This window comes from Labilibaculum euxinicum (genome assembly GCF_009795715.1).
GTDB classification, from domain to species: Bacteria; Bacteroidota; Bacteroidia; order Bacteroidales; family Marinifilaceae; genus Labilibaculum; species Labilibaculum euxinus.
Window position 1 is genome coordinate 288,356 of sequence record NZ_WTCR01000007.1, and the last position, 48,295, is coordinate 336,650.

The 48,295-nt window shown below is 34.2% G+C and carries 41 protein-coding genes and 1 tRNA gene (1 of these 42 only partly in view); 5 read left to right on the top strand and 37 right to left on the bottom strand.

Going from position 1 to position 48,295, the window contains the following annotated elements; all coding sequences use genetic code 11:
* From GQR60_RS11465 to GQR60_RS11475, 3 genes are all read left to right on the top strand, one after another.
* Positions 1–675: the end of an ATP-binding cassette domain-containing protein gene (locus tag GQR60_RS11465; RefSeq protein WP_124993048.1), read on the top strand. The gene continues 861 nt to the left of window position 1, outside the view; 675 of the gene's 1,536 nt are visible here — the last part of the coding sequence; its start codon lies beyond the left edge, outside the window; the stop codon is at positions 673–675.
* A gap of 180 nt (positions 676–855) precedes the next feature.
* A tRNA-Ser gene (locus GQR60_RS11470) sits at positions 856–943 on the top strand.
* A gap of 251 nt (positions 944–1,194) precedes the next feature.
* Positions 1,195–2,406 carry a site-specific integrase gene (locus tag GQR60_RS11475; RefSeq protein WP_124993049.1) on the top strand — a complete coding sequence of 404 codons (1,212 nt, stop codon included), beginning with the start codon at positions 1,195–1,197 and terminating at the stop codon, positions 2,404–2,406.
* A gap of 57 nt (positions 2,407–2,463) precedes the next feature.
* Here GQR60_RS11475 and GQR60_RS11480 read toward each other — a convergent pair whose 3' ends face one another.
* From GQR60_RS11480 to GQR60_RS11540, 13 genes are all read right to left on the bottom strand, one after another.
* The gene (locus tag GQR60_RS11480) at positions 2,464–3,726 is read right to left on the bottom strand and encodes a sigma factor-like helix-turn-helix DNA-binding protein (RefSeq protein ID WP_124993050.1); all 1,263 of its coding nucleotides are present in this window, start codon (positions 3,724–3,726) and stop codon (positions 2,464–2,466) included.
* The gene (locus GQR60_RS11485; protein WP_124993051.1) at positions 3,726–5,489 is read right to left on the bottom strand and encodes a hypothetical protein; all 1,764 of its coding nucleotides are present in this window, start codon (positions 5,487–5,489) and stop codon (positions 3,726–3,728) included. Before GQR60_RS11485 ends, GQR60_RS11480 begins: the two co-directional genes overlap by 1 nt.
* Complete coding sequence (locus GQR60_RS11490) at positions 5,489–7,363, bottom strand: hypothetical protein (RefSeq protein ID WP_124993052.1); 1,875 nt, start codon at positions 7,361–7,363, stop codon at positions 5,489–5,491. Before GQR60_RS11490 ends, GQR60_RS11485 begins: the two co-directional genes overlap by 1 nt.
* A 45-nt stretch (positions 7,364–7,408) precedes the next feature.
* Complete coding sequence (locus GQR60_RS11495; protein WP_124993053.1) at positions 7,409–8,116, bottom strand: hypothetical protein; 708 nt, start codon at positions 8,114–8,116, stop codon at positions 7,409–7,411.
* An 83-nt stretch (positions 8,117–8,199) separates the two neighbouring features.
* Positions 8,200–10,128 carry a UvrD-helicase domain-containing protein gene (locus GQR60_RS11500; RefSeq protein WP_124993054.1) on the bottom strand — a complete coding sequence of 643 codons (1,929 nt, stop codon included), beginning with the start codon at positions 10,126–10,128 and terminating at the stop codon, positions 8,200–8,202.
* Positions 10,110–12,266, bottom strand: coding sequence for an ATP-dependent nuclease (locus tag GQR60_RS11505; protein WP_124993055.1), 2,157 nt, complete (start codon positions 12,264–12,266; stop codon positions 10,110–10,112). The genes GQR60_RS11500 and GQR60_RS11505 overlap by 19 nt, the downstream gene beginning before the upstream one ends.
* A 1,205-nt stretch (positions 12,267–13,471) precedes the next feature.
* Complete coding sequence (locus GQR60_RS11510; protein ID WP_124993056.1) at positions 13,472–14,635, bottom strand: VapE domain-containing protein; 1,164 nt, start codon at positions 14,633–14,635, stop codon at positions 13,472–13,474.
* Positions 14,632–15,015 carry a PriCT-2 domain-containing protein gene (locus GQR60_RS11515; RefSeq protein ID WP_124993057.1) on the bottom strand — a complete coding sequence of 128 codons (384 nt, stop codon included), beginning with the start codon at positions 15,013–15,015 and terminating at the stop codon, positions 14,632–14,634. Before GQR60_RS11515 ends, GQR60_RS11510 begins: the two co-directional genes overlap by 4 nt.
* Entirely contained in the window at positions 14,999–15,625 is a 627-nt protein-coding gene (locus GQR60_RS11520; RefSeq protein WP_124993058.1) for a BT4734/BF3469 family protein, read from the bottom strand. The genes GQR60_RS11515 and GQR60_RS11520 overlap by 17 nt, the downstream gene beginning before the upstream one ends.
* A gap of 132 nt (positions 15,626–15,757) precedes the next feature.
* Positions 15,758–16,045, bottom strand: a complete 288-nt coding sequence (locus GQR60_RS11525; RefSeq protein WP_124993059.1) for a helix-turn-helix domain-containing protein — start codon at positions 16,043–16,045, stop codon at positions 15,758–15,760.
* Positions 16,046–16,211: 166 nt separating this feature from the next.
* Positions 16,212–17,537 (bottom strand): hypothetical protein, encoded by a 1,326-nt coding sequence (locus GQR60_RS11530; RefSeq protein WP_124993060.1) that lies wholly within the window; start codon positions 17,535–17,537, stop codon positions 16,212–16,214.
* A gap of 727 nt (positions 17,538–18,264) precedes the next feature.
* Positions 18,265–19,584 (bottom strand): hypothetical protein, encoded by a 1,320-nt coding sequence (locus tag GQR60_RS11535; protein ID WP_160463468.1) that lies wholly within the window; start codon positions 19,582–19,584, stop codon positions 18,265–18,267.
* The gene (locus GQR60_RS11540; protein WP_124993062.1) at positions 19,526–20,818 is read right to left on the bottom strand and encodes a hypothetical protein; all 1,293 of its coding nucleotides are present in this window, start codon (positions 20,816–20,818) and stop codon (positions 19,526–19,528) included. Before GQR60_RS11540 ends, GQR60_RS11535 begins: the two co-directional genes overlap by 59 nt.
* 409 nt (positions 20,819–21,227) lie before the next feature.
* Between GQR60_RS11540 and GQR60_RS11545 the strand changes: the two genes are divergently transcribed.
* Positions 21,228–22,310: a class I SAM-dependent methyltransferase gene (locus GQR60_RS11545; protein ID WP_124993063.1), complete on the top strand. Its 1,083-nt coding sequence runs from the start codon at positions 21,228–21,230 to the stop codon at positions 22,308–22,310.
* 213 nt (positions 22,311–22,523) lie between these two features.
* Here the strand turns inward: GQR60_RS11545 and GQR60_RS11550 are convergent, their stop codons facing one another.
* The 8 genes from GQR60_RS11550 to corA form a co-directional block, all read right to left on the bottom strand.
* Complete coding sequence (locus GQR60_RS11550; RefSeq protein WP_124993064.1) at positions 22,524–22,898, bottom strand: heavy-metal-associated domain-containing protein; 375 nt, start codon at positions 22,896–22,898, stop codon at positions 22,524–22,526.
* Positions 22,899–22,942: 44 nt separating this feature from the next.
* Positions 22,943–24,748, bottom strand: a complete 1,806-nt coding sequence (locus GQR60_RS11555) for an efflux RND transporter periplasmic adaptor subunit (protein WP_124993065.1) — start codon at positions 24,746–24,748, stop codon at positions 22,943–22,945.
* A gap of 138 nt (positions 24,749–24,886) precedes the next feature.
* Positions 24,887–26,119 (bottom strand): TolC family protein, encoded by a 1,233-nt coding sequence (locus GQR60_RS11560; RefSeq protein WP_124993066.1) that lies wholly within the window; start codon positions 26,117–26,119, stop codon positions 24,887–24,889.
* On the bottom strand, positions 26,103–29,930 hold the full coding sequence (locus GQR60_RS11565; protein ID WP_124993067.1) for an efflux RND transporter permease subunit: 3,828 nt from the start codon (positions 29,928–29,930) through the stop codon (positions 26,103–26,105). The genes GQR60_RS11560 and GQR60_RS11565 overlap by 17 nt, the downstream gene beginning before the upstream one ends.
* Before the next feature lie 102 nt (positions 29,931–30,032).
* The gene (locus tag GQR60_RS11570; RefSeq protein ID WP_124993068.1) at positions 30,033–30,401 is read right to left on the bottom strand and encodes an HYC_CC_PP family protein; all 369 of its coding nucleotides are present in this window, start codon (positions 30,399–30,401) and stop codon (positions 30,033–30,035) included.
* Positions 30,402–30,495: 94 nt separating this feature from the next.
* Positions 30,496–31,068, bottom strand: coding sequence for a helix-turn-helix domain-containing protein (locus GQR60_RS11575; RefSeq protein WP_124993069.1), 573 nt, complete (start codon positions 31,066–31,068; stop codon positions 30,496–30,498).
* Positions 31,069–31,254: 186 nt separating this feature from the next.
* Positions 31,255–32,154: a restriction endonuclease gene (locus tag GQR60_RS11580; RefSeq protein WP_225441401.1), complete on the bottom strand. Its 900-nt coding sequence runs from the start codon at positions 32,152–32,154 to the stop codon at positions 31,255–31,257.
* A 129-nt stretch (positions 32,155–32,283) separates the two neighbouring features.
* Positions 32,284–33,354: a magnesium/cobalt transporter CorA gene (gene corA / locus GQR60_RS11585; protein WP_124993070.1), complete on the bottom strand. Its 1,071-nt coding sequence runs from the start codon at positions 33,352–33,354 to the stop codon at positions 32,284–32,286.
* A gap of 72 nt (positions 33,355–33,426) precedes the next feature.
* Here corA and GQR60_RS11590 point away from each other — a divergent pair, with 72 nt between their 5' ends.
* A complete protein-coding gene (locus tag GQR60_RS11590; RefSeq protein ID WP_124993071.1) occupies positions 33,427–34,314 on the top strand; it encodes a mechanosensitive ion channel family protein in 888 nt (295 codons plus the stop codon).
* A 558-nt stretch (positions 34,315–34,872) separates the two neighbouring features.
* Here GQR60_RS11590 and GQR60_RS11595 read toward each other — a convergent pair.
* From GQR60_RS11595 to GQR60_RS11670, 16 genes are all read right to left on the bottom strand, one after another.
* A complete protein-coding gene (locus tag GQR60_RS11595) occupies positions 34,873–35,292 on the bottom strand; it encodes a hypothetical protein (RefSeq protein ID WP_124993072.1) in 420 nt (139 codons plus the stop codon).
* A 165-nt stretch (positions 35,293–35,457) separates the two neighbouring features.
* Positions 35,458–36,339, bottom strand: coding sequence for a methyltransferase domain-containing protein (locus GQR60_RS11600; protein ID WP_124993073.1), 882 nt, complete (start codon positions 36,337–36,339; stop codon positions 35,458–35,460).
* 25 nt (positions 36,340–36,364) lie between these two features.
* A complete protein-coding gene (locus GQR60_RS11605; RefSeq protein ID WP_156196799.1) occupies positions 36,365–36,712 on the bottom strand; it encodes an inorganic diphosphatase in 348 nt (115 codons plus the stop codon).
* Between the two features lie 19 nt (positions 36,713–36,731).
* Positions 36,732–37,331 carry an HAD family hydrolase gene (locus tag GQR60_RS11610; RefSeq protein WP_124993074.1) on the bottom strand — a complete coding sequence of 200 codons (600 nt, stop codon included), beginning with the start codon at positions 37,329–37,331 and terminating at the stop codon, positions 36,732–36,734.
* Between the two features lie 165 nt (positions 37,332–37,496).
* Positions 37,497–38,306, bottom strand: coding sequence for a helix-turn-helix domain-containing protein (locus tag GQR60_RS11615; RefSeq protein ID WP_124993075.1), 810 nt, complete (start codon positions 38,304–38,306; stop codon positions 37,497–37,499).
* Between the two features lie 125 nt (positions 38,307–38,431).
* Entirely contained in the window at positions 38,432–38,977 is a 546-nt protein-coding gene (locus tag GQR60_RS11620; protein WP_124993076.1) for a cysteine hydrolase family protein, read from the bottom strand.
* A 67-nt stretch (positions 38,978–39,044) separates the two neighbouring features.
* Entirely contained in the window at positions 39,045–39,851 is an 807-nt protein-coding gene (locus GQR60_RS11625) for a hypothetical protein (protein ID WP_124993077.1), read from the bottom strand.
* Positions 39,852–40,020: 169 nt separating this feature from the next.
* Complete coding sequence (locus GQR60_RS11630; protein ID WP_124993078.1) at positions 40,021–40,365, bottom strand: GIY-YIG nuclease family protein; 345 nt, start codon at positions 40,363–40,365, stop codon at positions 40,021–40,023.
* A gap of 629 nt (positions 40,366–40,994) precedes the next feature.
* A complete protein-coding gene (locus tag GQR60_RS11635) occupies positions 40,995–41,567 on the bottom strand; it encodes a hypothetical protein (RefSeq protein WP_124993079.1) in 573 nt (190 codons plus the stop codon).
* A 296-nt stretch (positions 41,568–41,863) separates the two neighbouring features.
* A complete protein-coding gene (locus tag GQR60_RS11640) occupies positions 41,864–42,178 on the bottom strand; it encodes an NIPSNAP family protein (RefSeq protein WP_124993080.1) in 315 nt (104 codons plus the stop codon).
* Between the two features lie 191 nt (positions 42,179–42,369).
* Entirely contained in the window at positions 42,370–42,774 is a 405-nt protein-coding gene (locus GQR60_RS11645) for a cupin domain-containing protein (RefSeq protein WP_124993081.1), read from the bottom strand.
* Positions 42,771–43,169 carry a tautomerase family protein gene (locus GQR60_RS11650; RefSeq protein ID WP_124993082.1) on the bottom strand — a complete coding sequence of 133 codons (399 nt, stop codon included), beginning with the start codon at positions 43,167–43,169 and terminating at the stop codon, positions 42,771–42,773. The genes GQR60_RS11645 and GQR60_RS11650 overlap by 4 nt, the downstream gene beginning before the upstream one ends.
* A 169-nt stretch (positions 43,170–43,338) precedes the next feature.
* Positions 43,339–44,130: a class D beta-lactamase gene (gene blaOXA / locus GQR60_RS11655; protein ID WP_124993083.1), complete on the bottom strand. Its 792-nt coding sequence runs from the start codon at positions 44,128–44,130 to the stop codon at positions 43,339–43,341.
* Between the two features lie 179 nt (positions 44,131–44,309).
* Positions 44,310–44,894: an HXXEE domain-containing protein gene (locus GQR60_RS11660; RefSeq protein ID WP_124993084.1), complete on the bottom strand. Its 585-nt coding sequence runs from the start codon at positions 44,892–44,894 to the stop codon at positions 44,310–44,312.
* A gap of 18 nt (positions 44,895–44,912) precedes the next feature.
* Complete coding sequence (locus GQR60_RS11665; protein WP_124993085.1) at positions 44,913–45,656, bottom strand: AraC family transcriptional regulator; 744 nt, start codon at positions 45,654–45,656, stop codon at positions 44,913–44,915.
* 777 nt (positions 45,657–46,433) lie between these two features.
* On the bottom strand, positions 46,434–48,295 hold a 1,862-nt coding region (locus GQR60_RS11670), incomplete at its 5' end, for a T9SS type A sorting domain-containing protein (protein WP_148096536.1).

Sequence of the window (48,295 nt, forward strand, 5' to 3'; positions counted from 1 at the left end):
AAATATGGTGAACACACCATTCTTGATCATGTAAACTGGACTATAAGACAAGGTGAACGTTGGGCATTGCTTGGTCACAATGGTGCCGGGAAATCAACTTTATTAAGCTTAATTAACGCAGATAATCCTCAGGCATATGCTAACAACATATCTCTTTTTGGTGCGAAGAGAGGAAGCGGGGAAAGCATTTGGGATATTAAAAAGAAAATTGGTTTCGTCTCTCCTGAATTCTTTCAATATTTCCCAAATGGAAATTCATGCCTTCAGGTAATTGAATCGGGATTTCACAACACTTTAGGTCTCTTCCGAAAATCAAATCCTGCTAAAGCTGAAATTGCTAAACGTTGGATGCGGCTTCTTGAAATTGAGAGTTCTGCCACTCAAGGATTCAAAAATGTATCGGCAAGCACTCAACGCTTGTGCCTCCTTGCCAGAGCACTGGTAAAAAATCCTCCATTACTGATATTTGATGAACCCACTCAAGGATTAGACCTTCACCAACAGAATAATTTCAAACGCATTATTGAAAAAATATGCAGACACAGCAATGTAAGTCTTATATATGTAAGTCATTACAGGCATGAAATACCGGAAAGTGTTCAATATACATTGAAATTAGAAAAGGGGAAACAAATTGAAAATACAGAAAAAGCCGACTCTCAACTGCAAAATTAAAAGAAGCAGAATCATTGTACTCTTCCCAATAAAAACCACATATACAGCTATTTCCAAAAAACAATTGATGACCTGTACAATTCGATTGACTGCTCTAAATCATTTTTCGCATAATATCTTTTGTAATCCGCTATTTTGTTTTACTTTTGTCCCGCACAATTATCCTAACAGATATTGCTTGGAGGGATGACAGAGTGGCCGATTGTGCGTGCTTGGAAAGCACGTGTACCGCAAGGTACCGGGGGTTCGAATCCCTCTCTCTCCGCCATGCAGAAATGCAACAGAAGGAAAAGCCTTGTAAACCTAACGTTTACAAGGCTTTCTTCATTTAGTACCAAAGCAATCAAACACCTAAAACAGCAATAAAAAGGTGTAGCATTCGGTGTAGATTAGAAAGCTTAATTTTGCTACACCGCGAACAGGTACTAATGCACTATAATTCATTATTTTGCTCTCTTCAAAAATCACTCGTTTGCTAGTTTTGACAAATCGTTTTAAAACATTCAAAAACCAGTAAAAATGAGACAAACTACTTCTATTTTATTTTTTGCAAGAAAAACTACTCAACTGAAAAATGGAGAATCTCCAATCTTCGTAAGAATCACTGTCGATGGTCAAAGATTAGATATCTCTTTGAAGAAAAGTATCGATTCTAAACTATGGGATGCCAATAAGGGAAAGTGCAAAGGCAACTCTCTTAAGACAAAAGAAAACAATCGTTACATTCATTACATGGAAGAAAAACTCTTGAAAATCGTTAACGATCTTGAAATTCAAGAAGAGCTTACTTGTAAAAATATAAAAGCGTGTTTAAATCAGGAGAATGAAGATCTTAGTATTATAAGCATCTTCCAGAGACACAATGAAAGATGTGAAAAGCGTATTGGAATAGATATGGCAGAAGGAACAGTAGAACGTTACCAAACTTGTTTAAAACACACTCAAGACTTCATCAAAACACAATACAACTTAAAAGATTTACCCCTAAACAAAATCAACCATCAATTTATTACCGATTTTGAACATTACTTTAGAACAATACGAAAATGCTCTACCAATACCACTTTTAAATACCTTAAAAATTTTAAGAAAATAACGAATTTGGCTCTAGCAAACGAATGGATGAGATCAGACCCTTTTGCAAAAATCAAGTTCAAAATGGAGAAGGTTGATAAAGAGTTTTTAGATGATGAAGAATTGAAGAAATTGATGGATAAAAGCTTCGAAATTAAACGTCTTGAAATTATTAAAGATCTCTACCTATTTTGTTGCTTTACAGGATTAGCTTTTTCAGATGTAAAATCTCTTAGCCTAGAACAAATTGTAAAAGGTATAGATGGTAATCTATGGATAAAAAGTAGAAGGCGAAAAACTAAAGTCGAATTCGATATTCCACTTTTTGAGATTCCCAAAGCTATTCTTGCTAAGTACAAAGATGATCCTATTTGTATGGTTCAGCAAAAACTATTGCCCGTACCCAGCAACCAAAAGATGAATGCCTATTTAAAGGAAATTGCAGACCTATGTGGTATTAACAAAAATCTAAGCACTCACTCTGCCAGACATACATTTGCGACAACGGTTACTCTAGGCAATAATCTCAACATTAAGGCTATTTCGAAGATGATGGGGCATACCAACACCAGAATGACAGAAAACTATGCTAGAGCTAGCGAAAAGCTCATCTCAAAGGAGATGAATAAGATTCAAGGGATGTATCAATATGTATAAAAGTTAATGCAAAAATCCCCGAGCACCATTACTGTTGTTCGGGGATTTTCTTAATCATTATTGAATCAGCTGAGTATTTTTATTATTCTGGTAGTGTACAATTACTCTCTCCCGATATATTTGATGACTATTTGAATGGTTTAATTTAAATGGGAAAGGATAAAACCCTAAATTATTTTGAATCACAAATGACAAAAAATCATGCCATTTTATCTCATACTTCTCTCTCAATGCCTTAAACTCATTATATAACATTGTTTTTCTCTTCTTATCATTTAATCGATTTAAGATTTCATTCTCAAATTCTTTATTATATTTTCTATCCAAAAGATTCTCAATAGTAGATTTTCCATCGGTAATCAGGAAACCAAACCCATGATTATCACAAAATTCTATCAATGCAGAAAATTTTCTATGAACACGTGCATCAGCCATACCTGTCATATCTTTTACTTCTACGATAAAAGCTTCACCTGATTCCAAAAAGACTGCAAAATCAGGAGTATATTTGTGATTATAACCATTATTATCGTATTCAATTGTTGTTGGTTGCTCAACAAAGAATTTCACATTTGGCATGCACTCAAGCATTAAAATAAAGTTCAATTCAATTCCTGATTCGTATTGAATTTTCCTTTTGCATTTAGCACTCTCATAGTACCCTGTTATATAGTCTGAATCCTGATTAACTTCTCTTTTAGGTTCAAGATTCTGAGTATTAATATTTTTCCAAATTCTCTTTTTTTCACCCCAAATAACATTGCTCAACAACCAATCTTGCTTTTGCTTTATCTTTTGTTTGTATTTTTCTGCTCGATAAGACTCTAATTGTTCTCTTTTTATCTTTGCAAATTGTAGCTTTTTCCATTTTTTATAAGCTGAAATATTCCTATTGATATCTTTGTTCTCTGCATACAGTAAGTGAGAACACAATTTTACTATTTTATCTCCTGATATTTCTACAATATGCTTATTCCAGAAACTGATCAACTGCTCATATGTATTTTCGCCTTTCGAACTTTCAACCTCATATATCAATAAATCAAAAAGCCTTTTACATGGAATATCCGTATTTGCTCTTCTTCCAAACCCACGTAATTTGCGTAATGCTTTATTATGAATTTGTCTAATTCTTTCTCTTGATAAACCAAATTCTTGTGCTATTTCCGCATGTGTCGCAAAAGTATTATTTTCAAAATCATAACTTTTCTGCAAGATCACTCCTTCTCTATCCGTAATAACTCTCTTATTGGAATTTTCCCGTTTCGAAAAAAGACACTCATTAAATAGTTCGATTAATTTTTGCCCTGTTGATGTCATTACAAACAATTTTCTAATTCAATTTCCCTCCATTTATCTGGAAAATAGGGCGTTTGAAAATAAATATGAGCCAGATCTTTTAAAAATGATAAACCTGCCTTATCGGTACGATATTCATATTGAAATTCATCCTTTCTTTTTGCAAATTCTTCCTTAAATTTCTCAAAACTCAAATCTTTATTAAGGTCTTCAAATAAAGAAATATCATGCTGGTAGCCATCATTAAAATGTGGATTAGAGAATAATTGCTCTTCTAAATCATCTTCATTATTTTCAATTAAGTTTTTCGAAGTTGAATATATTCCATGATGTGGAGTGAATATGCCAATATCAATCTTATTCTCAATCAAAAATTTACGAACATCATAATACTCTTCCTCTAATTCGAATATTGCAATATATTCCATTATAACGGCTAATAATGGGCTTGTTGAATCAGAATAATAAACTGGTTTTTCATGGGTAAGAGTAAATCTTATTACACTTTTATAGCTGTTGTTAGCATCAGGTAATCGACCATATTTTTCCTTTCCATTTTTAATATAGAAAATCACACCTTTCAGATAATTTATTGCACTTGCTTTGTCCCCTGCGAATACTAATAAGTTTATTACATCGATGATCGGAATAGAATTCACATCTAAAAGAGGTCTCATTGAAACACTATTAGCATTAAGAACTTTAATTATGACTTCCTTTATACTTTGTTTGTGATCTAAATCATCTCCCTCAATAGAACTCAACATTAAGCATAAATATTGAAGATACTCAAATGTCCTTTTGGTATACCCTATTTGTTCATACCTACCGGAACTTTCAGATGAAAGCCCATTATTAATTACAGCAATTCCCAATGTTCTTTGAAAATATTCTGTTAAAACAGATCGATAAAAATCCAATGTTTGAGTAAAATAGCCTAAAACTTTCTTATCTGTTTCTAATTTATTTTTCAATATCCAATACCAATATCGTATAATCAAGTGTGTCAAATATCGTTTTGATAAATCAAAGTTATTATATTCCTTAGCCTCAGTGTAAACGATAAATGAAATAAGCTTCAATGTTTCAAATAACATTTCCCATTTTCGGTTTAACTTTGTCTTATATCCTTCCCATTTTTCTTTTTCAAATAAAGCATCTAACAAATCAATAAAATCACTTGAAACATGATTTGACGCGTTCAAATTAATCAGAACTTTATTAAACAAATTAGTTGTTTTTACATCTGTTAAAAGAAAGGCTCCAAATAAGTTATCTGTAAACAGTTCTGTTAGTTTCTCAATATCCCATCTATCATATTCATTCACACCATCTTTTGGAAATTCTTGTTTAAGAAACCCATCGTAAACATCTCGAATATTCCCTTTAAGTATACCATTGTGAACTAATACAATTTTTTTAGGAAGACTATCAAAATCCTGATAATCTGACTTAAAGTCAACCAATTTCGCTTCAGTTAGTGATTGAAATATCCCATACTCTTTATAGAATGTAGCTTTTGAAACATCCCTATCTGCACCTCCTTTTAACTCAAAGTAAAATCTTTTTTTCTTTCCATACCCAACATCGTCCTTATCTACAAAGACATCTTTCCCAACTGCAATTATATCCTTTCCAAATTCTTGTAACCCTTTGTTTTCAGTAGGCTTCGATAAAATGTCAAAATTTAAAGAAGTTAATAAAATAGGAAAGATTCTATTTAACTCACTTTCCTCTGTTAAAGACTCCAAATATGATTTAACAATTAATGGTTTAATATTCATTACATCTTATTTAGGTTAATTTCGTATAAATCTGGATTAAGGTAACATTCAGCATCAACCAGCATTTCTGATCTGATATCAGCCAAAGGACGAGATTCCTGTTCTCCATGTTTCCATGAATTTCCTCTCACAATTACAATATTTTTTGCAATCTGAGATAAAAAACCTTTTTGATTTTTTGCCTGATCCATCGCTTTTGCATTCTCCTCACGTTCCAACCTGTAATAAAATTCCATTAAATCACTTTCATTTTCCCTTGGATCAATATCTTTCACAGATTCTTTTATTTTTTTTACTTCATAATAATTATCCAATGATTCTTTAATTGGTTTAATAAATTCTTGATCTTCTTCGGAATCTGAAATTTCTTTTTCAATTAATTTGAATATTGATTCATGGTAAGAGTAGAATACCTTTTCACTCAATCTTCTTTGTAAAAATTCTCTTGTTTTTTTAAACTTTGATTTTCTTAATTCTAATAGAATAGGTATTAATTCATCGAAACAAATAGGTGATTTGCAAATTCCCTTAATTGCATTTATTTGAGCCTCTTCTTCTTTCAGTTTTAATAAGTTCACATTATAAACCCCATGATGAGAAGACTGAATAATTTTAACAGCTAAAATGCTGAACAAGGGATGCTCTTTAAACAAATTGAGAATAATATTTTCCGTAGCTACTTGATTGGTTTGCCAAGCTTGACTTATTCCATTTCTAAATAATTCTATTTTAAAACGGAATTGAGGATTATTTTCAAAATTTGCTATTATATAATTGAAGATATATTGAGGATTTTTGAAATTATCGAAAAACCTGTTGAGTATTTTAATCTTTTTAGTTTTTGAAAGATACATAAGCATTAGATTATACTTATCAGCTTCAAAGTCGTCCAAGTAAGTACTAATCCCATGGAAAACTATATCTAGAACCTTATCTGTACCCTTTTCTATAAAATTAACTAATGCCTGAAAACTCTTTGCCTTAATTTCTTCAGAAGATGCCGAACTGTTTATTAAATTAAATAACAAATAGGATTGTTCACTAGCGACATTTTCATCTTCAAAATTGAGCGGAAAAACACTCTTAAATATATTCTCTATGTCTATTTCATTAGCATATTTAATTCGCGCTAATACAAATAAAGATTCCTGACAATCGACTTCTTTTAATTTAATCCCCACTTCTAAAGCTTTCCTATCTCCTGCATCATACAATCCTATTAAAAGGTGTGACGCTATTCTTAAGGGACTATTCCTACTATTTAAATCAATTAATAAATCATTTGCCTTTTCGGTATTAATACTTCCATATTCTCTCAGAAAATTAATTATACTAGAATTAAGGTTTTCCTTATCCCATAGCTGTATACACATCTCGGCTATTTCTTTAGCCGAATAACCAGAGTAAGGTAAAAAATTCATAAATACTCGTTCAAAACTGTATAAATGATTTTCTTTCTTCTCTATATCTTTCAAAGTAATTAAAAACTCTCTAGGATCTGCAATATCTTCCCTTTTGAATTTATTTAGAACATACGTCTTTAAGCCTTTAATTACCTTATCGTAAGCATTTACAATATTGATCTTATATTCCTTGCGTTTATTCTCTTTAAAATCATTAATACATTTAAAAGCTCCTGAGAATTCAAGTGGAAACTGTTTACCTACTTGCGTTTCAATAAACATTAATAAATGTTCATAAAACAGCTCATTAGGTGTCAACACTAAGATATCTATGTTGTCTTCACTTTCTTTAAGAATATTAACTGAAATTAATTCTTTACAATCTCCAATTTCAGATTTATTAAATAACATTCTATTTTCTTTTAACAGAATCTCAATAATAAGATAAATATTTGTTTCCAATTTAGTCATTAGGATTTAAGTTCTTTTCTTTTGATTACATTCAGCAAGAAATAATTACTTTAAATAAGGATCTGGATAAACTATTTTTAAACGGGCTCCAACAAATCCAAATTCAAGATCTTCAAGGTTCTCCTTTGATTTAAGGGGATGTTCAGTATTATTATATTTCATGTATTTCAATAAAGCTTTTTGAGTGCTTTTGTAGAGTGACAATTGTTTAATACTCGACATAATTTCCTTGTCAGAAATCCTTACTCCTCTAGTCGTGTCTTGATAAATTGTTATTATTAGATCATTACGGCTTTTATCAGTCCAATTATTGAAATATATGATTTCATAATTATCACCCCATGCATCAACAATAATGTCCTCAGAGTCTTCCATTAATATTCTCACAAATACATGATAATCTCCCTCATTAATTATCATTTTCAAACGACAAAGCTGGATTTGCAATCCTTTTGTCGATTGCATAAGCTCCAAAAAAATTAGAGATGAATATTCATAACAGAATCCACCTTCTGCTATTCTTGCGACACAAGCCCGTAGTTGTATTTTTTCTAATTCATTTAAGTTATCTCGATCAACTTTTTTATATAAATCCCTAGCATAATCAGCCCTTCCAAGACTCTGTGATTCAGAGCTTATTATATCTTGAATAATATTACCAGCACCGTAGTGCAATATTTTTTTTGAATTAGCAATTGCCTGTGTTGCTATTCGAGAAATATCAACTGCTGCAATTAAATTTTCTTCTGACATATTTTTTGTTTACTATAATACATAGCAATGAGACAATACCATAGTTAACCGTTAAGGTTTCTTCTCAAATGTTATCTGTAAGTTTAAAGAGGAATTACGTTATCAACCCCAAACCATTCTTTTGCTTGGTCAATTATTTCAGTCGAAGGATTGTGATAATAAACGGCCAGTTTTTCTTTAGCTCTGGTACAGCAAACATAAAAGATTTTCTGAGTTCTTTTTAACACACTTTCTTTGTCAACTCTATTCGTAAATAAATATTCAAAATTGTAATCATTCCACTTTCCATTATCTAAAATGACAAAGACATTATTAAATTCGGCTCCTTTAGTTTTATGCTGCGTAGAAAAGGGTGTGTAACCTTCCAAATATTGATACAAATTTTGAAACTCTTTGAAAGGAATATCTTTCACACGGTTATACAGATACTCATTTCGATTTTTAAAATCTGTTATGTGATCATCAATCAAGCAAATTCCTTTGTCATTTGCATCATTAATGACTTCTTCGATGGTTTTCATACCAACATTCATTAATTCTTCAATATTCCCTTTTAGAATTCTTTTATCTTCGATACGTCTTATTTGATTCCTAAAATCTGTAATTCTCAAAAAATCATTATACTTCTTGTCAGAATAAAGTGAGATGTTTGATTGAATTTTGAATAGATGTTTAATCAATTTATCTCTTTTGGATCCCTTTCTATTTTCTTCTTCTGTATCTTGTTTTTTATTATCAATTAAAGAATCCTTTGTAAGATATATTTTTCGAACTATCGAGAATGGCTTATCTTTTAACTGATTATACAATAATAAATTTGCGGGTTCTTGTAATAAAACATCTTTCTTTAATAGACGTTGTCTATTTTTTAATGCAAATTTATCAACAACTATATCAAATGTATCTTCTTCTTCAATTTCGATTTCTGGTTTATTATTCTTTTTATTGTATTTGATTTTATTTAGAATATCTTTCTTTAAACTAATCACAGGATCTTTATCGTAGATATCCATTAATCCAATGAAGCCGGCTTTATCAGCGATAAGATTATGTGTTAGATTTAATTCTTTTGTTTCCTTTAAATTGGTAAAATCCCAATAAAGTTCTTTTGAAAGAAAATCCTTTACATGATCAATATTTCCATCTGATGAATAAATAAATTTGATTTCACCATCTTTAATTTTCTCATCTACCATGTTTGGAGCTAACACATCTAAAGAAGCTTTCTGTATTATACCATCTGTACGTAATAAGTTAGCGAGATCAATAATTAATTGAGGATTTCTTCGATTTTGATTTTTCTTTATTTCCTTTAAATTATCAACGGCATCACCCTTATAAACATCTACATTACCTATACCGTCATCATAAATAGCCTGCATGGAATCACCGAACAAACCAATTATATTTGATTTAGTACTTTTAATTAAATGTTCAAGAAAAATCTCTATTACAAGTTTATTAGTATCTTGATACTCATCAATGAAAATAAACTTGAATTTATCCTTTAAAATACCACTTAGAGAAGGATATTTTTCAAACATACCATTCGTCAGAATTAATAATTCATCATGAGAAATTATACCATCTTTTAGCCTTAGAAATTCTTTATATTGAATACCATCTTTGCATTCGTCGTAGAAATTATCTGGAACATTATCATCCTCAATATTTATCCTTTTAACGTCGACATTATTTGACAATGCGATTAAAGTAGATTTTAGTTCTTTTTGAAAATGTTTTATATTATCCCATAAAAAATCATGAATGGTTGATACACTTAAATTCTTGTGATCAACCCTTTCTTCAATTTCTTTTACAGCTGCATTTGTATACGTCATACATGCAACTTGAGCAGTTGGATTTTCTTTAATAACTTGTCTTATAACTTGAACTAATGAATAAGTTTTTCCACTACCAGCACCACCGCTTAATAAGAAATTTTGATTATTGTCAATACACTTTAAGATCTCTTGTACTTCTGGTTCTAGTTCTAATCTTGTTTCAACCATACTAAACCCTCTTTTATATATGCAGGAATACTCCAATTGCTAAATTCAATATCGTTCTTATCTGTCTCACTATTAAGTAATATTTCAATCGCAAGAGCAGGTTTTTTTATCACTGCTTTTTCAGAAAAATCAAAAACATCAATTGTATCATTTTTAAAACTTTCCAAATGTGTTGGCCTTAAACTTGAAAATATATTTTTTTCATGTGTTATGAAATCTTTATTAATATGGAAAAAAGCATCTTCAAAACTTCTGGCATGATATCCTGATTCTTCTATTTGATACAACACTAAAAGGTTTCCTTTAGGGTCAGCATGCCATTTTTCATCACCATTTTTACTTAATATTTTTTTATCAAACTTTAATTCTTTAAAATACTTAAGATCCTCTGGTGCATTATGAAAAAATTTCAAGGAATTATTGGAAGTACTTCTTGCGTCCTTATGACTAGCTGCGCACGGTTCAACTACAAATCTTAATTTTCCATTTTTATACTCCTTTTGCACTCCTTTATCATCAAGTTCTGGTTTTAAATAATAACTATCTATGTCAGTTATTATTATAGATTTTTCAATCCCAATAAAGTCAATAAACTTTTCGAATATATGAGAATGAGCACCAACCTCTACTATTGAAATATTCTGTGATAATAATGGATTATCCTTATATTCTTGATCAATCTTTTTCATCATAGCAGGCAATAATATCCTTTCAGTATCACCTTCAATGAAGATTGCCTTATCTGCAAATAATAATTCTGCTCTATTTAATGTGAGGTATTGTTTTAAGAAGCGGAAGTTTTTTTCTTCGTCTTTATATTCCTCTTCTAAATCCATTAAATCTTTTGAAACAATTTCATTACTCAAAGTTTTTCTGAGATATTTAATATCGTTAAAATCACTATCTGCTACAATATGGGAAGAGTGAGTACTTATAATGTATTGGAGATCTCTATTTTCTCCATCTTCACGCTTTACACCTTCTTTTAATAGATCTTTTATGTTTTTTATAAACACATATTGCATTTGAGGATGCGTATGGGCTTCTGGTTCTTCAATGAATAAAAGGTTAATATCGGCTGGTTTTTCATCCTTTTTACGTCTAAATTCTTGAACTAGTATTTCTATTTCAAAAATCATGCTTATTAGGTTTAAGTAACCTAACCCATTATTATACTCAGGAAGTTTATTTTCAGCATCGTGCTTATAAACAACTGTTGTATTGCCCTCAAGTAACTCTCTGTGTTGTAGTGTAGAAATAATTTCAATCTCAGAGTCGTTAGGTTTAATTCCTCCAAACTTCTTTACCTTTTCAATAGTACCGTTAAATAAGCTAGAATATATACCACTCAACTGAGTGTCTGTGTCAATTAATTTATCTTTAAATTCTTCAATTGTGTTGTTTTCTTCTTCACTAGCTTCGGTTCTTCTATAAATCCTTGAAGTCTGCCCAGAAAGTGTTTTATCAACTTCTTTGTTTGTCACATCCCTTTTAGCACTAATATATTTGAAATTTAGGATTTCTTTAATGCTTATTTTCTCAGAATCTAAATCTATATAATTATTTAATTCTGCTTCATCAGTTTCTTTATTATATCCAAATGAATATTTCTTAGATTTGAAATAATCAGAATGCCTATTATTAAGAAAATCAGTTAATGATTTAATTTTATATTGGTCATTCTCTTCAAACTTAGCAGTTTCTTTATTCTCAAATATTTGATAATCACTTCTTAAACGTTTATAATCGGAATAGCTAATGATGTATTCAAATCCTAATACTACTTTGTTATTTTCAGGATCTAAATCCATCATAACTCTACTAATATTCGCCAGGTTATCGTTCTCAAAATATTCGATAAATAATTTTAGCTTTATTCCTAATGGTTCATAATCCTCTTCAGAAATAGTATCTGTAGATCTGATCCAATTATCAAAGTCATGTTTAAATTCAATATTGAAATCATAGTAAGAGAATCTATTACGTTCTGATTGATTAAGGAATTTATCCAATGCTGCTAATATTGAAGTTTTTCCAGAATTATTTTTACCCACTATTAAAGAAAGTTCTTCTTCTAAGTTTATCTCAAAATCCTTTAGAATTCTAAAATTTTCAATTTCAATATTAAAAATATGCATCTCCTGTTATTTTTTGTTCAATCCTATCAAATTTATGAAAAACAAGTAGCAAACAGCCTATTGATATAAAGTAAAATATAGAGTCCACATAAAATAGAATAATTCCACATAATTATTAATACCAGTTATTAGAACATGATTATTCTCCTAAGTGTAGCTAGACAGAGAACCAAGGCGATTTAAAGTCCTTATAGGATCAGATAAATTAACTAATAGTTCTGAGTGTATGTAATTACAACATTTTATTGAATTTTAAGCATAGCGTAACTCGGTCTTACACCAGTTATTTGTCTAAATAACCTGATCATCCAGATAAAAAAGCAGATTATTTTAGTGAACATTCCCATATCACTAGTAAAATCAGCTAACACAGAGAATCAAAACCGAATCATTGAGCAATAATAAAGGGGGTTTTAAGCAGGGCTTAGCCCGGTCTTAGCCCGGTTTCTTACCTAGATAAACTGATCACCCAGACAGAATAACAAATCAATATGGTGTAAACTCCCATTTGACTAGTGAAATCAGCCAACACAGAGAATCAAAACCAAATCAGTAAGTAATGATAAAGGGGTTTTAAACAGGTCTTAGCCCGGTCTTAGCCCGGTTTTTTATCTAGATAAATGATCATCCAGACAGAAAAACAAATTATCTTAATGGAAACTCCCATTTTACCAGCAAAATCAGTCAATACAGAGAATCAAAACCTAATCATTGAGCAATAATAAAGGGGTTTTAAGCAGGGTTTATCCCGGTCTTAGCCCGGTTTCTTACCTAGATAAACTGATCACCCATACAGAAAAACAAATCAATATAGTGGAAACTCCCATTTTACTAGTAAAATCAGTCAATACAGAGAATCAAAACCTAATCAGTAAACAATGATAAAGGGGTTTTAAGCAGGGTTTAACCCGGTCTTAGCCCGGTTATTTATCTAGATAACCTGATCATCCATATTCTCAAATTTAAGAAAAATCGTATTTTCTTCTTACCCTCTTACCCAACTTCCACAACTCACTCATTTGCAAAGCTTCTGGCAGGGTAAGATAAGTTCACTCTTCTTACCCAAAAATCCATTTTTGAGAAAACTGCAAGAATTCTCTTACCCAAAGGTAAGAGGAAAAACCACACCTTACCCGAAGTAAAACCCTGATTACTTATCGTTTAAACAGTCAGGGTAAGAAGGGTAAGAAGAAAACGTGAAAAAACTAAATTTTTGAATCCAGATAATAACCATAAACTCCATTTAGTTTCTTCTTGGGGATATCAATCTGTTTTAAAGCTTTGCCAATTTTCACAACATTCAGATAGTTAATATTCAACATCTGGCTAAGTTTCGTCTTGATATCGGTTGCAGTCCGAAACGAATTAGGATCTTCTGTTTCATCATGTGTAAAGTGTTTTTGAATCAACTGTCTTTCTTCGGATAGAATTTGAAACGCCTGATTCCTGCTTTCATTCTCGTTGATCTCGTCCAATGATAAATTACAGTCAAACTTGGTTTTCACAAGATGGTAAGCCTGAGCATAGACCAAATCAATATCAATCTTCTTCGAATACTCCCAATCTATTTTTTCAATCTCAAAACACAGCCAGCGAACAGATCCTGTTTCATCCATTAGAAACTCCATTTCATTGGTAGAACCAATAAAACTACATCTTCTGGGAATCACCGAAGCCTTTCGTTCATAGGGTAACCGATCATTGATCTTCTCCTTTGAAAAAAGAGCCTTTAGGCTATTGATATCTCTTCGTGAAAGGGTTGCCAATTCATCCAGATTGATCAGAATATTTGTTGCCAGAGCAATACGGCTGTCTTTATCAATCGATATGTTCTCGGAGATATAATCGCCCAAAGTTGGCGGACATAGAAACCTACAGAAAGTTGATTTCCCACTGTTCTGCTTATCGTGAACAAATATTAAAGCTTGCTTGTTAAAAAACCGACTGTCTATTGCTGTTTTAATGACCCGAACCATCCACTTCCGAAAATGTAATTCAAAAGACTTTTGATCCTTGGTGTGAACAAAAGAAGCTAGATTTCCGATATGATCAATCCCATCCCACTCCGGAAGATTGGAAAAATAACTTTCGAATGGATTATAATCGGGCACATAATCAGATTTTAAAAGAGCCAAAAGGTTTGCAATACTAATATTTATACCTTCTTTCTGCAATTCTATATAAAGTGAATTTTCACATAGTATCCGCCATTTAGAAGCATCTTTCTTTCTTATCTCAATATCAAGACTTATAATGTTATTTCTAAGCAAATAACGTTCATTCAGATATTCTTCAGTTAAGCTGAACTTATTTGCAATTGTTTTCTTAGGAGCTATTTCACTCACTTTCTCAGTATTTTCAGTTGTCATATCCTGTTTTTTATCAGTACACCATGAGTTTTAGCGATCCAAAAAAGAGTTGCCAATGTAATTCCTCCACCCCTGCACTTCAAACAATTTGTATATTGTTTATCGCACTTTTCACGATTGTAATCAGGATTCAAACGGCTTATTCGGTGAAAGTAATTACGTCCTGTTTCTCCCAAAGACTCTGAAAGACTAAACCCAATATTCCTCCAAGTTTCATAGCCTTGAGTGATATCTATGCTACATGATTCAATCATTTGTGTTAATTGTTCAACATTTGTCAGTAAGTCACCAACAACCGCAGTTGTTGGTGGTTTGCTCTGGATAGTTCTGGGTTGGTTCTTCACCTCTACCCATACATGCGGATTAAATACCTTTTTCATGACTCAAATATTTGGGATTTATATAAACCTGAGGGTCATATGGCAGAAAGCATGCACGTGCAAGGTCTTTTCCCGAAGCATCAACTTCTATTCGATAAGTTTGTTTCAAGTAATTGCTCACAGCCTTAAAATAGTTCTTGTGGTCCATCAAGCTGATATCGATAGCAATCACCCATTTTAATCCATCACCCGATGGAGAACGGAACAAAAGAACCGTTTCCAAGCTCTCATCAGCTAGTAAGCTCTTTTTAACTCCATCCACATCCGGCAAATGATCAAAGTCCAGCACCATCAAGCCTGAATGATGTTGAAAATGTTTCTCACTTCTTTTGGTAAATGTTCCTGAGAAGCAGACATAGTTGAACTGGCTTGCTTTAAAGGCTCTGGCTTCTTCAATATCTTTGATTTGTCGTAAGGTCTGAGTTCGTTCAATATTCCAATGTCCTTTAATAAGCGTATAAGCATCAAGAACAGTTATTGTCCTGTATGGCTTGGTATTAGATATTGGCTTTTTGAAGAAGCTAAACTCATGTATCTTTATTTTTATCTGGTTATCTAGATATTCAGTATCTAGATAACCGTTTATTTTATCACTTAAATTTGGTTTCATATTATTTCATTTTTTAGAAAGATTAGGGCATAGTTATCCTGTTTGCAAAGCATTACCACTTCACAGCATATTAAGTCTATGCCATACAATTCGATTAATTTAAAGGAAAAGAAGATTCCTTTTAAGAAAGGTTTACTTAAAGGATCTCACGTAATGTTTGTTCAAATGAGCTTCAATATCTGAGCTCTTATAGTAGATTTTTGAACCAATTTGAGAAAAGGCTAAAGTACCGTTATCACGATAGGTTTGAAGCGTTCGCTTGCTAATAAGAAGTGTTTGACAAACTTCCTGATTGTCAAGCCATCTTTCTTCTAATGGATAAAAGTGTTTTCTACTTAATTTTTCAACAGCTTCTTCCATGCTTCTTAATTGCGAGTTTATCTTTAGAAAAGCATCACTGCTCATTGTTACTACTTCCATAATATTGAAATTTAGAGTTAATTAATAAAAATCAAATCTATCTAGCGCTAGTAGATCGTTTCGGAAGCAAACATAGGCAGTACAAAGCAAAAAAAGGGTTGCAACTAACTTGTACAACCCTCAGTAAGCTCACTGATTATCTGCATGATAATTCACATATTTTTATTTAGTATTTATTCAACAATTGACGCAAACGAACCAATTTAGTCTCCCAAAATTCAATCGCTTCATTTTGCGGACTGTCAAAATTATTCTTTACCGATTTATAACTAATATCATCTTTTTGCTTTGAAGAAAAACTTGATGCTATTTGCTTGGATAATTTTGTGATATTATCAGTTTGTAAGATATTCTCATCGCAAAGCAATCGGAAAAACAGAGCCATTTGCGACACCGTTAAATTGGACTTAACCTTTCCAAAACCATTTGAACTGCTCATGCTATTCAATAAAGTGCTGTCGTAATTCTTTAGTTTGTCCTCAATAAATACTATCAATTTATCCAAAGTAACATCAACCAAAGTCATAATATTCGACAAATGATGTTTTCTATAAGTAGGGCTGTCCTTTAAAGTGTAAAGTCGTTTTTTAAAAGCTATCAAAACCTCATATCGTTCTTTCTCATTCTTGCCGGATAAAGATTTGTTAAGATACTCAACACTATAAGCATAAGTCTCTGCGGATGCAATATTTGTCTCGATTAGAAAATTTAACACCTCCTCTTCTTGAACAAGATTATCTGTAGTGTCTAACAAACTATCTAACACCTTCAAGGGCTTTTGGATGAACGAATAAGTCCTATTAGAATCATACAAATTTATGTAAACCTGAGACTTTACATCCCTTACGAAATCTTGAAAAGACGTAAAATCCTTTACTATATCATCTTTTCCAATTTCTTTATCCTTTGGTTCACTTTGGACATCAGAAAGTGAATTAAGAGGAGAATCAGCATATTCGCTAGCTTCAAACATTACACTATCAAAAAGCACGTGATCATTTCCAAGTGAAAAACTTTTAAAGAATTCTTCACGCCATACCTCCACTTTCGTCTCATCAATACTCTTATATCTTAAAATTAAACTTTCGTCTTCTAAAATATCATTAAGAGATACAAATAACTTAACAGTAATAAATTTCAGCAAACCTACAACTCCCTCATAGGCAACAAGAAGATTCGCATAATAGTCATAGCTATCATAGTTTATTTGGAAAATTATTAAATCTTCGAGAGCAGATTTTAGACAACATTCAATTCTTGTTTTAAAACTTAACAGTCTCTTTGCCCTAAATTCAAACATAGATTGAACTGCTTCACGAGATTTACCTTGTCCTGCAATGTCAAAATATATTTTCTTGATTTTATCGAACTCGTATTTTAACTTTTCACAAATATCTTTATTCAAAAATACTATAGAGATTTCATCTTCATTCTCAATTTTTTCATAAGTGTCGTAAAACAACCTCTCTAAATATTCAAATTCATCCCTCATACTATTCCTTTAAATTTTTATTAAGTTGACAAAACTAATAAAATGCGGTGCATTCTGAACATTTTTTATATCTTTGAATTACTCGCAAACGAGAACATTTTGATAAAAAGCAAAGCAATCAAGTAGTTACATAATTCGGTGTAGTGAAAAATAGTTTACAGAGCTAAATCATTGTATTACAGCATACGAGATAGGGATGGTTCAAGATCCTCTCTCTCCGCAAAAAAAAAGCAACTAAATATTAGTTGCTTTTTTTTATGCGCTAAATAAAGGAAACCAAGGGATTCAAACGAAACCATAAAACAGTAAATAATACCAAAGCTTAAAAGCTTTGCCTCCTAAAACACCAAACTAAAGTAGGGTAAATACTTGAAAATTCTTTTTGCTTGTGTCACTCCTTCTTTAAAGACAGAGAGCCCATTTGGAAAACAAGCAGCACAAATAATCCCTATTATCGGGAGAAACACCTGGCAATTTTTTTGCCGATGCCCGGGGAGAGAACACCATACTTTCTATTCAATTTTTAAATTCAACCTACGGGCACGATCTTGAATTAATGCGGTATAGGCTTCTTTCATTTTGAGAGGAAGGAAACTGCTTTCAATCAGATCAAACCAAGACGGGATCGTTTTTTCAAATTTTGTAAAGATATTATCCTGTGTTTTTTCCGGAATCTCAAACAGATTAAAGTCTGTAAAAAATAATGATCTCACCTGGAATGAAAACATCAAAATAGTAAGACCTCTTTCTCCTGCAGGTCTTCTTCATCAGCGATCCCCTCTAAATCATCTTTTAACAGCTCTTTTCCTTTTCTCATGTATTCATCAAAAGCATCCCAATTGTAGGTGTCTTTTTCGTTCCTGTTGATATGTTTCGCCACATCAAAAAGATAATCCAAACCACATTCTTTAAAAAGGGTAAAAATTCCTTGTTCAGGATTCATTTCGCTGGAAGCAAACACTTCCAGTTTGGCAATGTTCCAATAAGTAATTTCCTCTTTGCTTAAGCCCGATAATTTTTCCAGCTTATCACCTTCGGGAGTACCACGCTGTGTCACGAAAAGAAAAGTGCTGATTACTAGCTTGTCACACACCGGCCCGGCAATAAAATACCCCAACTTAAAATCTTTGTAATAAATCGGAAACAATACATTTCTACGATAAATCAAAGGCTCTTTATTCCTCATACTAATACCGATGTAACTTTGTGCAACTTCCTCTCCAATGGGTTTAATCCGGCTAAAATATCTTATAAGTGCATGATTTTGAATGCAGACAGGAAGTTCTTCCTCATCTCCTTTGTATAAGCCGGATAACTTAGCCGCCGAAATGCTGATCCATTGAGGTTCATCATTTACACTTTGGCAGCCTATCTGATAAACAATTCTTTTGATCCCATTTATTTTCACTTTACTAACCCGTGGTTCAACGCTGCATATCTTTAGGGTATGATACAAGCCATGCACATCATCTTTTCTGTATTCATATGAAGTTTTGAAAGTGTGCATGGTTGTCGTAAATGGATTTGAAACAATAAGTATCCTGTTGTAATTCCAATACAAATCCGTTATTGGTTTTTCAATTTTAGCAAAATGCCTAAATAATACATGCAAAGCCTTTTTAATTTCAGTACTTCTTGTTTCAGGAACATAGGAGTGCCATGCTATGAACCGCTCAACGGCCACCATAGCAATCACCGAAACCGGCTTTTGTCCTTCTACCAAAACGGATTTTTCCTGCTGGCAAAACAGCTGACAGAAATGCTTGTAGATTCTCATTTTCTCTCTACTGATCTTATGCCCTGCCATCAATTTCGGCTCCATAAAATGCATGCGAAGCCTGTAAATTTCTTTCATCTCCTGTTGGCTTATTATGCCTAGAGCATCAGCACAGCCAAGTAATTGGCACACTTGTTTTATCCGATTAAAATTGACATTTACGGCTGCACTTTCGTTATACTTTACAACGGGTGTTTTCCTTTTTCCTTTCTTACTCATCAAGCCCCTCCTCAACCAATTCTTCGAGTATTTCATCTTCTGCTCCCTCATCAAATAGTTCTGTTTTCCCCAGATTGATGTATTCGTTTAAAGCTTTCCAATTGTAATTTCTCTGCTCCTTCTCACAGCCTAATGATTGTACAGTAAATAAATGACTTATTCCTGCATCCTCAAATGCTTTCCTCATTTCATGATTAGTCTCCAAATTTGAACCGAAGAAATTTTCAAGGCTGCCAATTTTCCAGTACGATATTTCTTCTTTACTTAAACCCAATACTTTTTCCAGCTTATCACCTTCGGGCGTATAATGATGAGTCAAAAATAAAAATGTCTTAATGATCAATCTATCTTTATTAATTACTCCTAAGAAATAACCACATTTTAGATTTATATGAAAATACGGGATCAAGATATTTCCCTTGTAGATTTCAATCTTCAAAGAGGTTTGTAAAGTATAACTAAGTTGATGGATAATATCTATACCAGATAGTGGTTTTAATCGCTCCAATAATCGGTTATAGGCGTGATTTTGAATACACAGCGGCAATTCCTTTTTATCACCACGGTATACTCCCTGAAGGCTTTTTACAGGTACAAACACCCAATTCATAGTAAAGCCATAATCCAAATACCCTAATTGAAATACTTTCCTGAGTTTACCATTTTCGATATAATTACCCGAACGGCACGGAACAGCCTCTAAAGTTGAAAAATAATGCATCCCGAGTGTTGGATATTCCTTCACATTAAAATCAAACTTCAGATTATATAAGGTTTCGCTAAAAATGTTGGTACTATTGGAAGTAATCGCATAATGATAAATAATTGTCTTAATCGTTTCCTGCAAAGTCCCCAATTTTAACCGCATAGGAGTAAAGGCAATCTGCAATTGATTTTTTCTTTCACCTGTCACATTGTCAAGTGAGGTTAAAAATTGCAATCCTACAAGAATTTCAAAATTGGTGAGTTCTACGTCCCTATCCGGCTGCAGTTTGTAAATACTGTGAGCATAAAAATCCTGCACATATTTCGTAAAGAATTCTAATGCATCTTTTGAAACAACCTCTTTGTTCTCAAACTTAATAGATCCTACATAAACTCTATGTCCGAAGGCATTACTTTTTTCATCTTTTGAAAGAAGTTTAAAAGCAGTTTCACAATCGGTCTGATAACATACGCGTTCTAAAATTTTTAAATATTTTTTTTTAAGTACAGGATTGTTATGAGGACTGTTATCCCGTTTTCTTACTTGCGAAGTATTTGTTTTCTTTCTCTTTTTGGACATCGAACATCTGATTTAAAATGCAGGTGTTAAATTAACAATATACCTGCAAATAAAAATAAAAACCCCTTATTTTATATAACAATTTTATTATTATTTGTCAGGTGTTATACATCGATACAGTTGCCTCGCTCAACTCCCAATCGCACCATACTGAATTAGAAAGTGCAGAACCCTATCAATTTGTCGCATCTAATCTCTATCTTCGCAGGCTTGGTTTTGTTTGCAAATAGCTGGAATTTGGGATAGCGTTCTACTAAAGTTTTCTAATTTTAAATATTGGCATAACCTGATGGGCATATATCCGAACCGGCACTTGTTTTTATTCTAAACAGAAACATCAATTCAATAAACGGCAAAATACAAGAAGCTTATCATCAACTATAGATCATTAAATTAAGGCAATCACCATATGAATTTTGAGGAAAAAAAACATCAAATTAAAAGATATGATCTATCGGAAGATAAATCGTTAAAGGCCTGGAGTGCTGCGGACGAATATCTTTTACAGGCATTTACTGATTTGGAAAAAAACCCAAATCATTTGGGCATTTATGGTGACCGGTTTGGTTTTTTGGGCTGTTATTTACATTCATTTAACCCGACAGTAGTATTCACTCAAAAAAGTCAGCAGAAAGCCATTGGTGCCAATTTAAAAGCACACAATATTCCAATGCTTAATTTTTCGGATCCGCTTTCACCTCTTGAAAATGAAATGGATTTCGCCTTGGTAAATGTGCCTAAATCTTTAGAGCTTTTTCAGCTTTTTCTTGAACAGATTGCAGGCAATTCGAGTGAAGATATTACCGTAATCTGTGCATTCATGACCCGCCATTTTAGTCCTAAATTATTACAAATAGCACAGGAATATTTCGATGTAACGGAACAAAGCAGAGCGGTAAAAAAAGCGCGTCTATTGGTGCTTACAAAAAAGAAAAACATTGTTAAAAAGGAACTCATTACCTCGCTAAACTACAACAATCAAGACTACAAACAGTATTGGGGAGTGTTTTCGGCACAACATATTGATTATGCCACACAGTTTTTTTTGGAACATCTTGAAATAGATGATACCGATCGGTGTATTTTGGATTTAGCCTCTGGAAATGGAATTATTGGCAATGAAATATTCAAAGAATTGCCTGATGCTGAAATCCATTTAATGGATGATTCTTACCTGGCTGTTTCTTCAGCAAAATTAAATGTTCAAGGAGAAAATATACATCATCATTTTAATAATGAGCTAACCATTTTTGATGATAACACTTTTGATTTGATTGTGACAAATCCGCCCTTTCATTTCGAATTTGAGATAAACATCCAAATTCCCCTTCATCTCTTTAAAGGGTGTCTCCGCTGTCTGAAAAAAGGCGGAAATCTTCAGCTTGTCGCAAATAAACATTTAAATTACAAAATACATTTGGAGCCTCTGTTCTCGTCGGTTGAGATTATCGCTGAAGACAAAAAATTTATTGTGTACAAATGCATTAAGTAATTATATCAAAATTGATCTTATAAGATAGTGCTTATAGAATCGAGTCATACCCTGACAAGGAAGACTTGTATACAGACAGAGCACGACAAGCTGATATTTTAAGCAGGATTTTGATATTAAATTGGTATTACCCCTGAGAAACATATAAAAGCCCGACCAATACAGTCGGGCTTCAATTTTTAATCCTGAAGGAAAATATCCAAACCATTTGTTCTATTCATGCTGATGATGTCCTTCGTCACTTTTCATCTCAGCATTCGTCCGATCGTATTTACAACAAGCCGGCAGCTTATTGTAATTCTCATCTTTCGCTTTATGCATTTCCGTATCATGTCCTGCATTGGCAATGGCCATATGTATTTTGTGAATGTCTGTTTTGGTTGTATCAAAAGCAACCTCAATTATTTTCGTTTCCTTGTTCCAATCTGCCAGTGTTACACCATCCACCGCTAAAGCCGCTTTTTCGATTCGGTTTTCGCACATTCCACAATTACCAAATACCTTAAATTTTTTACTTGTTTGCTGAGCAGATAAACTAAGTCCGCTCACTAAAAACAATCCGATTAATCCTATTAGTTTTAACTTCATAACATTTACTTTTATCCTTATTAACTATTTTATTTTACAACACATTACTTAATTGTTTCCTTCACTTCTCCACATCCGAGCATCATGTCTCCAAAATAAGGGTTTTGAATTTCCTCAGAATTACTGAACCAGTAAGCACCTTTATCATCAGCAGCCATAGGGCAGAATTGATAGTAAGTTGTTACTTTATACAGCCCAAAAGATTTTATACTTTTATACAAAGCCTGGTTAAATGGGGCAAAAGCAGTTCTTTGCGCATCAATATCTTTACTGGCAGCAATCGCTTTCAACTTGGTCTCAAGTACATTTAAATTGGTCATCCACTCCATATGGGCATCCCCTTTTAACAGCTCCATGTCAACAGTACTCAGTTTTGACAGTAAGGATTCCGCGGCAGGCTCAACCAAAGATGGGTTGGAGGTAACAAAAGCTTTTGTGAGCAGCAAATATTCGTTATAAAAACCTGTTAATTGCTTTTTAAATTTTTCATCCACCACAGTGCCTTCCATTTTTTGCATCGAATTACCGCCCACCATATCTCCGTGATTATGACCCATTGAGACTTTTCCTCCTTCAGGATTCATCATACTTGGAAGCCCAATTAGCTGAGCGGCAGCATCAATTTTAAAGACTCCGTTTATTGCAATTTCTTCATTCTCTTTCAAGCCCTCACTCACAACAAAAAATGCGCCTGCTTCGGGTCCTAAAACTATTTCACGATACAAAAAAGACGGGGTTTCCCGATTCGGAACTTTTACATACACAACAGATCTTTTTCCTGTCCAAAGTACTGCTGATTTCGGAATCAGTATTTTATTCAATCCTTTCTCAGCTTTAGATTTCACAATCCCGTTCACAAACATTTCCGGTTTAAGCTGCTGATTTTTATTTAAAACCTCTGCTCTCACTTTTGCTACTCTGGTATTGCCGTCAATAAACGGATCGATAAAAGTCACCTTAGCTTCATAATTCTTACCTGGCATCGCCTGCACTGTAAACTCAAGCTTATCATTCACTTTTATCCAGGGCAAATCACTTTCATACGCATCCAGCATCACCCAAAGTTTCGATAAATCAACTACTTCAAACAATTTGGTTCCTTCCTTTATATAGTCGCCAATGGCAACATTCCGCACAGTAACGGTTCCCGAAATTGGAGACAACACGTCAAAATACAGCATTGGTTCTCCTTTTGTTTCAATCTCCTCAATTTGCTTATCGGTAAGATCCCATAATTTCAATTTCCCTTTAGATGCCTGATATAAGGACGGACGCGACGATTTAAAACCAATCGCCTCCAACAATTCACGTTGCGCGGTTACCAAATCGGGAGAATAAATGGTAGCCAGCCTGTCGCCTTTGCGAACTGTTTGTCCTGTGAAGTTGACAAATAACTTCTCTATTCTGCCTCCAAACCGGGCCGTCAATTCCGATATATTTCTTTCATCTGCATGAATTTTCCCCTGCAAACGAATCGATTTTTCAGGAACTCCCAATTGAACTTTCATGGTTTGAATGGCCGCCAATTTAGCCGCAGACTCTGTCATCACAATTTCGTTCGAACTGATATCATCTCCTTTAGATTGCCTGTTTATGAGCGGAATTAAATCCATTGCGCATATCGGACATTTTCCCGGCTTATCCTGTTTTATTTGCGGATGCATGGAGCAAGTCCAGGTAGTTGGATCTTCAGATTCATGATTGTGCCCTTCGTGCCCTTCAACAGCATTGGTGCCTGCAACTGTTTTATCAGACGATCCGGAAAATATCAGGCCGAGAAAAACTCCAATTACCAAAACTGCAATTACCAATTTGTAATTCTCTTTTATATTATTGATTGTTTTTTTCATCTGTTTGTATTTTTTACTTTATGGTCCGATGGAACTTACCATGAGTAAATAATCATTTTCGTGTGTGAGTTAATAATTACTTAATCATGGACGTTTCATATGCTTATAATTTGTTTTTTAGCTGCCACATGGAATGGTTTATTTCCCCATTAAGTAGTAGATAAATGCAATTGCTGCTTGTTTATCTGCTCTGGCTTTTTCCAATTCCAGCTTGTATTTCAGAACCTTTCTTTCCATTCTTAAAATCTCCTCAAAATTTTTATTCCCTGTTGCATAATCTGTTTCCAACAGATTTAACGATTTATTGGCCAATTCCAATTGGGAGATATACAAAGCAATTCTTCTGTGTCCGTCTTTGTAATCTTTCCATGAATTTTCGAATATGGACTCCAACATGTTTTGTGTATTGGCTTTGTCCATCTCTTTGGCGGTTTCAAGCAAAACAACTTCATTAATCATTGCTTTGTATTTGTTCCGGTAAAGAGGAATTGTAATCCCCGCTTTAGGGAAAACAAAGGCATCTTTTCCTGCCAGATTATTATCTCCCTTCCCAACAATTGTATACTCAAATCCTAAATTAAAATTGGGTTTGCCTTGTTTGTTTGCCAGTATCTTTCGGTATTTCAACGACTCCTGCTGAAGCGCTATTCCCAGCAGCTTGTGATTGTTGCTTCTCACAGAATCCAACAAAGCCTCTTTTGCAAAACGAATATCGTCTTCCCACAGAACATCCGGAGTATCTACCTCATTGGATGGATCAGTATTCAGCAGTTTGTTGAAAGAAAACTCCAATGCTTCCTGCTTATCGGTTAAAAGAGCCAATTGATTTTGCAAATCACCAATTTCCATTTCTATACGATACCCATCAACAGCTGAAACCAAACCAGCCTCTACCTTTACAGCTGCCAACTTTTTAAATACACTCAGAATTTCAAAGTTCTGATTGGTTATTGCAATGGCCTTCTTATTAAAATAGATGTTGTAATAGTTTGCACTGATATCACTGAATAATTTTGATTTGGCATCCAGAAAAACCTCATACCTGGCCTTGGCATTCTGAACCGCTATATTTTCTTTTGCTTTAAGAGTCCCGAACCAGGGAAACATCTGCGAAAGCGAAAATTTAAATTCCTGAGGCCCCATTCTTGTTTCAACCGGTTCTATAAAATAAGCAAATGCCAACTGGGGATCCGGCAGTGCTTTCACCTGAGGAGCAAGCTCAAGTGCTGCCATATACTCCTTAAAGCGGGCCTGCAGTCCCGGATTATTTTCTGCTCCCATTTTCAGATAAGCTGACAGTTCCTGCTGGCCAAAGGCAACAGAAGATGTCAAAAGAAACAGGACTGTGATAATTCTATTTATTTTTCTCATGATTCTTTTCCTTTCGTTTTTTTAACTCCTTTGTAACTTTAGCTTCCTGCCACATGCTGTACAGAACCGGAACAACAAACATCGTCAGCACCTCAATGGTCATTCCTCCGAACAGTGGAATTGCCATCGGCACCATAATATCGGAACCTTTTCCTGTTGATGTTAAAATTGGAATCAGGGCAATAATGGTTGTTGCTGTTGTCATAACTGCAGGACGAACCCGTTTTGAACCCGCTTCCAAAACCAAAGCACGAACCTCTTTTGCTGTTTTAGGACTCCTTTTTTCCTGCAGCTGTTTGATGTAGGTACTAATCAAAACGCCATCATCAGTGGCGACACCAAACAGAGCAATAAAACCTACCCAGACTGCCACACTCAGATTTATGGTGTGAACCTGAAACAAATCCCTTAAGTGAATGCCGCCTAACTCTCCGTTCAGGAACCAAGGCTGACCATACAACCAAAGCATAATAAATCCGCCTGACAAGGCTACAAGTATCCCAGTAAATATGAACGTTGTTGATACAACAGATTTAAACTGGAAATAAAGAATCAGAAAAATGATCAGTAATGAAATTGGCACAACAATCATCAATCGTTTTGTTGCGCGAATCTGATTCTCATAGTTTCCGGTAAAAACATAGCTGACACCTGCAGGCAGATTTAATTCTCCTTCGGATATCTTTTCTTTTAGGTAATCCTGTGCATTCTCAACCACATCAACCTCTGCGAATCCCTCTTTTTTATCAAAAATTACATATCCTACCAGAAAGGTATTTTCACTTTTAATCAACTGAGGTCCCCGGATGTAATGAATGTTTACCAAATCGCCTAAAGGAATTTGAGCACCATTCGATGCCGGAATCAGTATCTTCTTTATATCTTCAGGATTGTCGCGAAATTCCCGCGCATACCGCAAGCGAACAGGGAATCGTTCTCTTCCCTCCACTGTTGTTGTCAATTGCATTCCTCCAATGGCACTGCTGATTACCGATTGCAGATTTTTAACAGAAATGCCGTATCGAGAAATCGCATCCCGGTCAATTTCGAGCTCCAGATAAGGTTTCCCCACCACCCGATCGGCAAAAACAGACATGGCCTGCACTCCTTTCACTTGTTTCAGATGTTTTTCAATCTCGTATCCAACCTTCTCTATTGACTCCAGATCGGGACCGAAAACCTTGATTCCCATGGGTGCCCTCATTCCGGTTTGCAGCATCACCAAACGTGTTTGAATTGGCTGCAGTTTTGGGGCAGAAGTTAAGCCTGGAATTGATGATTGACTGATGATTTGATCCCAAATATCATCCGGCGATTTTATTTCTTTGCGCCATTGACGGAAATACTCTCCATTGTTGTCTTCTATCAGATTTTCTTTCCCGATTAAACGAAACCCCTCTTCCCTGGGATTGTATGTAGAGCCATCCTTCAACACAAACGCGTCTTTCCTGTTTACTTTAAACCGCATTCTGTGTCCGGATTCATCCAGCATATACTCCGACTTGTAATTGATCAAATTTTCGAACATTGAAGTAGGTGCCGGATCGAGAGCAGAATTTACACGTCCCCATTTTCCAACTACGCTTTCCACCTCAGGAATCGAATTGATCTTTTTATCCAAAACGGCAATCACATCAAGATTTTCCTGTATTCCGGAATGTGGCATTGTTGTTGGCATAAACAAGAATGATCCCTCATCAAGCGAAGGCATAAATTCCTTACCAATTCCCGGAATAGCAGCATCCAGTTTTTTATAAACACCGGTATTTTGAACAAAATCAGGCATAAAACCAAACAGTTTGTCAAATCCCTGCCATATTGAAATTCCAAATACCACAAACAGGATGGGAACCGATAAAAATTTCCATTTGTTGTTTAAACACCATTTCAGAATTTTCGCATAAAAAAACACGACTGATGATAAAGCACCTAAAACGACACTTACAATTGCAATTACGAACAAGAAGTTAGCAAACAGGCTGTTCTCTGCTCCCAAAGGCAACCATGCCTTGGTCAGGAAGAATACAACTACCACAATTGTGATGGCAATATTTATTAAATTCACCCACGACTTTTTGGCCTCTTTCCATTTATCGGCAAACAAACCATTTAAGCCATATGCAACCAAAGCCATTGCGATATATTTCCCTGAAACAACCGACAAAACAATGCCTGCCAAAATTATCAGGCTGTTCCAGATTTTAGAGTATTTGTTTTTGTCGAAACGAATTGAAAATACCAGATGAGCCAATGTTGGAATGATGATTAAACCAATCAGCAAAGCAGCCAACATGGTAAATGTTTTGGTATAGGCCAGTGGCTTAAACAGTTTTCCTTCGGCAGCCTCCATGGCAAACACGGGCAAAAAGCTTATGATGGTAGTTGCCAAAGCTGTTACAACCGCCCCGGCAACCTCGGTTGTGGCAGTATAAACAATTTCCAAAAGTTTTTTCCCTTTGGCTCCCGCATTTTCAACCGCCCCGGCATGCCTGATGATGTTTTCGGTGAATACAATCCCCACATCAACCATAACTCCAATGGCAATTGCAATACCCGACAGAGCAACAATATTCGCATCGACTCCAAACTGACGCATGGCAATAAAGGTGATCAGTACTCCGAGCGGCAGTAAACTTGATATTAAGAAAGAAGCCCTGAGGTTCAGCACCAACACAATAATCACTAAAATACTGATCAAAAGTTCCAGTGAAATCGCTTCCTCTAATGTTCCAAGGGTTTCTTTGATCAATCCTGTCCGATCGTAAAAAGGGACGATTGTTACTTTAGACAGCGTGCCGTCGGCCAATGTTTTAGAAGGCAAACCAGGTTCTATTTCCGCAATTTTATCTTTTAAGTTTTCGATGGTATGCAAAGGGTTAGCACCGTAACGTGCTACCACAACACCGCCAACAGCTTCTGCCCCTCCTTTATCCAAGCCACCACGACGGGTGGCCGGACCAAAATTCACCTTTGCAACATCCCTTATCCGGATGGGAATATTGTTTCGAACAGCAACAACGCTTTTTTCAATGTCTTCCAGACTTTTGATATACCCTAAAGCTCTTATTAAATATTCTACTTTATTGAACTCAATGGTTCGGGCTCCAATATCCAGATTGCTGTTTTTAACGGCAGCCATTATCTGACTAATATTTACTCCATTCGCCTTCATTGCATCCGGATCAATATCAATCTGATACTCTTTCACAAAACCTCCAATGGATGCGACCTCGGCTACTCCTTTGGCCGAAGTTAATGAATAGCGGACGTAAAAATCCTGAATGGTTCTTAATTCGTGAGGGTCCCAACCTCCCGCCGGATTTCCATCTTTATCTCTTCCCTCTAAGGTGTACCAGTAAATCTGGCCAAGAGCTGTTGCATCAGGCCCCAAAGCGGGAGAAACATCCTCGGGAAGAGTTCCGGAAGGAAGAGAGTTTAATTTTTCAAGAATCCGCGTACGGCTCCAATAAAACTCTATATCCTCATCGAAAATAATATAGATACTGGAAACGCCAAAAATGGAATTACTGCGAATGGTTTTTACACCTGGTATCCCCAAAAGGGATGTTGTTAACGGATACGAAATCTGATCTTCAATATCCTGAGGAGACCGACCCGGCCATTCCGTATATACAATTTGTTGGTTTTCTCCGATATCCGGAATTGCATCAACGGGCACAGGATCGTTTGGCAAAATTCCGGTATCCCAGCCAAAAGGAGAATTAATAATTCCCCAGCTAATCATGACAATCAGCACCAAAAAAGTAACCAGTTTATTCTCAAGGAAAAAACGAATAATTTTATTAAGCATAGTTAATAAATTATGATTTATCTTAAACTTTTAAAATTACTGATACGCAGGAAACTGCAAGGCACAGCAATTCCAACGCATCTTATAAAAATAAGATACAAATCATAATCTATAATTCTGGAAACAGGAAAGTACCGTTTGGATTTTGGGGGGAGGAACAATATACTCTACGAAATTCTTCCTGACATTAAGAGGTGTTTCAACCTTAATTAATTCAATTAAAGCCGGCAATACCACTTCCAATTGCTCAAAATCAAAAGTATAAGAAGAAATTGAAAAATCATTTTCAATTTTTACGGTAAAAACTTCATTATGGCAACAGCCTTGTGGAATTTCGCAGCAAGCTTTTGGTGCAGATAAAAAAGACACATCTTTTACATTGCCCCCACAATAATGTACGGAGACAGTTATACCTGTTGTAACAACAAATACAACCAAGGCTAATAGTAAATGACTGAATTTCTTAAGCATTACAAATTATTTATACGACAAATATAACGCCTGTTTACAAAAAAGACGTGTATAATTTGTAAAAAGATGTGCACAATTTAGAAACAAAAGAGATTTATATCTCATTTATAGAATGTCTTCCTGCTTTTTTATTTTTTCCAAATTCGGTAGGTGTTAAGCCGGTAATCGACTTGAATTGTCTGGAAAAATGTTGACTGGAACTGTAATTTAACTGATAAGCGATTTCGCTGATACTCAATTCCTCGTAAAAAAGTAATTCTTTTGCTTTCTCAATTTTTTGAAGAATCAGGTACTTTTCGATTGTTTTACCTTCGAATTCGGAAAAAAGCTTGCTAAGTGAAGCATAACTATGTCCGATAGTCTTCTGCAAATGATCGGTTAAATTTCCTGCCTGAATGGCTTGTTCCTGATAATGAACGATTTTGATAATTTCACTTTTAACCTGCTCAATCAATTGCGCTTTCTTGTCGTTTAAAAGTTCAAAACCTATTTCTTCCAAGTCAACTTTCAGCTTTTGCTTTTCGCTCTCCGTTAATGATCGATCCAAAATCACTGTCCCTAAATCTATTTCAATAAAATTAAGGTTCAACTTCTTAAGAACCATCTCCACAGCAGCTATGCATCTTGGACAGACCATGTTTTTTATATGAATGCGGTTTTGTTCCATTTTACTATTTTAATCCGACAAGCGAAACAAATAAACTACAAGTTATTCCTTTTTGCAAAGTCTTATTTCGCAGCTTGTTTCTAAAAGCAAAATAAGAAAAACCAGTCAGAAGGCATCTAAAACAAGAAAGGAAAATTAAACGTTTCGGATACCCTCTTTTATTTCCGAAGAAATCAATCTGAACCCCTATCCACAAACATGAGTAAGTTCATTTTTCAATGATTTTTGCCTTTTTTCACTTAAGGCAAACGAATCCAATAAATGAAAGTTTTCTTTTAGCTGCAAACAGGTAAGGATGTTTCGATCCATCAAATCCTGCTTTTCCTTTTTTGTAAGATTACTTAGTATCGTTACAGGATAAAGACGAAGCTCTTCAATAATTTCTTTCAGACCTCTGTTCCGGGGATAATCCCATCCTAACAGATGCAAACCACTACAAGTGCCGTACTGCACTGAATCGGGTGAGAAACGGGTATTTGTAACAACCCATCCCGTAAAGGAAAGGTTTTTGTATTCGGGCATATCCTTTCTTTTTTCGATGATGTCGTTCACACGCGAACGCACATACAAAGGCACCTGCACACTAACATGTTTGCCCTGATCTTTATGATATTTGCATTCGACCAAGTGCTGCTCCTTATTTCGGGTGGCAATTACATCCATTTCGTGGGTCACACAAACACCTTCAACCACCACTCCTACTTCAATCTCAAATTCTTGTTTTTTAAACAATTGCCCGATAAATTGCTCAAAAGGGTATCCTGTCGGGCCAAGCTCCATTATTGCTTTCTTTAAGCGGTAACGCATGGCCGAAGTATTTTTTTCGCGGCGCAGAATTGAAAAGGCCCGCGAATAGATTTGTTTGGTAGTAACCCCATTAAAAATCCAATCTTCAATATTCACAAGAATTTTTTCTATTGCTGCTGTACTTGCCCCTGCATTTTGCAGCGAACGCTCTAACTTATCAATTGCAAAAAGCTCCTCATCACCCGAAGCTTTTTTCACAAAAATCGATTTACTATGAAAGGAATTTGTTTCCTTGCTGTCTTTATTTTCGATACTCTCCATCTGTTTTGAATTGGTCATTCTGGTCTTTCAATTTATTTGTTTCACAATGGGAATGGTAAAGCTAAAAAATAATGAATCACATTGTGGTTTTGTGAGGTTTATCTGTTTATCGTATTTGAAGTTTGCGCATTAAATTCCTGCTGCTTATTACAGCCATTTCTTTTTCCGGAAGTACCATATCATTCCGGCGGCAACCAAAATCATGATAACAAGAATGCCGAAGTAGCCATATTTCCACTCCAGTTCGGGCATGTTCTTAAAATTCATACCATAAATACCTGCCAAAAAAGTAAGCGGAATAAAAACAGTTGCTATTAAAGTCAGAAACTTCATGGTGTTATTTAGCTGAGTATTCTGTTCGGACTCATACGTATCGCGAATATTTGAGAGATAATCGCGCAGGTAATCCAACTGATCGATGATAAACAAAATATGATCCTGCGTATCCCGGAAAAACTTCACATTCTCATCTGCGAATAAAACGGATTCGCTTTGAATTAAAAGATCATAAGACTCCTTCAAAGGTAAAATGCTTCCCCGGGCCTTCATGATCTGCTTCTTAAAATCCTGAATTTTCCGCGGAACAAAATCCGAATCTTCCTTTCCAATGCAATCCTCCAATTCAGTCAGCTGATCGTTCCAATTTTCAATGATGTGAAAATAGCTGTCCACAATTGTATCTGCTACAGCAAAAAACAAATAATCCACACCTTTCGACCGTATTCTTCGTGTACTGTTTCCCAAACGGGTAAATAAAGAATCCAATACTGCATAGTTCGAATCCATAAAGGAGATCACATAATTTTCCCCTAAAATAAGATGAACTGGTACAGACTGAAACTTATATTCTCCCACCTTTGGGATCATCAATTTTAAGGAAAGAAAATTGTAGTGATCCAGATCCTCAAATTTAGGTCTCAAATGGGAATTAAGTACATCTTCCAAAGTCAGGTTGTGAATGTCAAGCTGCCTGCCTAAATTCTCATAAGCCGGAATATCAATCCCTGAAAAATGAATCCAGGAAACCAAATCACCCTCTTTAAAGTCATATGTAATCTGGTTCAAATCAGTCGTATACTCGGATAGTTTAATTTCTTCAGAATTGTACTGCCTCACCTGAACCGAAGCATGCTCAAGTTCCCGGGTTCCAATATGCACCAGAGTTCCCGGAGCCATTCCTGTTTTTACCGAAATACGACTTGTTTTTTTCTTTGTCATGACAAAATAGTGTGATTAATTGTATCTTTAAATTAAACAAATCATTTACTGGTTAACAAATATATTACAACAATGATAGAAACATTTGAAGCTTTCTTAAAAAACCTTGGTGTTGGGTATAAATTACTTTTTATTCTTGGTACAATCATCTCTGGTTTTTTAATTTCCAAACTCATTCAATTTTTTATGAGCCGCATGCTGAAAAAAGCCTCGGATCTATTAAAAGTTGATCCAACCAATTACAGTTTTCTGAAAAATGCGGTTAGTTTCCTCATTTTTACAATTGTTGTTATCGTCGTTTTTTATTCGATACCTGAATTGAAAAATGTCGGTATAAGTTTAATGGCCAGTGCCGGTATTTTGGCTGCGATTCTTGGTTTTGCATCTCAACAGGCTTTTTCAAATATCATCAGCGGCATCTTCATAGTTATTTTTAAACCTTTTCATGTTGGCGATTTCATTAAAATAGGCGAATTACACTTGGGTACAGTTGAAGATATTACTTTGCGCCATACCGTGATTAAAAATCCTGAAAACAGGAGAATAATTATTCCCAACTCGGTTATTAGTTCCGAAACCATTTTAAATTCGTCGATTACCGATGCAAAAGTCTGCTCATTCATCGAAATAGGAATCAGTTACTCTTCCAATATCGACAAAGCAATTGAAATCATTCAGAATCAGGCTTTGAACCACCCCAATTTTTATGACAACAGAACAGAGGAAGAAAAAGAGGAAAATATCGATCAGGTAGTAGTTCGGGTTATTAATCTGGGCGATTCGAGTGTTACGCTGAGAGCATATGTTTGGGCCGAAGATTCGGGCAAAGCTTTTGTGACGAAATGCGATTTACTGAAATCTATTAAAGAACAATTTGACAGAGACGGAATTGAGATTCCATTCCCGCATCAAACCGTCTACCTTCGACAGGAGAAACCGTTAACAATCACTCAAATTTAAAATCTGATTTTTTGTGAGGAAAACAACAACTTTTTGCTTGGACGGCTTATTTCCCTGAGAAATACATCAACTTTTTGTCTGGACAACTTATATCCCTGAGAAATACGTCAACTTTTTGTCTGGATGACTTATTTCCCTGAGAAATACGTCAACTTTTTGTCTGGACAGCTTATTTCCCTGAGAAATACGTCAACTTTTTGTCTGGATGACCTTTTTGCCACGCATATAAGCCATTTTTTTGCTTGGACGACCCATCTGAAACTCATACGAGTCAACTTTTTGATTGGACGACTCATCTGAAACTCATACAAGACTTTTTTTTGTCTGGACAACCCATCTGAAACTCATACGAGTCAACTTTTTTTCTGGACGGCTCATCTGAAACTCATACAAGACTTTTTTTTGTCTGGACAACCCATCTGAAACTCATACAAGTCAACTTTTTGATTGGACAAAAAAAAAGGCCGGGCTGGAAGCCTGACCGTTCTCTTTTATTCTGATACTTTTTTGAAACCACTTTTTCGGTTTTGTTCCCCTTTTGCAATTACAAAAATCCATTTAAATTTTTGCAAAATTAAATTTATAGATTGCCTGTTCCTTGTACCCACTTCTGCTAACTGTTAAAACAATGCGTGTTACTCCATCAGTGGAGGTATTTGAATCAACATTAACAGATACGCCTGAACAAGAACTTTTTGCTGAAACAAAAGGCGTTTCTTTTGTCGTTGACAGTACTGAATATTCTATTACACAGTGTTTGGTAGATTCTGTGATTTGGCTTCCTGTAACAGCAATATTCTTGGAATCTTCTAATTTTAACAGCAGATGGTCATCAATGCTGTATTCTATGTCATTTACACTTATGCTTGTGATTCCAAGCACACTGAAATCAGCTTTCGAAATTTCATTCTCATCTTTGTCACACGAGCAAACGGCAATTGTAATAAAAAACAATACCAAATATTTTAAAGTCTTCATTATTGAATGTTTTATGTAAAAAAAATAAAGTCTGCAAATATAAAAAAAAGCAGCAATACATAATTAAGTTTGATGGCTATTTTAGTTTTTCGCGATGAACAGTAAATTGTTATTCTATTCCCGGGTTTTCAATTCCGTGTGCGGTTGATGGTATGGTGCCGCTCTCTATTTTAACCGTGTTATTTTTGTTGTTTTAAAATCATATTCACCAATTTCTCTTTTATCAATCCTGAATTGTCTGGAATCAAGATATTGCTCAATAAACGGCAAGTCGGGCGCATAATAAAAGGCACCTCCAATTTTAAGTGATTTTAATATTTCCATATACTTTTTTGCATACTCAATATAGTTTCCATCTTCTCTTAAATTATGGTGTTTAAAATGATTGGAAAATCCAAGATTACTGATTATTGCTCCCCACTTTTCTATTCCATAATTATATTCCAGCCAATCAAAATTGAAAAGATTATTACTTGTGAAAGAAAACCGGTCGATACCATATGTGTCAATGCCCTTCTCACATAAGTAATTGACTAAATTTCCTTGTTTTCCACAACCTATATCTAAAACCGGCTCTTTTAATTGTGTCGTTTCAATTTGCAGAATCTCAATTTGCAAACCGGGACTGTATTCTGAGCAGACAACAGGTTCAACTTTTGAACCGGCATTCAAATAAATTTTTTCGGCAAATGAATTGCTGTTCTTAATCCAGTCTTTTAGCCTTTTGTAATGATTTTTTGAAATGCTTTCTGCAGAAATTATTCCAGTACGCATATCTGCAAATAAACAGGTATAAATATTTCTCAGCTCATTTTTTGATTTTGTATCAAATGAATAGTATTGGTTTACCCTGCAAAATTCTTCAATGGCTTTATCAGCAGCATAATCGACTAAAAACTTTTCGGAATCACTGTTTAATTCATTGATGTTCGAAATTGCATTAATTGTTTCGTTAATAAAGCGAAACATTTCAGGCTTATCAAGGAAGATATTTTTCCCTTGATTAAATTCTATCTGCTTATCGATACTTTGTATAAATTTATCCATTTAGTGCGTGCCTGTTTTTATTCCGTCAAGAATTGTTATCATGATTTATAAAAATCGCTTTCATGTAGTCTGAATTATTTAGAAAGTAAAGCACAACTTCGATTTCTTTTTCACTACATCCGTAAATAATTTTTATCTCAGAGTCATTTTTAATTCTATCAGCAATGCAAATTATTCCATTTATCTTTTTCTCCTTTTCTTCACCAATAAATATATCAATACCTCCTCCATCCATTGATTTAGTATTTGCAATAAATCCATAATCAACCGGATAAATCATGTTCTCATATTTAGGGTGAGTTGTTCCCTTTTTTCTATCTATTACCAGCTTGTTTGATTTAATAAATTCATCAAGAATATCCCAATAGGTCATATTTATTTCAATTATCTATTTACAATCCCAAACGTTCAAGTTCATCTTTCAAATTTACTCCCTTTAACAGAGGTATTGTATTAAAACCAAGCCTGTTTGCTGCATTAATATTCTCCTGATTGTCATCAATAAATAATGATTCATTCGCTTCTAATCCATATCGGGTAAGTAACAATTGATATATCCGTGCATCAGGTTTTATAATTTTCTCTGTTCCTGAAACTACTATACCTTCTAATTCCTTGAAAAAAGGATATTGATCAAATACTATTGGAAATGTTTCAGCCGACCAATTCGTGAGTCCAAACAAGCGATATTTATCTTTCAAATCCTTTATCAGCGCGGCATTTTCTTCGATTGCTCCCCCAATCATTTTTACCCAATCAGAATAATAATTCCTAATCTCTTTTTCGTATTGAGGGATTTCTTTTACTAATTCTTCAGTTGCTTCATTTAATGAGCGACCTGCATCTTGTTTGATATTCCATTCGGTACTGCAAACGTCCTTTAAAAAGTATTCCATTTCTGCTTCATCCTGAAATACATTCCGATAAAGGTATCTCGGATCCCAATCAATCAGTACACCTCCAAAATCGAATATTATGTTTTTTATTTTCATCTGTTTATAATTTGATTTTAAGTTTTTGTCAGATGGAACTCCCAAATTACACTCATTCTCCTGCGTGTAACACTTTTTGCATGGTCGTTTCATACTGTTGTAAATTGTAATTACAGCGCAAAGCTAAGGGGTAGTAAATTTAAGAAATTGTATATTTTAAACAGGTTAAAATAATTTAAAGTTGTAATTGATGATTTTGCTTTCCTTATCAGCCAATTTTATGAATGCTTGATAAGCTGACGGTGTTTGGTTTACGAACATTTTAAATTCACGAATGAAGTGTGCCTGGTCGAAATATCCTGAATTTGATCCTATTGAGGTTAGATTATCCTGACTGTCGATCAAACTGCAAAGCGATTTGCGAAATTTAATCAGTCTCTCAAATTTCTTAGGAGCGATTCCAACAATTTGGGTGAAACTTCTGTTAAGCGCTGTATAATTTGTTCCTGTTCTTTTGCAATAATCTTCAATAGAACATGTCTCATCATTCCACCTGAATTGTTTGTAAAAATCCATTATTTGAGAGACTGCATCATGTAATTTTTCGCAATGTAAATCACTTAACAGTCCGCAAAGCTTGTCAATTAATACAGTGTCCGAATCGCTGACAGAACAATTAAGGATGTCCTTTATTCCTTTTGTTTCAAGCGGGTAATCAATTGAATTATTAATTAGCTTTTTTCCTTGAATCTGAATAAAAGGATATAAACCAAAGGCAAAAAATCTTACTCCAATTATTTTAGTGCCGGCGGGATAGACTAATACTGTGTTTTTAGTAGAAATGCCTTCTATTTGCGGGACTTCAATTAATATTTCATCTCGTTTGTATGCAGAATGATTCAGTGGGAAAATTAAGTTAACGTACTGATTTGGTGGGATCATTAATTCTACTTCTGCTTCCTTATTCTCTGCCACCCAAATTCTTTCAATCAAATCTGGAAATAGTTCAGCTTTGTATGTTTTTATAGTAAGCAATTCGTTTTTTTTAATTACAAACAAGCTGTTGCACGGTCGTGCTTTGCTAAAAGAAATTTCAATTCATCACCCGCCGTAGATGGAGTAAACTCATTTGTATGTCTACGATAAACACAGTCACCCAATTATTGATTTAAATACTCCTCTGTGGTTTGCACTGTTGAATAAAAATAATTTAATGCTGATAAAAAACTATTCTGAACTTCATTGGCTTCAACAACTTTTCCATTGTATTCTAAATCTTTTGTTGCACAAGCATCACCAATAACAGAAATAGTAAATCCAAAATCTTTTGCAGCTCTTGTTGTTGCATCAACGCACATATGCGTCATCATTCCGCATATGACCAAATCAGTTATTTGTGTTTCTTCAAGATATTGCATCAGGTCTGTTTCTCTGAAACTATTTGGATAATGTTTAACGACTATCTTCTCACTTTTTAAAGGACTGATGGTGTTATGAATTTCTGCTCCTTTTGTATTTGGTAAAAAGAATGATGCATCAGGTCGTGTTGCAATGTGCTGAATAAAGATTACGGGTAATGCCTCTGCTCTAAATTTGTCTAAAAGAAGTTTTGCTTTCCGGCAGGCTTTATCCGAATGAACAAGAGTCATTGTTCCATTTTCAAAATAATCATTCTGAATATCTATTATAACCAGTGCTTTTTTCATTTTTATCCATTTTTAATTTAGATAGTAATCGCTTGTGCAACGGTTAGCGTTTTCAGCCATTGTTGTTTTATTCAAAATCAATGTTCCAATTATTTCTCAACGACTGCAATTTAGGAACAATACAAGACTTCTTATCATTTTCAACGGACACAAAAACCGGAACAAAATCGTCGTTCTTTTTATCACTCATAATCGAATAGTCAGTTGTAAATGATTCTCCAATTATTTTATTTCCACTTCTTGTTTCATATTCATAATGCACAATAATTCCTTGTCCAAAATTAAAAACAGGAAGTCCGGATTTTAGCATCATCGAAACTATCTTTCCTTTTGATACTTTTCCGAATTTGTAAAGTTTAAGTTCCTTTTTCAAGTATAAGATTGAATAGATTAAAAAAGGCAATCCAATAATCAGAAACGGGATTGGTATGATTAAAAAGAACCAAATTGAAAATCCATATGGTTTTAGGTCTTTTAGTATTGAATTTCCATTGAGTTCTTTGATTTCAATATCATCTCCGATTTCTAAATTTTCTATTTTTCTTTCTTCCAGAACTTTATATTTAGATTCAATTTCATTTCCATTCTCTGAATATTTGTATGAAATTATTGTCGGGTGAACTCCGTTAATCGTCACATTGTATTGAGTTTCAATGTCCGTTATTTCAGCAGTAGTTTCTTTTCCCTGTAAATTTATCGATTCATAATCAATTTCGGGCGTGTCGTTTCCAAATGACGAAAACACTATCGATAAAACAATAACAAGAAATAATGGAATTAGAGTAAAAAGAAAACCAAAAAGCAATGGAATCGGTTTCTTTTTCAAAATATTAAGTATGGTTGAGAATTTAATTTTTCTAGGCATATTGTTCATTCGTTCGTTTTTTTTAATAATGGTTAACGGTTACATGTATGAAACGTTTGGCATTTCGAAGCGACTCCCTATCTAACTGTTGCTAGTTTTATTAAATGTACCACCCTTAAAATTAGCACTTTCTGCCAAATATTTTATATGCCGTGTTAGCGGTTCTTTGTTTATTGAATCAGTAAAGTTTAATTCCTTTTTTTAATAAGTCAATCTGGTGTAATTTAAGAAGTTCTTTCAAATCTGTTTGTTTTTCTAATTCAGTTGCTGTTTCTTCTATTTTTAATTCTTCATAAATACTAAATTCAAAATTGTCTGAACCAAGTGTATTCCAATCATTTTGTAATTCTATGTTTTTATGACTCCCCAATTTTAATTGAAATTGATCGGAATTAAATGCCCTATCTAAATCTGTACTTGTTTTTAAAAATAGTTTATTCTTCTTTAAGTTTTTAATCTGAAAGATTCCTGCCCTGAACTTCATCTGCTTGTAGGCATTTTTATTTTCTTTTTTTTTGTTCATACCTTTTCTTTTTTATGTCATTTATATCGATTTATCTACGGTATTCACAATGACCGCTAACGTATTGTGCTATGAATAGTTGCAGATTGCAAACCAGTCCAGCTGCACCAAACTTAATGTGGGCTACAACCCTTTAATAACAGACGAAACGGCTGTTATTTATGAGCACGTGTTAGCACCTGTTTTTAATTAATCGTGAATATATGTCTTTGTATCAATATTGTCCTAATTGATTTTAACAATTGGGCTTTCCGCCCAAACCCGACATCATTTCTTGTCTTGAAACAAGAAACGAAGCAAAGAAATTCAAGGCTGCTTTTTAAAAAACTTCCTTATTTAATTCAAACCTAAGTGCGTACGGGCGATCTTCGAACAAGTTCTCAGCTTCCCGGTCTTACTAAAGGTTTGAACTAAAACGAAAGCTCTTTAAAAAAGATGCCAATCAAATACCTAACTTAAATTGTACCCCTTAAGATTATCACGAGCTGTAAGTTTTTATAAAAGAAGTAATTAATACTTATTCTCAAAAAACGTTTAGGACGTAATTGGCTTTGTATTTATAAACTGTCCAAAAGTAAAAAACGCTTCATCTAAATCAGAGTTCTCTATTTTTAATATAGGCAGATTCATTATTCTTCTTTCTTAGTCAAGAATAGATTTTTTAAGAAATCAACTTTTTTATTTTCAGTCCATTTATCTGTGTCTGAAATCGAAAAGTTACTTGTATTTCCATTTTTCTCGCCGACAAGAAAATATGTATCAAAATCCCCTTTTTCAATTTGTCCGTAAATCCGGTAAATCATAAAGTTGTTTGTACTATCTTTTTCCAGAGGTTGTCTTATCAATCCATGTGAATCAACGAAGTATTTTGAATCCCATTCGTAATAGGCTTTCACGAAATCATATCCTGACTCTGAGCCGTCCCTATTAAATTCATACTTATCGAATCGCCCAAATGCAATTGCAATAATTACAGAATCTTGATTTCTAAAGAACTGTTGCCTGCTAATTGTATTGTAATTTGTCTTTTCCCATTTTCCTGGAAGTGTTACTGAACCATACGGTACAACAAAATAATCAGTCTCATTTTTTGTTTCGTTATATTCTCCGCCAACAAGTGTACTGGTTTTTTGTGTAGCACAATTAGTTAGAAGAATTGTCATTGCCAATAAAAGAAATGTCTTAATAAGGTTTGTTTTCATTGTTATCAATCCGTTTATATTTTTTCTAGTTTGAGCGGGCTGCAAATCTGAATATTTGGACTTCCCCTGCCATTACTTATACAAAATGTTGTACTTAAGTGCTTTTACTTAATTTATTTTTTCAGATCCCATTTTTTCCTTTTCTCTTATTCCTCTGTGTTGAAATGTTATATATAAAACCACATAGTCACTTAAATCTGATATTTTTATCATATCAGATTTCCATTCAATATGTATCTCCATATGGAAACTCCTTAACTTTCTGCAAATGTCCTTTCCAATATTTTATTGATAAATCACTTGATTGGTGAAAAACTTGTTGCATTCATAATTCTTGACTCTTGCTTTTCCAGCATTTGTAAAGCTGTTGGAATAAAATTTTCTAACCATTCATAATCATCATACAGAGCTTTTCGTTTTTCTATTCTTTCATTAAAATTTTCATATTCCCATATGTGGATAACTTGATTCAACACACCTGTTTCTGTATACCAGTAACCAATCAATTTTGAATATTTAGAGATAATGGGAAGCCCTATTTTCTCAAAATGTTTTATGTATTGGTTCATTTTCCCAACTTTAACAGTGTAAATTCTCATTTCATATATCATATTCTGTTGCTTTTATATCATTCAAAACAAATTAATATATTATGCTGTTGCTTCTTTTTAGCATGAAGCACAACGATTCGTATAAGAATAGTAGCCGACAGCGTGGCACTTTCCTGTCAAGTTACAAGTAAGATGAAGCGGACTACAACCCTTTAATTTAGTACTATTTCGCCTATTTTGTATATACATTGTCAGCGGTTCGGGCTTTTCTGTGTTTCGATAAAATATCTGTCGTCTTGGCTGTGGATCAAAGGGGCAGTCGCAATTATTCTTAGTGTTTCTTCTGAAATATTCTTAAATCCGTGAATTTCTCCAGGATAAATTGTGAAACAGTCTCCGGTATTTACCTCTTTTTCTGGGTTCCAAAGTATATTATCATTTTCTATTGTTCCTGTATATACAATACCATGTCCGTTAAGTATGAAATATGTTTCTATGTCTTTTTTGTGGTAATGTGCTGGAATAAATTGTCCCTTTGTTAATTCAATAGCAAATACAGACATCTTTTCATCTCCGGTTAGGAAAGCAACTTTTACACCTACTTTTTCGTCTGTATTAATGCTATTTAAACAGTTGTTTATGTTTGAGACTTTCATTTATCTAAATGTTTTGGTTCTTGTATTTCACCGTTTCCAAACGACCAATTTTGTCTGCCGTCATTTTCAAGTAAAACGATGAAGATATTGTTTTTGGTAACAGTCGTAGAGTTCGCTATTCGATTGGCTATTTCTTTATATAATCCTTTCTTTTGCTCCAATGTACGACCTTGTCCTGCAATAATTTGAATATACACAATGTCGGAAGTATGGGGAATATTCAAATAAGTTTCTGGAAATTTAATTTGTTGTGGTTCTAATTCTTCGATAATATGAAAATAGTCGTCTTGTGGGATGTTAAATTCCTGAACAAGAGAGTTGTGTACAGAGTTTGAAATTCCATCTTTCGTCTCTTGTGAAAATACTTTTGGTAAACTTATTCGTACAAATGGCATAATATGTTTTTTTTTGTTGTGAATTGTGTCTTTGCCTGACCGCTAACGTTGAGTGTATGGTGTCGTGCGGGATTCAAACTTATCAAGTTACACCTACTTTTTTACGAGTTAAGAACGCTCGAAAACCTCTGAAACCCTTATGAATTATACACATTGTTGTAGCCAATGATTAATTAATTATCCCTTCTTCTTTAAGAATTTCATAAGTTATTTGTTTTCTCCATTTGGAATCTTCTTTGGTTTTTATATCCAAATTCAAAGCAAATATCCATGTATTATCTTTTGTTTCTACATATCCGACAAACCAACCAATTTGATTCTCTATTCTCAATGCCCATCCTGTTTTTGAATGCAATACATAGTTTTCTGTTGAATCCGTAACCATAATTTCTTTAACAAGTTCCTGATTTTTCAAACTAAAAGGCAATTCATTTTTTATTAATCGTTCAATAAATTCGACCTGTTCTTTTGCAGAAATCCGCAAATCTCCTTCAAGCCAAAAGTTATCAATTTGACCGCCCATTTTTGTGTTCCCATATCCAACAGAATCAATCCATTTTTGCATGTTGATAATTCCAACTCTACGTGCAAGTTCTTGATAAAACCAAACACAAGATAGAGGCATTGCTGTTCTCATTGTTTGGTTTTTATTCCATTTATCCCAACCGTAATCAACTCCGTTCCATTTAATCGTATCGTCTACGCTATTAATAGCATTTGTTTCTAACGAAATTAATGAATTCAATATTTTAAATGTTGATGCTGGCATATATGCACTGTCACATCTAGCTGTATTATAAACCTTGCTTTTACCAGATGAAATATCAAAAAGTATAAAAGTTCCATTAATATTTTTTGTATTAAATACCGAACTCCATTTCTCCGTTAAGTTTTCATTCTGAGCATTAATTGTCGATATATAAATTAAAATGATCAACGTTAATAATAATGTTTTTTTCATATGATTATAATTTGTTTTTTAATTGCCATATGGAACTTACCATGCTGAGATAATCATCTCCCTGTGTGTCAAAATCGCTTTGGCATGGACGTTTCATATGATTCCTCTTATTTTGTGTGGTTCGTTTCATTGGCTACAAGGGTAAATTGTATGAGTAGTGATTATTCTAAAATAAACTTTCAAAAAGACATAAATCGTTCTAATTTATCCGATACTTTTAATATCCCTTTTAGCATCATTGGTAGTTTGTTATTTCTTGCACTAATGGCACTTTCAATTAGAACAGGAAAAATAAGTAATAATAAAGGAATCATTGCCCAGATTGGAATAATTTGATGATGTAATATGACAACAATAACAAATATTGCTGCAAACAAGCCAAAGAAACCACCAAACACAAGCCCAGGGTTATATTTTTTTGTTTTCATTGTCAAAATAATGTGCTGTAATGAATTTAGAATTGTAAAATCTATTAATAGCATCATTATTACTACACTCAATACCTGATTTGGAATAAAATAACAAACTGCAGTCCACGCAAACCCAATAAAACTCAGAAAGAATAACCAAAGTCTGGTACCTAATACACTTTCTTTAATTACACCTGTTTGATAATTTTTTTGATGATAATGATAAATATTCCACTCTTCCATCTCGTGGATAAATAACACAACGGGTATTACAAAAAATAAATCCTTCAAATTCTCGATATTAAAAAACATTACAAACATCTTTTTAGTTAAACTTGACTTTTCTGTTTGCAAAGGTAATGTCGTTTTGAATTATGAATCTTGAATGAAATAACTGTTTTTTAATAACACCTTCATTGTCATTCCCGAAATTTGCCTGACAACCCGACTTAAATGGGAATAGTCAGCAAACCCAGCTAAATATGCAGCTTCACTCAAACTCTTATGTTGCATAATTTGATAAATAGCTTTTTTTATTCTTAACCACAATATATACCGTTGTAAAGAAAGTCCTGTTTGCTGTTTAAACAAAAAACGAATCCGACTTTTTGATAGAGGTACTGTTTCTACTAAAGAATCAAAATCGGTATCATATGTATTTAAAAGGTTCATTTTTTTAACCAATTGAAAAATACGATTGTCCATTGTTCTTTGAACTGGAGTAATCTTTAATAGTTTTAATATTTTCAACTCCAAATCATTAATCTCCTGATTACTATTTAATTCATCTTGCAAACAGCTTAGTTCTTCTTTTGAAACTGAAAGTGGTTGAAATGGAGCAGGATAATAATTAACCAACGTATTACCCAAATTGGTTGTTGGGTCAACTAAGATACATAACAAAACACTATCATTTGAAATGTGTTTATGTGGTACATTTGAATGAATTATAAAACTACTATGCCTATATTCTTTGTCATTTATATATAGCTGAAAACTACCACTTATAACAATTCCTATTTGTATAGCATAGTGTTTATGCTGTTTCGTTTCGGAGACTTTCCCTGCATAAATAATCATTCCGCTTTCTATAAATATCTTTGAGTTATGTTTCATTGGCAATCAGTCTTTACATTACGCACAACGTTGAGTGCATGATTTCGTAAGGAATTGCGGGTTACAACGGATTCATTTACTACTGTCATGTCTATTTTGTATATACACAGTTGGGTCACGTTTTACTCAGTCTTTATGTCATAGATTAAGTCAAATCTTTGAACATACAAATTCCGAATTTTTATAATGTTATTGTCTAAATAAAAGTTTGGAAAATTCTTTAGTAAATCTTCCAAATCAGGAATTCCATATCCAATAGTTGTATTATTATTTTCTTTTTCAAAATTTATGTTTTCTTTCTCACAAGATGTATTGAAAATTATAATTGATAATATTATCAAACACTTACTTAACCAAAAGCACCTTAAGTTCATAAACTTGTCATTTATTTTCATAAATTTTCGTTTATAAATAATTTTGTAAAATCAAGTATTTATATTTTTTAGTTTTTTTCATCTAAATGTGCCCCAATTTCCAAATAAACACAATAGTGTTTATATTTTAATAAAAAAATGTGTTTCTCGATCCATATAGAGCAGCAATGAACACTTATTATATTCAATATTCGAATCTACGAAACTAACATCGCTTAACAAAAAAACAATAAAGAAATAGAAGACCAATAGGAATAAAAAAAAACAGACCAAGCCGTCAGCTTGGTCTGCAGGAAATAAAAAAGGTGTCCTAAATGTAAAATCTGTTATTTAAAGATCGAGATTCTTCGACAAGCTCAGAATGACAATAAAGTTGAACTTTTAGGACACCCTACTTAGATTATTAACGAACGACCATGAGTCGTTTTGTTACAATAAATTCATCCGTTTGAATGGATATAAAATAATTTCCGGAAACCAGATCCTGAATATTAATTCTGTGTTTCTCGTGAGGCTGTATGGTTTTCACTACCTGCCCACGACTATTCAAGATTAAGATTTTAATCACATCAGCATCGGGTAAATCGATACTCACAAAATCGCGTGATGGATTTGGATAAATCTTAACGATTTTCTCAAAAATCTCTTTCAATCCTGTTGGCTGACTTACAGTAAAAAACTGAAATTCTTCGGCGGACTCAATATTAGCGTTTCCATCCTGATGAGCCCGAACTTTAAATTCGCCTGGCAATGTTGGTGTTAGTATGGATCCATTAAGTTCACCATTACCTTGCAACAGCTCGAAAGCAACCGTTAATCCTTCCGAAGAAACGGCACTCAGTTGAATTGGCTCTCCAACAACTACAAGGCCTTCAATAGGCTCGAAGGTTATTGTCTGACTTGCTTTTTCAACAGTAAACGTTCTGCTTACCGATTCTGCTGCTTCGTAGTTCTCATTACCTGCCTGCACCGCTTTTACAACAACTGTTCCGGCTCCGGTAAGTGTCAGTTCTTTTCCGGATAAGGTTGCCGGGCCTGAAACCAGTTCGAAATTGACTTCCAATCCCGATGAAGCACTTGCTACCAATTCGAAAGCAGGATCACCAAAGGTTTTATCTGCAAGAGCAACAAAAGTAATGGTTTGATTTTCTTTACTTCCAGCAACTGTAAACGTTCTGCTTACCGATTCTGCCACTTCGTAGTTCTCATTACCTGCCTGCACTGCTTTTACAACAACTGTTCCAGCTCCCGTAAGTGTCAGTTCTTTTCCAGATAAGGTTGCAGGGCCTGAAATCAGTTCAAAACTGACTTCCAATCCCGATGATGCACTTGCTACCAATTCGAAAGCTGGATCACCGTAGGTTTTGTCTGTCAATTCGGCGAAAGCGATATCCTGAGAAGCCTTATTTACGGTAAACGTTCTGCTTACCGATTCTGCTGCCTCGTAGTTCTCATTACCTGCCTGCACCGCTTTTACAACAACTGTTCCGGCTCCGGTAAGTGTCAGTTCTTTTCCGGATAAGGTTGCCGGCCCTGATACCAGTTCGAAGCTTACTTCCAATCCTGATGATGCACTTGCCTGCAATTCAAAAGCAGCATCACCGTAGGTTTTATCTGTCAATTCCGCGAAAGCGATATCCTGAGAAGCCTTATTTACGGTAAACGTTCTGCTTACTGCTTCTGCTGCTTCGTAGTTCTCATTACCTGCCTGCACCGCTTTTACAACAACTGTTCCGGCTCCGGTAAGTGTCAGTTCTTTTCCGGATAAAGTTGCCGGGCCTGAAACCAGTTCAAAACTGACTTCCAATCCCGATGATGCACTTGCTACTAATTCGAAAGCAGGATCGCCAAAGGTTTTATCTGCAAGAGCAACGAAAGTAATGGTTTGATTTTCTTTACTCCCAGCAACTGTAAACGTTCTGCTTACTGCTTCTGCTGCTTCGTAGTTCTCATTACCTGCCTGAACCGCTTTTACTACAACTGTTCCGGTTGCGGTAAGTGTCAGTTCTTTTCCGGATAGGGTTGCCGGGCCTGAAACCAGTTCAAAACTGACTTCCAATCCCGATGATGCACTTGCTACCAATTCGAAAGCAGGATCGCCAAAGGTTTTATCTGTCAATTCCGAGAAAGCGATATCCTGAGAAGCCTTATTTACGGTAAACGTTCTGCTTACTGCTTCTGCTGCTTCGTAGTTCTCATTACCTGCCTGCACCGCTTTTACAACAACTGTTCCGGCTCCGGTAAGTGTCAGTTCTTTTCCGGATA

Bases quoted from the DNA above. Each gene is read 5' to 3' on its own strand.
- GQR60_RS11495 (WP_124993053.1), bottom strand. From the start codon at position 8,116: ATGTCAGAAGAAAATTTAATTGCAGCAGTTGATATTTCTCGAATAGCA.
- GQR60_RS11665 (WP_124993085.1), bottom strand. From the start codon at position 45,656: ATGAAACATAACTCAAAGATATTTATAGAAAGCGGAATGATTATTTAT.
- GQR60_RS11580 (WP_225441401.1), bottom strand. From the start codon at position 32,154: ATGACCAATTCAAAACAGATGGAGAGTATCGAAAATAAAGACAGCAAG.
- GQR60_RS11550 (WP_124993064.1), bottom strand. From the start codon at position 22,898: ATGAAGTTAAAACTAATAGGATTAATCGGATTGTTTTTAGTGAGCGGA.
- GQR60_RS11635 (WP_124993079.1), bottom strand. From the start codon at position 41,567: ATGAAAACAAACCTTATTAAGACATTTCTTTTATTGGCAATGACAATT.
- GQR60_RS11485 (WP_124993051.1), bottom strand. From the start codon at position 5,489: ATGAATATTAAACCATTAATTGTTAAATCATATTTGGAGTCTTTAACA.
- GQR60_RS11605 (WP_156196799.1), bottom strand. From the start codon at position 36,712: ATGACCTATTGGGATATTCTTGATGAATTTATTAAATCAAACAAGCTG.
- GQR60_RS11620 (WP_124993076.1), bottom strand. From the start codon at position 38,977: ATGAAAAAAGCACTGGTTATAATAGATATTCAGAATGATTATTTTGAA.
- GQR60_RS11650 (WP_124993082.1), bottom strand. From the start codon at position 43,169: ATGCCATTTGTACGAATAAGTTTACCAAAAGTATTTTCACAAGAGACG.
- GQR60_RS11575 (WP_124993069.1), bottom strand. From the start codon at position 31,068: ATGGAACAAAACCGCATTCATATAAAAAACATGGTCTGTCCAAGATGC.
- GQR60_RS11475 (WP_124993049.1), top strand. From the start codon at position 1,195: ATGAGACAAACTACTTCTATTTTATTTTTTGCAAGAAAAACTACTCAA.
- GQR60_RS11600 (WP_124993073.1), bottom strand. From the start codon at position 36,339: ATGGATAAATTTATACAAAGTATCGATAAGCAGATAGAATTTAATCAA.
- GQR60_RS11535 (WP_160463468.1), bottom strand. From the start codon at position 19,584: ATGAGGGAGCAGAAGATGAAATACTCGAAGAATTGGTTGAGGAGGGGC.
- GQR60_RS11500 (WP_124993054.1), bottom strand. From the start codon at position 10,128: ATGGTTGAAACAAGATTAGAACTAGAACCAGAAGTACAAGAGATCTTA.
- GQR60_RS11545 (WP_124993063.1), top strand. From the start codon at position 21,228: ATGAATTTTGAGGAAAAAAAACATCAAATTAAAAGATATGATCTATCG.
- GQR60_RS11525 (WP_124993059.1), bottom strand. From the start codon at position 16,045: ATGGAAGTAGTAACAATGAGCAGTGATGCTTTTCTAAAGATAAACTCG.
- GQR60_RS11590 (WP_124993071.1), top strand. From the start codon at position 33,427: ATGATAGAAACATTTGAAGCTTTCTTAAAAAACCTTGGTGTTGGGTAT.
- GQR60_RS11510 (WP_124993056.1), bottom strand. From the start codon at position 14,635: ATGACAACTGAAAATACTGAGAAAGTGAGTGAAATAGCTCCTAAGAAA.
- GQR60_RS11490 (WP_124993052.1), bottom strand. From the start codon at position 7,363: ATGACTAAATTGGAAACAAATATTTATCTTATTATTGAGATTCTGTTA.
- GQR60_RS11625 (WP_124993077.1), bottom strand. From the start codon at position 39,851: ATGAACAATATGCCTAGAAAAATTAAATTCTCAACCATACTTAATATT.
- GQR60_RS11630 (WP_124993078.1), bottom strand. From the start codon at position 40,365: ATGAACAAAAAAAAAGAAAATAAAAATGCCTACAAGCAGATGAAGTTC.
- GQR60_RS11640 (WP_124993080.1), bottom strand. From the start codon at position 42,178: ATGATATATGAAATGAGAATTTACACTGTTAAAGTTGGGAAAATGAAC.
- GQR60_RS11555 (WP_124993065.1), bottom strand. From the start codon at position 24,748: ATGAAAAAAACAATCAATAATATAAAAGAGAATTACAAATTGGTAATT.
- GQR60_RS11520 (WP_124993058.1), bottom strand. From the start codon at position 15,625: ATGAAACCAAATTTAAGTGATAAAATAAACGGTTATCTAGATACTGAA.
- GQR60_RS11565 (WP_124993067.1), bottom strand. From the start codon at position 29,930: ATGCTTAATAAAATTATTCGTTTTTTCCTTGAGAATAAACTGGTTACT.
- GQR60_RS11540 (WP_124993062.1), bottom strand. From the start codon at position 20,818: ATGTCCAAAAAGAGAAAGAAAACAAATACTTCGCAAGTAAGAAAACGG.
- blaOXA (WP_124993083.1), bottom strand. From the start codon at position 44,130: ATGAAAAAAACATTATTATTAACGTTGATCATTTTAATTTATATATCG.
- GQR60_RS11595 (WP_124993072.1), bottom strand. From the start codon at position 35,292: ATGAAGACTTTAAAATATTTGGTATTGTTTTTTATTACAATTGCCGTT.
- GQR60_RS11560 (WP_124993066.1), bottom strand. From the start codon at position 26,119: ATGAGAAAAATAAATAGAATTATCACAGTCCTGTTTCTTTTGACATCT.
- GQR60_RS11570 (WP_124993068.1), bottom strand. From the start codon at position 30,401: ATGCTTAAGAAATTCAGTCATTTACTATTAGCCTTGGTTGTATTTGTT.
- GQR60_RS11505 (WP_124993055.1), bottom strand. From the start codon at position 12,266: ATGCATATTTTTAATATTGAAATTGAAAATTTTAGAATTCTAAAGGAT.
- GQR60_RS11480 (WP_124993050.1), bottom strand. From the start codon at position 3,726: ATGACATCAACAGGGCAAAAATTAATCGAACTATTTAATGAGTGTCTT.
- corA (WP_124993070.1), bottom strand. From the start codon at position 33,354: ATGACAAAGAAAAAAACAAGTCGTATTTCGGTAAAAACAGGAATGGCT.
- GQR60_RS11645 (WP_124993081.1), bottom strand. From the start codon at position 42,774: ATGAAAGTCTCAAACATAAACAACTGTTTAAATAGCATTAATACAGAC.
- GQR60_RS11610 (WP_124993074.1), bottom strand. From the start codon at position 37,331: ATGAAAATAAAAAACATAATATTCGATTTTGGAGGTGTACTGATTGAT.
- GQR60_RS11515 (WP_124993057.1), bottom strand. From the start codon at position 15,015: ATGAAAAAGGTATTTAATCCGCATGTATGGGTAGAGGTGAAGAACCAA.
- GQR60_RS11530 (WP_124993060.1), bottom strand. From the start codon at position 17,537: ATGAGGGATGAATTTGAATATTTAGAGAGGTTGTTTTACGACACTTAT.